At 37.0% G+C, this 47,379-nt stretch carries 53 protein-coding genes; 37 read left to right on the top strand and 16 right to left on the bottom strand.

Annotation, left to right across the window (positions count from 1 at the left end):
- Window positions 1-167: 167 nt before the first annotated feature.
- Both ACFCYJ_RS22245 and ACFCYJ_RS22240 read right to left on the bottom strand, forming a co-directional pair.
- Window positions 168-482 carry a hypothetical protein gene (locus ACFCYJ_RS22245; RefSeq protein ID WP_376077155.1) on the bottom strand — a complete coding sequence of 105 codons (315 nt, stop codon included), beginning with the start codon at window positions 480-482 and terminating at the stop codon, window positions 168-170.
- Between the two features lie 115 nt (window positions 483-597).
- Window positions 598-1,152 (bottom strand): SLOG family protein, encoded by a 555-nt coding sequence (locus ACFCYJ_RS22240; RefSeq protein ID WP_376077152.1) that lies wholly within the window; start codon window positions 1,150-1,152, stop codon window positions 598-600.
- A 585-nt stretch (window positions 1,153-1,737) separates the two neighbouring features.
- Here ACFCYJ_RS22240 and ACFCYJ_RS22235 point away from each other — a divergent pair.
- The 4 genes from ACFCYJ_RS22235 to ACFCYJ_RS22220 all read left to right on the top strand — a co-directional run bounded on the left by ACFCYJ_RS22235 (window position 1,738) and on the right by ACFCYJ_RS22220 (window position 4,877).
- On the top strand, window positions 1,738-2,466 hold the full coding sequence (locus tag ACFCYJ_RS22235) for an amino acid ABC transporter ATP-binding protein (protein ID WP_376077150.1): 729 nt from the start codon (window positions 1,738-1,740) through the stop codon (window positions 2,464-2,466).
- 34 nt (window positions 2,467-2,500) lie between these two features.
- The gene (locus ACFCYJ_RS22230; protein WP_376077147.1) at window positions 2,501-3,316 is read left to right on the top strand and encodes a transporter substrate-binding domain-containing protein; all 816 of its coding nucleotides are present in this window, start codon (window positions 2,501-2,503) and stop codon (window positions 3,314-3,316) included.
- A gap of 244 nt (window positions 3,317-3,560) precedes the next feature.
- Window positions 3,561-4,214, top strand: coding sequence for an amino acid ABC transporter permease (locus ACFCYJ_RS22225; RefSeq protein ID WP_376077145.1), 654 nt, complete (start codon window positions 3,561-3,563; stop codon window positions 4,212-4,214).
- A 15-nt stretch (window positions 4,215-4,229) separates the two neighbouring features.
- Window positions 4,230-4,877, top strand: coding sequence for an amino acid ABC transporter permease (locus tag ACFCYJ_RS22220; RefSeq protein ID WP_376077142.1), 648 nt, complete (start codon window positions 4,230-4,232; stop codon window positions 4,875-4,877).
- A gap of 230 nt (window positions 4,878-5,107) precedes the next feature.
- Here ACFCYJ_RS22220 and ACFCYJ_RS22215 read toward each other — a convergent pair whose 3' ends face one another.
- Window positions 5,108-6,280 carry a DUF418 domain-containing protein gene (locus tag ACFCYJ_RS22215; protein WP_376077139.1) on the bottom strand — a complete coding sequence of 391 codons (1,173 nt, stop codon included), beginning with the start codon at window positions 6,278-6,280 and terminating at the stop codon, window positions 5,108-5,110.
- A gap of 103 nt (window positions 6,281-6,383) precedes the next feature.
- Between ACFCYJ_RS22215 and ACFCYJ_RS22210 the strand changes: the two genes are divergently transcribed.
- Both ACFCYJ_RS22210 and ACFCYJ_RS22205 read left to right on the top strand, forming a co-directional pair.
- Complete coding sequence (locus ACFCYJ_RS22210) at window positions 6,384-7,085, top strand: response regulator transcription factor (RefSeq protein ID WP_376077138.1); 702 nt, start codon at window positions 6,384-6,386, stop codon at window positions 7,083-7,085.
- Window positions 7,082-8,725: a sensor histidine kinase gene (locus ACFCYJ_RS22205; protein ID WP_376077136.1), complete on the top strand. Its 1,644-nt coding sequence runs from the start codon at window positions 7,082-7,084 to the stop codon at window positions 8,723-8,725. Before ACFCYJ_RS22210 ends, ACFCYJ_RS22205 begins: the two co-directional genes overlap by 4 nt.
- Window positions 8,726-8,809: 84 nt before the next feature.
- On the opposite strand, the gene ACFCYJ_RS22200 is transcribed toward ACFCYJ_RS22205, so the two are convergent.
- The gene (locus tag ACFCYJ_RS22200) at window positions 8,810-8,998 is read right to left on the bottom strand and encodes a hypothetical protein (protein ID WP_376077134.1); all 189 of its coding nucleotides are present in this window, start codon (window positions 8,996-8,998) and stop codon (window positions 8,810-8,812) included.
- Window positions 8,999-9,209: 211 nt separating this feature from the next.
- Here ACFCYJ_RS22200 and ACFCYJ_RS22195 point away from each other — a divergent pair, with 211 nt between their 5' ends.
- The 11 genes from ACFCYJ_RS22195 to cydS all read left to right on the top strand — a co-directional run bounded on the left by ACFCYJ_RS22195 (window position 9,210) and on the right by cydS (window position 19,335).
- Window positions 9,210-10,403 carry an NAD(P)/FAD-dependent oxidoreductase gene (locus ACFCYJ_RS22195; protein WP_376077132.1) on the top strand — a complete coding sequence of 398 codons (1,194 nt, stop codon included), beginning with the start codon at window positions 9,210-9,212 and terminating at the stop codon, window positions 10,401-10,403.
- Window positions 10,404-10,428: 25 nt separating this feature from the next.
- On the top strand, window positions 10,429-10,992 hold the full coding sequence (locus tag ACFCYJ_RS22190; RefSeq protein WP_376077129.1) for a helical membrane plugin domain-containing protein: 564 nt from the start codon (window positions 10,429-10,431) through the stop codon (window positions 10,990-10,992).
- A gap of 21 nt (window positions 10,993-11,013) precedes the next feature.
- Window positions 11,014-12,420, top strand: a complete 1,407-nt coding sequence (locus ACFCYJ_RS22185; RefSeq protein ID WP_376077127.1) for an MBL fold metallo-hydrolase — start codon at window positions 11,014-11,016, stop codon at window positions 12,418-12,420.
- Window positions 12,421-12,630: 210 nt separating this feature from the next.
- On the top strand, window positions 12,631-12,969 hold the full coding sequence (locus tag ACFCYJ_RS22180; RefSeq protein ID WP_376077125.1) for a rhodanese-like domain-containing protein: 339 nt from the start codon (window positions 12,631-12,633) through the stop codon (window positions 12,967-12,969).
- 89 nt (window positions 12,970-13,058) lie between these two features.
- The gene (locus tag ACFCYJ_RS22175) at window positions 13,059-14,096 is read left to right on the top strand and encodes a PAS domain-containing sensor histidine kinase (RefSeq protein ID WP_376077122.1); all 1,038 of its coding nucleotides are present in this window, start codon (window positions 13,059-13,061) and stop codon (window positions 14,094-14,096) included.
- Window positions 14,093-14,725: a response regulator gene (locus ACFCYJ_RS22170; RefSeq protein ID WP_376077120.1), complete on the top strand. Its 633-nt coding sequence runs from the start codon at window positions 14,093-14,095 to the stop codon at window positions 14,723-14,725. Before ACFCYJ_RS22175 ends, ACFCYJ_RS22170 begins: the two co-directional genes overlap by 4 nt.
- A 485-nt stretch (window positions 14,726-15,210) precedes the next feature.
- The gene (locus ACFCYJ_RS22165; RefSeq protein WP_376077118.1) at window positions 15,211-15,360 is read left to right on the top strand and encodes a hypothetical protein; all 150 of its coding nucleotides are present in this window, start codon (window positions 15,211-15,213) and stop codon (window positions 15,358-15,360) included.
- A 590-nt stretch (window positions 15,361-15,950) separates the two neighbouring features.
- Complete coding sequence (locus ACFCYJ_RS22160) at window positions 15,951-16,727, top strand: sulfite exporter TauE/SafE family protein (RefSeq protein WP_376077115.1); 777 nt, start codon at window positions 15,951-15,953, stop codon at window positions 16,725-16,727.
- Window positions 16,728-16,856: 129 nt separating this feature from the next.
- Window positions 16,857-18,200, top strand: a complete 1,344-nt coding sequence (locus ACFCYJ_RS22155) for a cytochrome ubiquinol oxidase subunit I (protein WP_376077113.1) — start codon at window positions 16,857-16,859, stop codon at window positions 18,198-18,200.
- Window positions 18,197-19,225 (top strand): cytochrome d ubiquinol oxidase subunit II, encoded by a 1,029-nt coding sequence (locus ACFCYJ_RS22150; RefSeq protein ID WP_376077110.1) that lies wholly within the window; start codon window positions 18,197-18,199, stop codon window positions 19,223-19,225. The genes ACFCYJ_RS22155 and ACFCYJ_RS22150 overlap by 4 nt, the downstream gene beginning before the upstream one ends.
- 11 nt (window positions 19,226-19,236) lie before the next feature.
- The gene (gene cydS / locus ACFCYJ_RS22145; protein WP_376077107.1) at window positions 19,237-19,335 is read left to right on the top strand and encodes a cytochrome bd oxidase small subunit CydS family protein; all 99 of its coding nucleotides are present in this window, start codon (window positions 19,237-19,239) and stop codon (window positions 19,333-19,335) included.
- 132 nt (window positions 19,336-19,467) lie between these two features.
- On the opposite strand, the gene ACFCYJ_RS22140 is transcribed toward cydS, so the two are convergent.
- Window positions 19,468-20,373, bottom strand: a complete 906-nt coding sequence (locus ACFCYJ_RS22140) for a TetR/AcrR family transcriptional regulator (protein WP_376077105.1) — start codon at window positions 20,371-20,373, stop codon at window positions 19,468-19,470.
- Between the two features lie 157 nt (window positions 20,374-20,530).
- Here ACFCYJ_RS22140 and ACFCYJ_RS22135 point away from each other — a divergent pair, with 157 nt between their 5' ends.
- Window positions 20,531-22,045 (top strand): DHA2 family efflux MFS transporter permease subunit, encoded by a 1,515-nt coding sequence (locus ACFCYJ_RS22135; RefSeq protein ID WP_376077102.1) that lies wholly within the window; start codon window positions 20,531-20,533, stop codon window positions 22,043-22,045.
- 253 nt (window positions 22,046-22,298) lie between these two features.
- Here ACFCYJ_RS22135 and ACFCYJ_RS22130 read toward each other — a convergent pair whose 3' ends face one another.
- Window positions 22,299-22,424 (bottom strand): hypothetical protein, encoded by a 126-nt coding sequence (locus tag ACFCYJ_RS22130; RefSeq protein ID WP_376077100.1) that lies wholly within the window; start codon window positions 22,422-22,424, stop codon window positions 22,299-22,301.
- 39 nt (window positions 22,425-22,463) lie between these two features.
- Here ACFCYJ_RS22130 and ACFCYJ_RS22125 point away from each other — a divergent pair, with 39 nt between their 5' ends.
- From ACFCYJ_RS22125 to ACFCYJ_RS22105, 5 genes are all read left to right on the top strand, one after another.
- Entirely contained in the window at window positions 22,464-22,643 is a 180-nt protein-coding gene (locus tag ACFCYJ_RS22125) for a hypothetical protein (RefSeq protein WP_376077098.1), read from the top strand.
- Window positions 22,644-22,952: 309 nt separating this feature from the next.
- Window positions 22,953-23,381, top strand: coding sequence for a DUF1641 domain-containing protein (locus ACFCYJ_RS22120; RefSeq protein WP_376077095.1), 429 nt, complete (start codon window positions 22,953-22,955; stop codon window positions 23,379-23,381).
- Window positions 23,382-23,431: 50 nt separating this feature from the next.
- Window positions 23,432-24,616 carry an NAD(P)/FAD-dependent oxidoreductase gene (locus ACFCYJ_RS22115; RefSeq protein WP_376077092.1) on the top strand — a complete coding sequence of 395 codons (1,185 nt, stop codon included), beginning with the start codon at window positions 23,432-23,434 and terminating at the stop codon, window positions 24,614-24,616.
- Between the two features lie 29 nt (window positions 24,617-24,645).
- Window positions 24,646-24,795, top strand: a complete 150-nt coding sequence (locus ACFCYJ_RS22110) for a hypothetical protein (protein ID WP_376077089.1) — start codon at window positions 24,646-24,648, stop codon at window positions 24,793-24,795.
- Window positions 24,796-25,001: 206 nt separating this feature from the next.
- Window positions 25,002-25,511 carry a zinc-binding dehydrogenase gene (locus tag ACFCYJ_RS22105; protein ID WP_376077087.1) on the top strand — a complete coding sequence of 170 codons (510 nt, stop codon included), beginning with the start codon at window positions 25,002-25,004 and terminating at the stop codon, window positions 25,509-25,511.
- 270 nt (window positions 25,512-25,781) lie between these two features.
- On the opposite strand, the gene pdxR is transcribed toward ACFCYJ_RS22105, so the two are convergent.
- Complete coding sequence (gene pdxR / locus ACFCYJ_RS22100) at window positions 25,782-27,158, bottom strand: MocR-like pyridoxine biosynthesis transcription factor PdxR (RefSeq protein WP_376077085.1); 1,377 nt, start codon at window positions 27,156-27,158, stop codon at window positions 25,782-25,784.
- Between the two features lie 94 nt (window positions 27,159-27,252).
- Here pdxR and ACFCYJ_RS22095 point away from each other — a divergent pair, with 94 nt between their 5' ends.
- Window positions 27,253-27,843, top strand: coding sequence for a GNAT family N-acetyltransferase (locus ACFCYJ_RS22095; RefSeq protein WP_376077082.1), 591 nt, complete (start codon window positions 27,253-27,255; stop codon window positions 27,841-27,843).
- 158 nt (window positions 27,844-28,001) lie between these two features.
- Here the strand turns inward: ACFCYJ_RS22095 and ACFCYJ_RS22090 are convergent, their stop codons facing one another.
- The 4 genes from ACFCYJ_RS22090 to ACFCYJ_RS22075 all read right to left on the bottom strand — a co-directional run bounded on the left by ACFCYJ_RS22090 (window position 28,002) and on the right by ACFCYJ_RS22075 (window position 31,245).
- Entirely contained in the window at window positions 28,002-28,709 is a 708-nt protein-coding gene (locus ACFCYJ_RS22090; RefSeq protein ID WP_376077079.1) for an ABC transporter permease, read from the bottom strand.
- A complete protein-coding gene (locus ACFCYJ_RS22085) occupies window positions 28,706-29,554 on the bottom strand; it encodes an ABC transporter ATP-binding protein (RefSeq protein WP_376077077.1) in 849 nt (282 codons plus the stop codon). The genes ACFCYJ_RS22090 and ACFCYJ_RS22085 overlap by 4 nt, the downstream gene beginning before the upstream one ends.
- A gap of 148 nt (window positions 29,555-29,702) precedes the next feature.
- Complete coding sequence (locus tag ACFCYJ_RS22080) at window positions 29,703-30,659, bottom strand: LytTR family transcriptional regulator DNA-binding domain-containing protein (protein WP_376077075.1); 957 nt, start codon at window positions 30,657-30,659, stop codon at window positions 29,703-29,705.
- Entirely contained in the window at window positions 30,646-31,245 is a 600-nt protein-coding gene (locus tag ACFCYJ_RS22075; RefSeq protein ID WP_376077072.1) for a dienelactone hydrolase family protein, read from the bottom strand. The genes ACFCYJ_RS22080 and ACFCYJ_RS22075 overlap by 14 nt, the downstream gene beginning before the upstream one ends.
- Window positions 31,246-31,475: 230 nt before the next feature.
- Here ACFCYJ_RS22075 and ACFCYJ_RS22070 point away from each other — a divergent pair, with 230 nt between their 5' ends.
- The 5 genes from ACFCYJ_RS22070 (at window position 31,476) to ACFCYJ_RS22050 (ending at window position 35,762) form a co-directional block, all read left to right on the top strand.
- A complete protein-coding gene (locus tag ACFCYJ_RS22070; RefSeq protein ID WP_376077070.1) occupies window positions 31,476-32,309 on the top strand; it encodes an alpha/beta fold hydrolase in 834 nt (277 codons plus the stop codon).
- A 203-nt stretch (window positions 32,310-32,512) separates the two neighbouring features.
- Window positions 32,513-33,229 carry a carboxymuconolactone decarboxylase family protein gene (locus ACFCYJ_RS22065; protein WP_376077068.1) on the top strand — a complete coding sequence of 239 codons (717 nt, stop codon included), beginning with the start codon at window positions 32,513-32,515 and terminating at the stop codon, window positions 33,227-33,229.
- Window positions 33,230-33,242: 13 nt separating this feature from the next.
- Window positions 33,243-33,929: a CoA transferase subunit A gene (locus tag ACFCYJ_RS22060; RefSeq protein WP_376077066.1), complete on the top strand. Its 687-nt coding sequence runs from the start codon at window positions 33,243-33,245 to the stop codon at window positions 33,927-33,929.
- Window positions 33,922-34,557: a 3-oxoacid CoA-transferase subunit B gene (locus ACFCYJ_RS22055; protein ID WP_376077063.1), complete on the top strand. Its 636-nt coding sequence runs from the start codon at window positions 33,922-33,924 to the stop codon at window positions 34,555-34,557. Before ACFCYJ_RS22060 ends, ACFCYJ_RS22055 begins: the two co-directional genes overlap by 8 nt.
- Window positions 34,558-34,568: 11 nt before the next feature.
- Window positions 34,569-35,762, top strand: a complete 1,194-nt coding sequence (locus ACFCYJ_RS22050) for a thiolase family protein (protein ID WP_376077061.1) — start codon at window positions 34,569-34,571, stop codon at window positions 35,760-35,762.
- A 48-nt stretch (window positions 35,763-35,810) separates the two neighbouring features.
- On the opposite strand, the gene ACFCYJ_RS22045 is transcribed toward ACFCYJ_RS22050, so the two are convergent.
- Complete coding sequence (locus ACFCYJ_RS22045; RefSeq protein ID WP_370080839.1) at window positions 35,811-36,125, bottom strand: DUF3870 domain-containing protein; 315 nt, start codon at window positions 36,123-36,125, stop codon at window positions 35,811-35,813.
- Window positions 36,126-36,231: 106 nt separating this feature from the next.
- Between ACFCYJ_RS22045 and ACFCYJ_RS22040 the strand changes: the two genes are divergently transcribed.
- The 5 genes from ACFCYJ_RS22040 to ACFCYJ_RS22020 all read left to right on the top strand — a co-directional run bounded on the left by ACFCYJ_RS22040 (window position 36,232) and on the right by ACFCYJ_RS22020 (window position 41,029).
- A complete protein-coding gene (locus tag ACFCYJ_RS22040) occupies window positions 36,232-37,563 on the top strand; it encodes a short-chain fatty acid transporter (RefSeq protein ID WP_376077058.1) in 1,332 nt (443 codons plus the stop codon).
- Window positions 37,564-37,726: 163 nt separating this feature from the next.
- Window positions 37,727-38,359, top strand: coding sequence for a carboxymuconolactone decarboxylase family protein (locus ACFCYJ_RS22035; RefSeq protein WP_376077056.1), 633 nt, complete (start codon window positions 37,727-37,729; stop codon window positions 38,357-38,359).
- A gap of 15 nt (window positions 38,360-38,374) precedes the next feature.
- A complete protein-coding gene (locus ACFCYJ_RS22030) occupies window positions 38,375-39,238 on the top strand; it encodes a 3-hydroxyacyl-CoA dehydrogenase NAD-binding domain-containing protein (protein WP_376077054.1) in 864 nt (287 codons plus the stop codon).
- Between the two features lie 36 nt (window positions 39,239-39,274).
- Window positions 39,275-40,351, top strand: coding sequence for a zinc-dependent alcohol dehydrogenase (locus ACFCYJ_RS22025; protein ID WP_376077053.1), 1,077 nt, complete (start codon window positions 39,275-39,277; stop codon window positions 40,349-40,351).
- Complete coding sequence (locus ACFCYJ_RS22020; RefSeq protein WP_376077051.1) at window positions 40,352-41,029, top strand: cyclase family protein; 678 nt, start codon at window positions 40,352-40,354, stop codon at window positions 41,027-41,029.
- Between the two features lie 110 nt (window positions 41,030-41,139).
- Here ACFCYJ_RS22020 and ACFCYJ_RS22015 read toward each other — a convergent pair whose 3' ends face one another.
- Complete coding sequence (locus tag ACFCYJ_RS22015; RefSeq protein ID WP_376077049.1) at window positions 41,140-41,964, bottom strand: methyl-accepting chemotaxis protein; 825 nt, start codon at window positions 41,962-41,964, stop codon at window positions 41,140-41,142.
- Window positions 41,965-42,497: 533 nt separating this feature from the next.
- On the opposite strand from ACFCYJ_RS22015, the gene ACFCYJ_RS22010 reads away from it, so the two are divergent.
- On the top strand, window positions 42,498-44,012 hold the full coding sequence (locus ACFCYJ_RS22010) for a DEAD/DEAH box helicase (protein ID WP_376077158.1): 1,515 nt from the start codon (window positions 42,498-42,500) through the stop codon (window positions 44,010-44,012).
- Between the two features lie 17 nt (window positions 44,013-44,029).
- Complete coding sequence (locus ACFCYJ_RS22005; protein WP_376077047.1) at window positions 44,030-44,809, top strand: YqhG family protein; 780 nt, start codon at window positions 44,030-44,032, stop codon at window positions 44,807-44,809.
- A gap of 38 nt (window positions 44,810-44,847) precedes the next feature.
- On the opposite strand, the gene ACFCYJ_RS22000 is transcribed toward ACFCYJ_RS22005, so the two are convergent.
- Together ACFCYJ_RS22000 and ACFCYJ_RS21995 are read right to left on the bottom strand one after the other, a co-directional pair.
- The gene (locus ACFCYJ_RS22000; protein ID WP_376077045.1) at window positions 44,848-45,168 is read right to left on the bottom strand and encodes an ArsR/SmtB family transcription factor; all 321 of its coding nucleotides are present in this window, start codon (window positions 45,166-45,168) and stop codon (window positions 44,848-44,850) included.
- Window positions 45,165-45,590, bottom strand: coding sequence for an SRPBCC family protein (locus ACFCYJ_RS21995; RefSeq protein WP_376077042.1), 426 nt, complete (start codon window positions 45,588-45,590; stop codon window positions 45,165-45,167). The genes ACFCYJ_RS22000 and ACFCYJ_RS21995 overlap by 4 nt, the downstream gene beginning before the upstream one ends.
- A 178-nt stretch (window positions 45,591-45,768) precedes the next feature.
- Between ACFCYJ_RS21995 and ACFCYJ_RS21990 the strand changes: the two genes are divergently transcribed.
- Window positions 45,769-46,407 (top strand): LysE family translocator, encoded by a 639-nt coding sequence (locus tag ACFCYJ_RS21990; protein ID WP_376077040.1) that lies wholly within the window; start codon window positions 45,769-45,771, stop codon window positions 46,405-46,407.
- A 181-nt stretch (window positions 46,408-46,588) separates the two neighbouring features.
- Here the strand turns inward: ACFCYJ_RS21990 and ACFCYJ_RS21985 are convergent, their stop codons facing one another.
- Window positions 46,589-46,801, bottom strand: a complete 213-nt coding sequence (locus tag ACFCYJ_RS21985) for a transcription initiation factor TFIIIB (protein WP_376077038.1) — start codon at window positions 46,799-46,801, stop codon at window positions 46,589-46,591.
- Window positions 46,802-47,379: the final 578 nt, after the last annotated feature.

Here is a 47,379-nt window from a genome sequence, read left to right as displayed (position 1 = left end):
ACTATATCAACAACCGACCAAGAAAATGTCTTGGTTGGAAAACTGCAAACGAGGCTTTTAATGAGCAATTGTTGCACTTAATTTGACAAATCATCGAATATAAAAAATGGGTTGTTATGTAAGAAACATAACAACCGACTTGAATGATTTGAAATCAATTTATCCCTTTATATTATTTTTACATAAAAATCTTTGCCATTAATGAGCTCGTTAATTTCAATGCCGTAATTAATTTTATAGTAATTAAAAATATGGCGCGCTAATCCAGAGTGTCCGTTTAAATATGTTCCTTTTTTAATCTCCCTACGAGGATTATGGAAATCAAAATACAAGCGAGAATCGTGGCACATTGTATCCAAAATTGCTTTAAACTCTTGTTCTTCAATATGAATTCCTCGTGTATATCTACATTCTCTGCGGTACGTATCATGAGAAACATTCACCGGCGACGACTCAAGAACCATTTTGATTTTTTTACTCAAATGTTAGCAGCTCCTTTTTAGAAATTAGCACTAAAGGGTAAAAAGCTTATGACTAATAGAGTTAAACTTATTTATTCCAGTATATAATTATCAGAAAATTATATCAATATTTTCCCTACCAATCTTGTTGCTGTATTTCTTCTGCTACTACTTGTAAATCATAAGCGGTAATCATTAAAAGTGTGTAATCGTGTGTCTCCATATATTTTTCTGCTAGACGTTTCATATACTTCGGGGAGCCTTCATTTTCTTCGTCATAAATTAGCAGCAGACCATCTGTATTTTGGATAATGAATTTATCTTTTTCGATAAATTGCCATGGAGCCTCGTATGGCTTTTTCGTTACACTCGTTACGAAGTCTGCTTGAGCTACTAAGGCTTGATATTTTTCTTTTTTATGATCCTGCCAATTTTTCTCCTGCTCTAAAAAAGGAGTGATCACAGCATATTTTAAATGAGGAAATTCATTTCTTAATGTAAGAATAACCTCAGCACCCCATGTTTCGACACCTTGCTGACCACTAATAATCACCCATTCTAAACCTTCATCGATCAATATGCGCAGACGGTTTTCGAGTGCTTTTTTTATGATGGCAATGCCAGGGTGCTTGTCATTAAAAATGCCTAATTCATGTGGTCTATAGCCTGCAATAACGACTCGCTGTATCAATAGGGAAACCTCCTAAGCTAAGCTTTATTTATAATAATTATACAATATGGAGAAATAGGAAGATAACGATTTTCCGTTAATACAGCAACAAACTTTAGCAACACTTATTGTGATTTTCCGGGAAGTATTTTTAGTATCAATTCTTTTTAAATCAATTCCGCCTTGGCGTAATTGTTGCTGTCGCATCGCGAAGATAAACAATACGTCCGAATGTTGAATTGTGCCCAGGCTGCGCGGTGTAGGTTGTTTTGTTAAATAAAGGATATACATTTTAATTATAACTATGTAATGTTGTTTTTATTGTTGTATAACAGATAAAGATGGATTGAACGAATCGGTTATTCTATATATTTTATCGGGAATAGCTATTTCTAAATAGAAATATTAGCGGTAATGTTATTTATTTTCTACTTTATGAATGATATATTATTTATATCTAAATAATTCATTTTTCTGAAAATATTGTTGCGTTTTGTCAATGATTAAGGTTATAGTTAAATTAAGTTAATTAATAATAAATTTCACATATTGAGTTATAACAGTATCTATGAATATAATATGCATTTTAGTAAGGGGTTTGATAGAGTGATTCGATTTCAAAACGTAAATAAGCATTATGGCGATTTCCATGTCTTAAAAGATATCAATTTGACCATTGAAAAAGGGGAAGTTGTTGTTATTATTGGACCTTCTGGCTCTGGAAAAAGTACTCTGCTTCGTTGTATCAATCGTTTAGAAACCATTTCTGATGGATTATTAGAGGTGAATGAAGTAGAGATCAGTAACAAAAAAACAGACATTAATGATTTGCGTAAAAATATTGGTATGGTATTCCAACATTTTTACTTATATCCACATAAAACGGTTTTACAAAATATTATGCTAGCTCCTATGAAAGTTTTGGGGAAATCGGAAGAAGAAGCGAAGAAAACAGCGTTATACTATCTGGAAAAAGTAGGTATACCTGATAAGGCAAATTCATTTCCATCGCAATTATCGGGGGGGCAGCAGCAACGTGTTGCAATTGCGCGTGGCTTGGCTATGAGTCCTGGCATTATGTTATTTGATGAGCCGACATCGGCGCTTGATCCTGAAATGATTGGAGAAGTATTGGATGTTATGAAAGCGCTAGCACGAGAAGGAATGTCGATGGTGGTTGTGACGCATGAAATGGGGTTTGCTCGTGAGGTGGCTGATCGAGTGATTTTTATCGATAAGGGTCAAATTTTGGAGGATGCTAATCCAGCTGAATTCTTTAGAGAGCCAAAAGAAGAACGTGCTAAATTATTCTTAAGCAGGATTTTTAATCATTAATAATTTTTAGAGAAAAGAATAGGGGGATTTTTTAATGTTTAAAAACAGAAAATTTTTAATGTTCATGCTATTGTCTGTACTTGTTCTAGCAGCTTGTGGTGGAGGCGATAAAGAATCAAAAGATAAAGACTCTGGGGCTAAATCGAAATCATCATTCGAAACTATTAAAGCGAATGACAAAATTGTATGGGGTGTTAAAAACGATACAAAGTTATTTGGTTTAAAAAATCCGAGTACTGGTGAAATTGAAGGTTTTGACGTAGATCTTGCGAAAGAGATTACAAAACTTATTCTTGGTGATGAGACAAAAGTTGAATTTAAAGAAGTAACGTCTAAAACACGTATACCTATGTTAAATAACGGCGATATTGATGCGATTATTGCAACGATGACGATTTCAAAAGACCGCAGTAAAGAAGTTGATTTCACTGATGTTTATTTCGAGGCAGGTCAATCACTATTAGTGAAAAAAGGAAGCCCGATTAAGAGTATTAATGATTTAGACTCAAAGACAAAAGTAATTGCTGTTAAAGGCTCTACATCGGCAATTAACATCCGTGAAAAAGCACCGAAAGCACAGGTTCTAGAGTTTGAAAACTATGCAGAGGCATTTACGGCATTAAAAGCTGGCCAAGGTGATGTATTAACAACGGATGACGCGATTCTATATGGTATGGCTTCACAAGATAATAATTTCGAATTAGTTGGTGGTCAATTCACAGAAGAGCCTTATGGCATTGCGATGAAAAAAGGTAGTGATGATTTTGTAAAAGCTGTTAACGACGCGCTTGCAGAATTAAAGTCAAGTGGTAAATATGATGAAATCCACGACAAATGGATTAAGAAATAATCCGTTGTAAAACGAATGTTAATGTAGCGAGCAGTCATATGAATAACCTCATGAATGTGATATTCAATAGGTGTATGACTGCTTGTTTCAATTTTGTTATTTAACTTTATTCAACGGGTGTTTATACACACCCGTTGAATAAAGTTAAAGCTTCTGATGGGGTTGCGAAAATTTTGAGACATGCCAATTCAAAATGAAAACGTAACTATATCGGCAGAGCGTATTGGATTGGAGTGAAAATTGAATGCTTGATTTTACTATTCTTACAGATAATATGGGGATGTTTCTTGAAGGTTTTAAAAATACTTTAATTGTAAGTCTTTTGGCATTGATTGGTAGTTTTGTTCTAGGAACATTGGTTGCTGTATTTCGTATTGCACCTATCAAACCTTTAAACTGGATAGGTACAATTTATGTTGAATTTTTCCGTAATATCCCGTTGTTAATTATTTTATTCTTCATCTTTGTGGGATTGCCAGTATTAGGTATTCGTTTAAGCGGATTCCAAGCGGGCACAATTGCGTTGACGGTCTATACTGCTGCTTTTATCGCAGAGGCTATTCGTGCAGGTGTTTTGTCTGTGCATAAAGGACAAACTGAGGCTGCGCGATCTTCAGGTTTAACGTATATCCAAACGATGCGCTATATCATTTTACCTCAAGCAATTAGAATTGTTATTCCACCATTAGGTAACCAGTTTTTGAATTTAGTGAAAAATTCATCGATTTTAACAATTGTTGCAGCAGGTGAGCTAATGTATCAGGGGGATTTGATCTCTTCAAGAACTTTCGTAACTTTTGATGTATATATTTTTATAGCACTTTTTTATTTAATTATTACGCTTCCGTTAAGCTATGGTGTTAATCGTTTAGAAAAAAGCTTAGCGAAGAGCAATTAGTAGGGGGTTAGATGGATGGATTTTATTGGAGCATATAGCCCTGATCATATTGTTTTCTTGTTGAAAGGTTTTTTGGTAACACTTGAAGTTGCGGGCATTTCTATTGTTTTTAGTTTCCTTCTCGGAGCAATTCTAGGTATTATTCGGTATACTAAAGTACCTGTATTGGCACAAATTTCTGCTGTTTTTATTGAAACCATAAGAAATTTACCGCTATTATTGATTATTTTCTTTGTATACTTTGCTTTGCCGGAAGTAGGAATTAAGTTAAGTATTACATGGTCTGCTATTTTAGCGCTAACGATTTTTGAATCTGCAATGCTAGCAGAAATTATTCGTAGTGGCTTAAACTCTGTACACAAAGGACAAATGGAGGCGGGGCGTTCGTCTGGTTTATCTTATATACAAACCTTATGGTATATTATTTTGCCGCAAGGGGTACGACGTATGGTACCACCGATTGTTAGCCAGTTTATTTCACTTCTAAAAGATACATCACTAGCGGTTGTTATTGCGCTACCAGAGATGATGCATAATGCACAGGTTCTTAATGCACAAAATATTAATTATATTATTCCGATTTTCATTTTAGTTGCTGTAATTTATTTTATTGTGAATTTTGCACTTTCTTTAGTTGCACGGCGTTTAGAATTGAATATGTAAATTTGGTGAAATGCCCAAGTGAATTGTAAATAAAGGGTGCTAAAATTTTGAACTCTAGCACCCTATATCAATAATACACCCCAAAGCTTTGATACATCAAAGTTTGGGGTGTGATTTTTATTTATAATCATTTTGTAATCTTCTAAAAAGCAAATAGTGTTAAAACTACGGCTACAGCAGTACAGATTCCTAAGAACCACCATGTATCTGTAAAGTCCTCTTTGGCGTCACTATTCATGTAAAGTACTTCCTTTCTGTTTTAATTTAATCTGTCCGTTCCAGGACCAATTCGTCCATACACGCAGTGCAGTTTCAAATGGTCCACGTTTAAATTTTTTGAAATAGGCAAGGCTGAAAACACATTGCAAGCTGTACACTATGATTCCAAATAAAATACCGCCAAATACGCCGAGCTTGCCGTATAAGCCAAGACCGTATCCATAAAATACTGTTGTACAAATAATGGTTTGCATTAGATAATTGGTTAAAGATAATTTACCGACACTTTCAAAAGCAGGAGCGAGACGTTGTACAGGGCGAGTTTTATATAGTAAAGCTGCAAGGCAGACATAGCCAACTGCTAATAATTCAGATCCACCTGTTAACAACATTCTGGAAAAATTGTTTTCTATAAAACTTAGACTTTTACATGCGAGCCCTATTGGAACAAGCAGAGCCCCAAGCTTATACCATTTCTTTTCGTCGTCCATATTCACAAAAGCTTGCTTTTTAGCGAGCCCCATGCCGAAAAGGGTCAATGCAGTGGTAACCATTGGTGCGAGAAAAATTAATAAGAAAAAGACTAAACCTGCATCATCCATGCCTGGAGGTAGAGCATTTGCACGGAAATCATAAATGTCTAAGTAGCTTCCATTAGCGTATACATTGTCGGCTTTCTCTATATAGGTTGCTATTTCTTTCTGTTCTTTTTTCGTTTCTTCTATGGAACCAAATGATAAGCTAGTAATAAGTAATAAGAAGATGCCAGCCCAAATAAATAAAGTTTTTGGTTTGCGATTAATAAATGGGATTAAAAACAATATCATAAAGCCGTAGGAAAATAAAATATCGCCATCCCATAAAAATGTTGAATGTAGTAAACCTAAAGCGATTAGCCCTGTTGCACGGCGTAAAATGGACCATCGACTCTTATCTTTTTTTCTACGAATAGATTCTATAAGTTTAATAAGAGAGAAGCCGAATAAAATGGTGAAAATCGGCATAAATGAACCTTCAATAAAGATTTTTACAAAGTACCAGGCGCCATTATCGAGGGCGGATAAATCTTTTAGTTCATCTTTGCCATACATGCCAAACTGGAAAATCAACAAATTTGCCATTAAGATGCCAAATAAACTAAATCCACGCATTGTATCTATGAAGGTAACACGGTTAGTTGTCATTGCGTTTTATCTCCTTAATTGGTTATCTTATACATAGTGTAGTTGGGAAAGCTTATGGTGAAATAATGACTACCTTAAAGTAATCTTAAAAGAAGGTGATAGTATGCAAGACGCATCAATTTTAGTATTAGAGGACGAACGTGCAATTGCAGAAATGATTGAAATTATCTTAAGAAAAGAAGGATTTTTAAACATTACTCTCTGCGAATCCGTTCAAGAAGCAAAAAAGAAAATTGAAATGAAGGTTTTTGATTTTTATCTATTAGATATTATGCTCCCGGATGGTAGTGGACTTGATATGGCGAATATGATTCGAGAGCAAAGTGAAGCACCTATATTCTTTTTAACCGCAAAAGCTAGTGATGCAGATAAGCTTCGTGGTTTTATGAACGGAGCAGACGATTATATTACGAAGCCGTTTAATCCACTTGAGCTTGTTGCGAGGGTGAAGGTCCAGCTTACAAGATATATAAAGAGAAAAGATGTACCCGAAAGTCATTTATTTTCATGCAGTCGATTTACATTCGATATCGATGCGGCAGAGGTGACTGTAAATGGCACAAAGGAAATTATTAGCGGTAGGCTATTTTATTTATTGAAATATTTATGTGAAAATGCAGGGCAAGTGTTATCGAAGGAGCAAATTTACGAGCGCGTGTGGGGTGATTGTTTGTTTGATGATAATACCGTGATGGTGCATATTCGAAAACTGCGAGAAAAAATAGAAAAGAATCCAGGTAAACCAACCTGCATTATTACTGTGAGGGGGATTGGTTATAAACTTGTTGGAGATGTTCCTTCATGAAGCCAGCTAGAAGATTAACGCTTCGTTTTGTATCTTATTTCATCATTTTTTATTTACTAATCATTACAGGCTTTATTATAAGTTTGGTGTTTTTTGCAATCTTTATCAATCGTCATGTTGGTGACGATATTCATATAATGTCTTCCTCTGAAATTAAAGATGATGCTGTCGTAGAAAAAGGGGAATCTATTAAGATTGCTGATTATTTAGTAAAGCGAGCAGGGGAGAACTTAGGGCAATTATATTTGTTCAATCAATCGATGGACATTGTTGATTACACGGGAGACACATGTGAACTATGTAGTATGACAGATAACGAAATAATGGCTCTTAAACGGCCAGGGATGCACACGTGGGAGATTCCTAAATATCATTTGTTATTCCTCCCGGCTTTACCTGTTCAACCGCTTTTTGAGGAAGTAGTTCGGGATTGGAAGGATAAAGGAGAGGTTTCTTCAGAACTGCTCCAGCGTTTACAGGATAAGAAGGCCTCGGTTGAAATCTACAATGAGCAGTGGGATCGTGTAGAAGTCATTGGTGAGCGCTATAAAAAGCTCTATAAGCCCCAATTGCTGGAAGAGAACTACGATATTTTTGAGTATAAAGAGCTTTCGCGAAATGTTCTTTTAGAGGATGGCTCGACACTAGTTGTACGTATGCCAAACCCATCATATAAGCCATTTGACGAGCCTTTTAATAAAGCGATGGTTTTATTTGTTTCCGTCTTCTTTGGCGGACATATTATATTGTTAATAGGGATCCTCTTTTTATCGGTTAGTATTTCCCGTCAATTTGTTCGTCCACTTGTTTATGTCTTATCTCGTATCGAGCGATTAACTCAGTTTGACTACAGTAAAGTAAGAGATAAAAGTATCCATCATCGGAAGACAGGGAAGTTAAAGAGGAAATTTAAATTATTTCAGCCAGTGGATGAATCGATTAATAATTTATCAGAACGTCTTTCCTCCAATGAAAGACAGATTAAGCATGCAGAGCAATTACGGGAGGAATGGATAACAGGCTTATCCCATGATTTAAAGACACCGTTAAGCTCTATTTATGGTTATTCAACAATGCTTGCTTCTGAAGACTATGAGTGGACAAAGGAAGAAATGCGCGTCTTTGCAACTACGATGCAGGAGAAGGCAACGTACATGGATGCCCTTATACAAGACTTAACATATACGTACCAATTAAAAAATAAAGCGATACAGCTTGAAAAAGTGTTAATCCCACTCAACGTATGGTTACCTCAATTTGCAGATGAACAAGTGTCTGTAAATGTTTATGGTGATGTTGTGCTGGAAGCGGACGAGCTTTTATTAAAGCGTATTTTAGATAATCTTATTACTAATGCTAAAAAGTATACGCCTGACGGTACAAAGGTGAACGTAGAAGCGCAAAATATAGGCCTGGAGATTATGCTGACAATTGCCGACCAAGGACCAGGAATTCCCCAAGAGGAGCTTGATAACCTCTTCGGGCGATATTATCGAGGTACGAATACTACGGACGATACAACGGGTACAGGTCTCGGATTGGCTATTACGAAGCAGTTAATCGATTTACACGGGGGTACCATTAGTGTCCAATCAGGAGCGGAAGGTACAGTTTTTGTATTGAAGTTTAAATGTAAGTAGTAGGTTTTGCATATCATCAAAAATTGGGGATGATATTTGCTAAAGCGTAAGTTGATTGGAGTGAGGATGGGCGACTCTTTAGGTTCATAGTTGCGGATTTAAGCTACTTTTCATCGGGGTTCCAAAACCCGCTGAAAAAGAGGAACTCAGGCTAAAACCTTCACATCCTGTAAAAACGCCTGGGTGACCAACTTCGTGTTGTTGTTGTTGTCGCTTCGCTTTCACAGACAAAATCCAGTTGCTGACGCTACGCTTAGCCGATTTGAGACGCAATTATGCCGAGGCATAATTGATAAAGTAAAACACTGTTAATTTGGGCAGTACAAGTGATGAAACATTCACCTTGTACTGCCCTTTTTGTGATGTTGACCATTGAAGTGTAAGTTTTTAGGGGATTACCCCTATATGAACGGCTCTCTCTTAAAACTATTATTAAGGTGTAAAAGGTGTATACGAAAGACAGCATGATAAGGAGGATATACACATGAAGACTTCTTTTAAAGTAGTCATCGTTGGAGGAGGAACTGCTGGTATTTCAGTAGCGGCACGCTTACTTCGTCAATCTCATTCGCTTCAAGGGGAGATTGCCATCATAGATCCGGCAGAAAAACATTATTATCAACCACTCTGGACATTGGTGGGAGGTGGTGCAGCAAATAAGTGGGACTCTGAACGTGAGATGCTTTCTGTTATCCCTGAAGGAGCTGTTTGGTTAAAAGAGGCTGTTAGTAGTTTTGATCCCAATCAAAATCAGGTAATAACATTAAACGGTACAACATACACGTATGATTTTTTAGTAGTTGCTGGTGGGATAGAAATTAACTGGGGAGCTATTAAAGGGCTGAAAGAGGCACTGGGGACTAAAAGTGTATGTAGTAATTATTCTTTTAAGCATGTGGATTATACGTGGGAAACGATCCGCAATTTTAAAGAAGGGACTGCATTGTTTACACATCCAAACTCTCCAGTAAAATGTGGCGGTGCTCCACAAAAAATTATGCATTTAGCAGAAGACCATTTTAATAGAGTCAATGTACGTGACAATATTAACGTTATTTTTGGTTCGGCTAATCCGGCAATTTTTGATGTTTTGAAATATCGTGAAGCACTTGAAAAGGTAATAGAGCGGAAAAATATTGATGCTCGATTCCGTCGTAATTTGATTGAAATTAAGGCTGAAGAAAAAATAGCTATTTTTGAAAATTTAGATACAGGCACATTAGAAGAAATTAAGTACGACATGATTCATGTGACACCTTATATGTGTTCACCCGAATTTATACGGACGAGTGCATTAGCAGACGAATGTGGCTGGGTAGATGTCGACAAGTTTACTTTGCAGCATAAAAAATATAGCAATGTGTTTGGAATAGGTGACAATGCCAATCTACCAACATCCAAAACGGGTGCAGCTATACGCAAGCAAGCTCCTATAGTTGCACAAAATCTTATTGCTTTAATGCGACAACAACCAATGACGCAAATGTATGATGGCTACTCTTCTTGCCCAATTGTAACAGGCTACAACAAACTGATATTGGCGGAGTTTGATTACAATAAAGAGCCTGTCGAATCTATGCCTTTCAACCAGGCAGTGGAAAGATCCAGTATGTATTTCATGAAAAAGGATTTACTACCTGTTATGTACTGGGATGGGATGCTAAAAGGCACTATGTAATTACGAATGAAGGGAGGCGACAGGCGTGGCTAATGCAACGGTATGTATGAGCGAGGAATTATATCAAATACTCGAAACGCTTGAGAAACCAGAAGTTCGACACTCTTTACAGCGATTATTGGAAAAATTACCGAATGTAGAGCAAACGATAGAATCAGCAGAAAATGTAGTGGATTTTGGAAAATCAGTACTAACGGATGACAAGACCGTAGATAGATACGAGCAATTTGTTGCTACTTATAATGTAGGATCAGAAACGATAACGGCTATTGTACAGCTAATGGAGAAATTGCCAAAGCTTGTTCAAATCATTCATCAGTTAGAAAACATTATTGATTTTGTCACAGTAGTACTTCAGGATAAGCAAACAACAGACTATACAATGAATAATTTAAAGAGCTATGCCGATCCATATGTTGAAAAAGGAAAGACAGGTTTGGATTTCTTAAAAATGGTACAGCAAAGAGCAGAAGAAAAGCCTCAGCATATTAATGTTTTTTCAATTGTTAAATGGATGAAAGATCCTTCTGTTCAAAAATCACTTAATTATGTCCAATCTGCATTAGATATTTTAAAAGAAAAAAACTAAGTATAAAGGGGAGTTTTACACATGTTATTACGATATTTTTACGATGAAAAATTAGCACACGCTTCTTATGTTGTGGGATGTCAGGCGAAAGGTGAAATGGTCATTGTTGACCCGATGCGTAATATTGAGCCCTATCTTGCATTAGCAGAAAAAGAAAAGATGCAAATTGTTGGTGCGTTAGAAACGCATATCCATGCCGATTTTGTAGCTGGGTCTCGTGAGTTAGCAGACCGTGTTGGAACAACGATGTATATTTCCGACGAAGGGGATGCTGATTGGAAGTATCAAAACCTTGAAGGAATTCCTCATCAATTATTAAAAGATGGTGATGAATTTACTATAGGTAATCTTATTTTTAAAGTTATGCATACACCAGGACATACGCCAGAAAGTATCTCCTTCTTATTAACGGATCGTGGAGGTGTAGCAGATAAGCCAATGGGGATTTTTACAGGTGACTTTGTCTTTGTAGGTGATATCGGACGCCCTGATTTGTTAGAAAAGGCTGCTGGTATTCAGGGTACATCACTATCTGGTGCAAAAGCGATGTTTAAATCATTAGAACGTTTCAAGGCTTTACCGGATTACATGCAAATATGGCCAGCTCATGGAGCGGGTAGTGCTTGTGGCAAAGCATTAGGCGCTGTGCCATCTTCAACAGTTGGGTATGAGAAGCAATTCAACTGGGCTATGCAATTTGATGATGAACAAAAATTTATTGACGCGTTACTAGATGGTCAACCGGAACCTCCTTATTATTTCGCTGTTATGAAGCGTGTTAATAAAGTAGGAATAGAACTTCTTAAGAACTTACCACCAGTAAAGGCAGTGTCAAACTATGAAGAGATTACTCAACTTCTTGCAGAAGGGAAGCAAGTGATTGATACTAGACCGGCGGAAGATTTCTCACAAGGGTTTATCACAGGTACACTAAACATCCCTTACAATAATTCATTGACCAATTGGGCTGGTTGGCTAGTAGATTATACAAAGCCATTATATTTACTAATTAATCCTTCCCAACTAGATGATATTTTAATAGCATTACGTTCTATCGGTATCGACAATGTTGTTGGCTATGGAGATGTGACGAAAGTTTTGGAAGAGGCTACTTCCCTAGACAGTTATGAAAATATAACTCCTTTAGAAGCAAAGCCGTTAATTGAAAGTGAAAAAGTTCATGTGCTTGATGTGCGCAATCAAACAGAATATGATGCAGGGCATATTGAAAATGCTCAACATATTATGGTTGGTACACTAGCTAGACGTCTAGATGAATTGCAAACAAATAAAAAAATTGTTGTTCAATGTCAAGGTGGTGCTCGTTCTGCAATTGCTGTAAGTGTACTAAAAGCAAATGGCATTCACGACATTGTAAATTTAACGGGTGGCTATATGGCTTGGCAACAAGAGGTAGTGACTAAATAAATGAGGTTGTTCTAAAAGAAAAATAGCATACTAGTAATCCTAGTCTGCTATTTTTTTCTTTGCTTAGTACTTCCGAGAGGCATCTTTTGAAGATGGGGAGTGGAAATCGTCATTTTAAATCAAAGATTTTAGTAAGGCGTTGTGAGATTCGTCAATGGAAAGTTAAACGGATTTAGACAACCTTTTTTTCTCGGTAAAAGGGGTTAAAAAATGATTATTGTAAGTTTGAGTATATTCCTTCTTTTTATTGGTAGAATTATTTATAAACGGCATATCCCGGTGCGTCAAATACAGGAGTGTTTACTACAAGAGTTGAAAGTGGGGATGGTGATAGTAGATGTACGTGATTATAATGATTCTTACAAATCACCTACACCAAATGCATTAAATTTACCAATTGCCTATTTAGTACGTCACATGCATGAACTACCCAAAAAGCCCCTTCATATTATTGCGTCAACACAGCTAGAAAAAAATATGAGTGTTCGTATCATTCGTAAAGCGGGGCATGAAGTGAAGAGTTATAGCATGATAGAAGAAAAAGTATAGGGCAAAGTATGCGGATTAGTAACAAGTAAACCTAAAGCCTCCGGACGTAATTATGCCGAGGTATAATTAATACTAGGAGTGTGTTTAGATTGGAGAAAGAACAGCTAAAAAATAAGTATTTACAGCAAATATTTCAATATATTCAAGATGGCATCATCATAATGAATCACAACCGTGAAATTTTAATGATGAATCCCTCGGCGAAGCGGTTATCGGGATGGGAATTAGGAGATCGAGTGCCCTTTTGTTCATTTTGTGAAAATCGTCAAAAATCTCCAAAAGAACATACATGTTATTTAATAGAGCATAATGAGGTTCCCTATTTTTTATCGAAAATGCCGACGTATCATGGGAGTAAGATAGACGTTGAAATGAGCACGGCGCTGATGTATACAGATAGTAAAACAAACGAGCAAGAATTTCTTCTTGTATTGCGCGATCAGACCCTTCAGTTAAAGGAAGAAGAGGCTCGCATTTCAAAGCTAATTATAAAAAAGCTAATTGAGGCAAAAGAGGAAGAACATAAAAGGCTTGCGCAGGAATTACATGATGGCGTTGGTCAGTCATTGTATACAATATCTGTTGCATTGCAAGCGATAGAATCTTATGTCAAAGACAATGAAAGACTAAATACGTATATCGAAGAAGTACGCAATGAGCTAGAGCAAGTAATGAATGATATTAAATTGTACTCCTATCAGCTTCGCCCACATAGCATAGATCAGTTAGGAATTACACCTACATTAAGCACCCTTGTCGATTCAGTGCAAAAGGTACATCCTGATATTGCTATATCGTTAGAAACAGATTTTGAGGAACGTTGTCATCCATCTGTAGAAATCAATATTTATCGCGTCGTGCAGGAAGCTTTACACAATGTTATTAAATATGCAAAGGCCTCTAAAGTCGTCATTCGACTCGAAAAGAAAGCTACAAATTTATCACTCTATATAGAAGATAATGGCGTAGGGTTTGATCTACAGTACTTGAAAAAAGAAGGGCTCGGTTTAAAGCATATGGAGGAGCGAATTACACTGTTAGGCGGATTTTTTAATATTACTTCAGCTCACAATAAAGGTACACAAATTAGTATTCAAGTACCTAATTGGAAGGATGACTTTAGATGATTCGTGTTTTAGTAGTAGATGATCATGTGCTAATCCGTAAAGGGATTGTTCTTTTATTGGAAAATTATATAGATATAGAAGTTGTAGGTGAAGCGGGTGATGGAGCGGAGGCAATCACTCAGGCAATTTCATTAAACCCAGATGTCATTTTAATGGACGTATCCATTCCACATGGGTTAGATGGATTTACGGCTACTCAAGAAATTCATAAGCAAATGCCTAACGTGAAAATTATTATGTTAACAATGCACAATGAAGTTGCTTATATTCAAAAAGCGATTGCTGTTGAAGCCCATGGTTATATTTTAAAAAATAGTCAAGGTGGAATTCTCTACGAGGCTATCCATGCTGTATATAGTGGTCGCATATATTACAACGTGGGTATTCCTCAGGAGCAGATGGATAAATTATTTGAACATAAGGGGCAAGAAGATCAATGTATTTTAACTGTGCGTGAGCAGGAGATAATGAGGTTAACAGTTCTAGGGTATACGAATATCCAAATTGCTGGGCAGCTATATATTAGTAGTAAAACGGTTGAAAATCATAAATCAAATATTATGCAAAAGCTCAATTTAAGTAATAAAGCTGAGCTTATTCAGTATGGGCTTGCAAATAACTATATGTAACAACTTGTTGCTGTAAGAAGCTGGTGAATATTAACCTGTGACGTATTGTGTATATTAATATCAGACGTGTTGATTAACCATTTTTATCCACTTTAATTATTTAGAAGACGCTGATTTCCGCTACGGGCTACTCGCTTTCCTGCGGGCGAGCGTCGAGCCGCTTCCTTCGCTGTTGTTGCTGCCGCTACGTTAGCACTACGCTTTCGCACAGAAAACATCCGCTCCGTGCAGGGTCTCGTCTGTCTCGCTTTTCCCGCGGGAAGCTTTGCTCTGCGACGAAAGCGAAGCGACAGGAGCACTCGAGTAGCCCTCCGCTACAATCAGCAAAAATGGGGACACATAAGCAAAATATCAACAAAAAAATCCTTTTATCGCTCAATAATAAACCTATATTTTCCTAATCGACACGCCTGTATTAATATATTACTTTTCGCAAAATGAGGGTCGATTTACGTTCCGGCTGGGCGCTTTCCAGGGGGCGTCCGATGAGCCGCTTGGGCCAACAGAAGGTTGGTCACGAAGGCGTTATCACAGGACGTGATGCTTTTAGCCTTCGTTCCTCTACTCCGCTTGCGCTCCAGGGTCTCATCTGTGACGCTGATCCCCAAGGAGTCGCCCAGCCTCCGCTCCAATAAACCAATATGTATCTCCTGGCATGCCACTCTAATTTATAGTGATAAAACGAAACTACAGCAACAACGATTTGTCTGTGCGGGTATTTTATAGGAGCGTCGAAACCATCTCGTTTTCCCTCATGGTGAGGCTTGCCTTAGGTGGAAAATAATTAAAAATATCCTATTATAATTTAGGCGGGATCATTTTAGTATGTTAATCATAGCTATAATACTAATTTGGTTCAGCTTTTCAACTCATACTGATGGTGAGGAACTGTTGATTTTTCACGGAGAGTGGCGACTCCTGCGGGATGAGCTTGCGCTGAAAGCCCCGCAGGAACGTAGTGACGAGGAGATTGAAGCCAAGCCCGCGGAAAGCGCCAACTCGGAGTGAAAATCAACCTTTGTTTATTGATACACATTATTTTATATTTATTCTTTTGTCGACAAGCTGAGATCACTCAAACGATGAGTGGTCTTTTTTTATTTCTATTCAAAATAATTTTTAATATTGTCACAGTGAGTAAAGCTAATAGTGGAAAACCCCTATATGTCTGAAATTGCAGCAGGACTATACTGAAAGCACATGAATAAAAGGAGATGCAAGAACGATGGATATTACATTTATAATTGTGATTTTCCTGATTGGATTCGTTGGCTCATTTGTGTCCGGTATGTTGGGCATCGGCGGTTCAATCATTAAATACCCAATGCTACTATATATACCGCCACTTTTTGGTTTAGCAGCATTTTCAGCACATGAAGTTTCAGGTATTAGTGCGGTACAAGTGCTTTTTGCTTCGATTGCAGGTGTTTGGGCATATCGAAAGGGTGGCTATCTTAATAAGCCTCTCATTATTTATATGGGAGGATCCATTTTAGCCGGTAGCTTTGTTGGGAGCTACGGATCACAGTTTTTATCTGAAAACGGTGTGAATGTCGTATACGGTATTTTAGCCTTGATTGCAGCTGTGATGATGTTTATACCTAAGAAACAAATTGATGATAAGCCATTGGATGAAGTAACCTTCAACAAGCCGTTAGCGGCAATTTTAGCATTTATTGTTGGAATTGGTTCTGGGATTGTTGGTGCTGCAGGTGGTTTCTTACTTGTTCCGATAATGCTTGTAGTGCTCGGTATTCCAACACGGATGACGATTGCAACAAGCCTAGCCATTACGTTTATCTCATCAATTGGTGGAACAATCGGTAAGTTAATGACAGGGCAAGTCGATTACTATCCTGCAGTCATCATGATAGTGGCAAGTTTACTGGCGGCTCCTCTTGGCGCAAAAATAGGAAAAAAAATGAATACGAAAATTTTGCAAAGTATTTTAGCCGTACTCATCTTAGCGACAGCGATTAAAATTTGGGTGGATCTATTATGATGAAAAAACAAAAAGTGGTTGCCTATAAGTCACATGAAAAAAAGCTAATAATTATAAGTTTTTTAGTAGCGGGGATAATGTTTCTTTCAATCATTGGAAGAATTTTTGGTACCTAGGAGATGAAATTAAATGAATGATTCAGCTGTAATGTGGAGTCGGGCCTTAACAGAGTTAACATTGTCATTCCATATCATTTACGCAACAATTGGCGTCGGTATACCTTTAATGATCATGATTGCTCAATGGGTTGGATTAAAAAATAATGACGAGCACTATTTATTACTAGCAAGAAGATGGGCAAGAGGGTTTGTGATTACTGTGGCAATCGGGGTTGTCACTGGTACTGCGATAGGATTGCAGCTATCACTACTATGGCCAAGCTTTATGGAGTTGGCGGGTCAGGTGATCGCATTACCATTGTTTATGGAAACATTTGCGTTCTTTGTTGAAGCGATTTTCTTAGGGCTTTATTTATATACATGGGATCGATTCAAAAATCCAAAGAGACATCTATTATTATTGGTCCCGGTAGCTATTGGTGCTTCTATGTCGGCCGTTTTTATTACGATTGTGAATGCCTTTATGAATGCACCGCAGGGCTTTGATCTTGTAGATGGAGAGCTTGTAAATATTCAACCAGTATTAGCAATGCTAAATCCTGCAATGCCAACGAAGGTAGCGCATGTATTAGTAACATCTTATATGACGTCAGCATTTTTATTAGCTTCTATTGCTGCTTATCGTATGCTACGAGGATCGAAGCATGTGTATCATAAAAAAGCATTACATCTTTTATTGAAACTTGGACTAGTATTTTCGCTAGCAGCACTGATTGTAGGTGACTTTTCTGGGAAGTATTTAGCGGAATATCAACCAGAAAAATTAGCTGCTGCTGAATGGCATTTTGAAACAAAAGAGGATGCTTCGCTTATGTTATTTGGAGTATTAGATGGAGAAGAGGTAAAATATGCTATCAAAATACCGTACGCATTGAGTGTATTGGCGCATAATAATCCTTTTGCAGAAGTGAAAGGTTTAGATCAATTTCCCGAGGACGAACAGCCGCCACTTTATATCCATTATTTGTTTGACGTCATGGTAGTTATCGGAACTTTACTAATTGTCGTTGCAGCTATTTATGTGCTAGGAAAGTGGCGGGGATGGAAGTTTATTTCTTCAAAAAGTTTTAAGAGAATAGTAGTAGCAGGTGGTCCGCTATCGCTTATTGCTGTTGAGGCAGGATGGTGGTTTGCGGAAGTAGGGCGTCAGCCTTGGATCCTTCGTGGTTATATGAAAACGGCGGAAGGTGCTACAACAAGTGGTCAAGTCGATACCATGCTAATACTATTTGCAGGGCTGTACATTGTATTAGCGATAGGAAGTAGCGTAGTACTTATTCGTATGTTCCGTAACAATCCGATTGAACGTGAAATTGAAGAACATAAACAAGTGGAAGGATGTGCAGAACAATGAGCTTAGAGATATTAGGAATTTCGGTACTGTGGTTATTTCTATTCGGCTATGTCATTGTTGCGTCCATAGACTTTGGAGCGGGCTTCTTTAATGCTTATAGTGTCTTAATTGGTAAAGATCATATATTAGCAAATGTTATTAAGCGCTATTTATCTCCGGTGTGGGAAATTACAAATGTCTTCCTTGTATTTTTCTTTGTTGGAACGGTAGGCTTCTTTCCTCAAACGGCTTATTATTATGGCACAATTTTGCTAGTGCCAGTCAGTATCTCATTAATATTAATTGCAATTAGAGGGAGTTATTATGCATTTGAATCCTACGGTGGAAAAGGTGGACATATCGGATATACAATGATGTACGGAATTACTGGTTTATTTATACCTGCATCTCTATCTATTGTATTAACGATATCTGAGGGAGGGTTCGTAAAAATTGTAAATGAAGAACCGCATTTACAAATTGCTAAACTTTTCACCAATCCGTTAACGTGGTCTATTGTGCTATTAAGTATAGTGGCAGTTTTGTATATTTCAGCTGTTTTCCTAACATGGTATGGGAAAAGAGCACGAGATGAACATGCTTCTAATTTAATGAGAAAGTATGCACTCGGTTGGTCTTTGCCGCTCATAATAAGTGTAATAGGGATTATGGTGGAGTTAAAGGGACATGTGCCTGAGCATTATGAAAATATGTTAGATCTGTGGTGGCTTTTCGCCATTTCAGGTGTGCTATTTCTTATAACACTAATTCTTTTATTTAAAAAGAAAAACTATGGCATAGCTGTCTTTTTAATGGTTGCTCAATTTGGATTTGCATTCTTCGGCTATGGTATTTCACATTATCCGTATTTACTGTATCCGTATATATCAGTCTATGATAGCTTTACAAATGAAACAATGGCAATTGCATTAGTGATAGCGTTTGTTGGAGGATTGGTTCTACTCATACCTTCACTTTATTTAGTAATGAAATGGTTTGTGTTTGATCGTGATTATGCTTGCGGTAAACATGATCACCATGCATAGGGGGAACTATAATGAATCAATTTATTATTTTGTACGCACCTTTTCTTGTAGTAGCTATTAGCATTATGATTGGTTTTTGGATAGGGCCGAAAGATCGTCAAGTTAAGTAATTGCAGACGCTAATCTAAAGGAGTCTGTTTTATCGTATTAATTAAATAGGATAGAAGCTCAAAAAAAGGGGCTATATGGAAAGTCGTGAGTGTTTGACTTTCTATATAGCTCCTTTTGTTAGTGTGGTTAATTTACTTCATGCAGCGCTCTGATGGCCGCTCAATTTTTACGTAGCGCCATAAACTATTAGCGATATCACGTGCCTCTTCTGCGTGTTCGGTTCCAACGAATGCTTTACGGAAAGGTGTAAGAAGTGATTCGATGATAAAGAGCTTTGGCTTTTCGCGCTGTAGTTCCTCTAATAAGAATTCCACATACTCTAAGCCTTCCGCTGTTTCATTCTTAGGCAATCCTTTTTTAAAGCCTGTTAATTGCTCGATGACCGTTTCCTTATCAACTGTTTTATAGTTCGCGACGTTTTGTATCGTGTTGATCATTTCCGTACTAATGAGGATTTCTTTTGATTCAAGCATAACGGGTATAATTACGCTAATATTGCGTAATGCTACACGTACAATGGCTTCGCGATTTATATATTTATAATCAGCAATTAAGACAGCACGTATTGAAAGGTTAATCATACCAAGTGTTTGCACAGCACATTCGTAGCTAATTGGACTAACTTCTTCTCCGAAAACTTGAACAAGTCGATTGGCAAGCCACTCCAGTTCTTGTAAATGATAGTTTAAAATAATTTTTTTCAGTTCATTATCACGAGAATGGAAAACCGATTCGAAAATTTGAATTAAATTATGTTCTCGATTGACATACATGAGTACCGCAACTTGCTGTGTTAATACTTCCAAATCAGTAGGATCTTTGCCGTAAAGAAGTTCGTGGCGGCGATTACTTGCCTCCTCACGCCCTTCATCTAATATGGCGATTAAGCATTCATTTTTAGAAGAAAAATGATTATAAAATGTACCCTTTGAAATTTTAGCTGCACTAATGATGTCGTTAATCGATGCATCTACGAATCCTTTTTCAATAAAAAGAGCACGAGCAGCAGTAATGATTTGTCTTTTTCTTTTGTTCATAACCTCACCTTTTTTAAAATATTATACTCTTATTCTATAGTTAAAACGCCTATATATCAATATTTATAAAAAATATAATCTTAATTCTTGAAAAAAGTAGACTGCGAGTATAAAATAAGTTTTATCGAAAAAAACAAGAAAGAATTGAGGGATATAAATGAATAGTGGTCAAACACTGCAAAAGCCCCCCTATGGCATGATTGGTATTTTATTTGTGGGTGCTTTTGTTGCTTTTCTTAATAACACATTGTTAAACGTTGCGTTACCAACAATCATGAAAGATTTTGACATAACGTATTCAAAGGTACAATGGCTAGCAACAGGTTATATGCTTGTAAGTGGTATTTTAGTACCTGCTTCAGCATTCTTCGTAACACGCTTTAAAAATAGACATTTATTTATTGTAGCGATGTCAGTCTTTACAATCGGTACAATTATGGCTGGCTTTGCACCTAACTTCGGTACGTTACTTGCAGGTCGTATGGTGCAAGCAGCAGGTGCTGCAAGTATGTCACCACTTTTAATGAATGTAATGTTAATTAGCTTCCCAAAAGAAAAACGTGGGGCGGCAATGGGTATTTTTGGTTTAGTCATGATTACAGCACCAGCGATAGGTCCTACATTATCTGGATATATTGTTGAACATCATGATTGGCGTATGCTATTCCAAATGATTATTCCGTTTGCGGTTATTAGTTTATTATTTGGTATTTGGAAATTAGAAAACGTGATGGAAACACGTGAAGTTCATTTAGATTTTCCTTCAGTACTATTATCAACAGTTGCGTTCGGTGGTATTCTATATGGTTTCAGTACTGCAGGGGATAAGGGCTGGTCAAGTCCTTGGGTATATGGCACAATTTCAGTTGGCCTTCTTGCTTTAATCATCTTCATATTTAAACAACTACGTATGGATCAGCCTTTACTTGAATTACGTATTTATAAATATCCAATGTTTGCACTGGGATCAGCTATCTCGGTTATCGTCTCAATGGCTATGTTCTCGGGGATGATTTTAACACCTGCTTATGTACAATCGATTCGTGGAATTGATCCATTTGAAGCAGGCTTAATGATGCTTCCTGGGGCACTTGTAATGGGAATTATGTCGCCGATTACAGGGAAACTTTTTGATAAATTTGGACCGCGTCTATTAGCGGTTATCGGTTTAACGATTACAACAATTGCGACATTCGGTTTAACAAAGTTAGAATTAGATTCAAGCTATACATTTATCGTGTCTATGTACACAATTCGTATGTTCGGTATGTCAATGGTTATGATGCCAATTATGACAAACGGTTTAAACCAATTACCACAAATGATGAACCCACATGGTACAGCCATTAATAATACTTTACAGCAAGTGGCAGGGGCGATTGGTAGTGCTGTGATGGTAACGTTCATGAATAACCGTACAAAAGCAACAGCCGAAGATTTAATTGCAGAAGCAAAAGCCAATGCAGCGCAATCAGGTGTTGCAGCAACGCCAGAACAAATGCAACAAATGCAGGATCAGATTACACAAACTGCTTTATTAGATGGTATTACACACTCATTCTTAATAGCAGCTTGTGTTACAGTCCTTGCGCTAGTGCTTGCCTTCTTCCTAAAACGTGTAAAAATTGAAAGCTCAGCGGCTTCAGTGGATTTGAAAAAACCAACTAAATAATTTTGATATATAGACCTGTTAGTAGAATTTTTCTTCTAACAGGTCTTTTATATGATTTATCGATAAATGAGGCAATTTGGGTGATAAATCGTAATTAGTAGTCAATAAACTTAAAAAGTTGGTCGATAAATCAAAAAATGTAGGCGATAAATTTTTACTTATTGAGTATTACATGCAGGATGAAGGGGAAGTTTAAACAGACCAAATAAAAATCAAGTGTTATACAGAGATATTTAAAATTGTGGATGACATCTTATATAAGTTGATTGGGTGGAGGTTGGGGATTAGCAATAGAGGAACGAAGGCTAAAACCAACACATCCTGTGATAACCTCTTCGTGACCAACATCGCTGCCGCTTCGCTTTCGCGCAAAAAACATCTGTTGGCCCGAGACCCTGGAGCGAAGCGGATGTTTTCTGTGCGAAAGCGTAGTGCTAACGTAGCGGCAGCAACTAGGTTTTGTCTGTGCGAAAGCGAAGCGACAGCAACAACAAAGCGCCCCCAGCCGGAATGGAAATCAACCACACGTTATGGTAATGATCCTTCGAGCTCAAAAATAACAGTAGGGACAAAAAGTAAACTTAACTACGATATATAGTTACAAATCAATGAATTTTGAAAAGATTGTCGAAATTGTGATTTAGCTCATTGAAATAATGTACAAACAACCTTATAATGGAGGTTGTAACGTCACCAAGACAAGATAAGGATGGAATTATGATGCACTTTTTGCGAAATAAAGTTAACATTGTAATAACAAATTATACAAATTGTTATCCAGCTCTTGAGACTGGTGATTTGTAAGATATACGCGCTGTAACGACTGTTAAGAAGTGCCTTAATGGTCTTTTTTACATGGAAGCAATAAAATTAAAATAGTGATAGTGATGGCAAAGGAGAGTTCAAAATGTCAGAAACGAATAACCAAACACAGTCTGAACAATTAACTGTGAGTCAAGAACAACTGGATGTGCTAGATCAATTATTAAAGCCTGAGGTTCAGGAATCACTTACAACTTTAGTTGAACAATTACCTAAGTTAACTGAAATGATGACGTTATTAACAAAATCATATGAGTTTGCTCAAGCTGTTGCAACTGACGAAGTACTGAAAAATGATACTGTTGGTGCGGTATCAGAAATGGCAGGCCCAGTAGTAGGCTCAGCTAAAAATCTTGCAGCTACTGCAATTGAAGCGAAAGACCGTGCGTCTGAAAGCCAAGAAGTAATTGGTTTATTCGGTCTTATGAAAATGTTAAAAGACCCACAAGTTCAAGGTGTTTTCCGTTTTGTTAATGCTTTCTTACAAGTAAGCGCTGAACGTAAAGCTAAATAAGACTCGACTTGAGATATATTCAAAACGTAAGGACGGAGGATTAATTAATCATGTCAAAAGAAATCGTCATCTTAGGTGCTGGTTACGCTGGCGTTTTAACTGCATTAACTGCACGCAAGTATTTATCAGCTGATGAAGCTAAAATTACTGTTGTAAACCAATTCCCAACACACCAAATCATCACTGAACTTCACCGTTTAGCTGGTGGTACTATTGCTGAAGGTGCTGTTGCTTTACCACTTAAAAAAATCTTTAAAGGTTTAGATATTGATTTACAAATTGCTAAAGTAACAAAATTCAATGTAGACACTAAAAAAGTGGACCTAGACAATGGTTATACTTTAAATTACGATACTTTAGTAGTATCTTTAGGTAGCCAAACTGGATTCTTCGGTATCCCTGGATTAGAAGAAAACTCAATGGTACTTAAATCAGTGAACGAAGCAAACAAAATTAACAAACACATCGAAGACCGTATTAAAGCATATGCACAAACAAAAGACGAAGCAGATGCGACAATTGTTATCGGTGGCGGCGGTTTAACAGGTGTTGAGCTTGTTGGCGAAATCGTGGACAACTTCCCGAAAATCGCAGCAAAACACGGTGTTAACTTTGCTGATCTTAAAATCAAACTTGTTGAAGCTGGTCCAAAAATCTTACCAGTACTTCCAGATGTACTTATCCAACGTGCTACTGAAAGCTTAACAAAACGTGGTGTTGAATTCATTACTGGTACTCCTGTAACAGGTGTTGATGGTAATGTTATCGCTCTTAAAGATCGCGAATCAATCGTTGCCAATACACTTATTTGGACAGGTGGGGTAGCTCCACTTCCAATCGTAGGCGAGTCTGGCCTTGCTGCTGACCGCGGTAAAGCTACGATTAACGAGTTCTTACAATCTACATCTCATAATGATGTATTCGTAATTGGTGACGCATCTGTTGCATTACCAGCTGATGGCGGACGTCCGCTATACGCACCAACTGCCCAAGTTGCATGGCAAATGGGTGAGTGCGCTGGTTACAACCTATTCGCACAATACAAAAACCAAGAGATGAAACCTTTCTCTGCAATTAACTCTGGTACACTTGCAAGCTTAGGCCGTAAAGACGCTGTTGCGACTATCGGTGCTAGCAACACAGAACTTAAAGGTCTTCCTGCAACACTTATGAAAGAAGCGTCTAACATTCGCTATCTTACACACATTAAAGCGCTATTCGGCTTAGCGTACTAATAATTTAAGGGCATGAATCAATAGTAATATTGAATTCATGCCCTTTTTGTTTTATTAGGGTAGCTAGAGCGGCAGAAAAAATTAGAGCGACGAAAAGAAGAGCCAGAGCGACGGAAAGAACGGTCAAAGTGACGGATAGCAAGGCTAGAGCGACGGAAAGAAATCAAAGCGACGGATAGAAGAGTCAGGGCGGCGGAAAGAAGAGCCAGAGCGACGGAAAGAAGAGCCAGAGCGACGGATAGAAGAGTCAGGGCGGCGGAAAGAAGAGCTAGAGCGACGGAAAGAAATCAAAGCGACGGATAGAAGAGTCAGGGCGGCGGAAAGAAGAGTCAGAGCGACGGAAAGAACGGTCAAAGCGACGGATAGCAAGGCCAGAGCAGGGACGATGCTTATTCAAATGGCGAAAAAGCTAGGTGCCAAAAATATTATAGGCACAGTTAGTGATATGAAAAAAGCGACAATTGCCTATGAATTAGGTGCTCATCATGTACTGACATACGATGATTTTAGTGCGCAAGTCAATGAATATACAGATGGTCATGGGGTTAATATTGTTTTTGACTCCATTGCTGGGAATATTACGGAAGAGAGCTTTCACTGTTTAGCTCCGTATGGGACGCTAGTGCAATTTGGAAATAGTGGTGGTAAAGCAGGTAATATAAAAACATCTGATTTACATAATAGCTGCCGCAATGTGAAAGGTTTTAGCCTAGGAACGACTCGAGCTTCCAAGCCAGAAATGCTACAACAAGTTACTGAGGAGATGTTTGCATTGCTGAAGGAAGAAAGCTTCCAAGTACCAATTGCGAATATCTTTAAATTAGAGGATATGCAGAAAGCCCATGATTTGATGGAAAGTCGCCAGCATCAAGGGAAAATATTAATTAAAATATAACTGCATGAGTACCTTAAAAATGTAGTGGTAGGTGTAAAGAGAATTTTAATCAATGGTTTATTCCACTGATGATTAGTCTATGGGCAGTTAATCTCCCACTTAAATTCTATGTTTTTACTGAGGAAGTGGAGTCTTGTACTTGTCGCTTTGCTTTCAGTACATAAATTACTGCCCGTTAAAGCGGGATTAATATTGATTCAGCGATGAAAAGATGACTCTGATACGTACTGACAGAGTCATCTTTTTGATCTATAAAAGACTTTGACATAATTATGTTGGTGTGGAAGATTGCCAAACTGGTGCAAGTAACGCGATACCTTTTTTGATTTGTTCAAGGGTTAGCCCACCATAGCCCATAATGACCATAGCGTGTTTAGAGCCTTGCTGATAGGAGGTTGAACATGGATAGACTTTGATTCCTACCTCCTCGGCCAGTCTGATTGCCTCCTGTTCAGTAAGCCTTTTTGGTAACTTCATAACAATATGAAGCCCAGATTTTTCACCAATAACTTCGAACTCCATAGAAAAATTTGCGTTAATCGCAGCTAGTAATGTCTGTTGCTTTTTGCGATAAATAGTGCGCATTTTGGCTAAATGCTTATCGAATAAACCTTGAGCAATGAAATCGGCTAATACAAGCTGATCTATTTTAGAGACAACAGATTTTTGTTCTTGATTAAAATGAATAAAATCTTCGACTAACGATTTAGGCAAAATCATGTAACTTATGCGCAGCGAAGGGATAAGCGTTTTGGAAAAGGTTCCGAAATAAATAACGCGTTGCAGCTGATCCATTTTTGCTAATGAGGGGATAGGGAGCCCTTTAAAACGAAATTCTGAATCATAGTCATCTTCAATAATATATGCCTTCTCAGCAGTAGCCCATTGCAGAAGTTCTGCACGCCGTTCAACAGGCATGACCATCCCAAGGGGAAACTGGTGTGCGGGTGTTGTGTATAACATGTGGATGGATTCTTTCGGTATTGTTACCCCTAAGTTATCAACAGGAATAGCATGAGTTGTTAATCCACACTGTTGCGATGTTGCACGTACTCTTTTAAAGCCAGGCTCCTCTAAGCCAACTTGTGCTTTTTGGCCAAAAAAGTGACAAAGAGCCTGCAGCTGATTTTGTGTACCACTATAAACAAACACCTGGGATGCTTCACAAGTAACTCCTCTTGATCGTTCTACATAGTGAGCGATTTCCGTCCGCAATATTGATTCTCCTGGCCAAGGACTTGTTGTTAAATTATCCACATTGAAGTGCTTTTTCCACAGCTTATGCCAGCTGGAGAATGGAAAACCCTCCTTATCCACATGTCCATTATTAAAATCAAATTTTACAGTATATGTAGTTGGTGTTTTAGCTGTGGATATGTGCTGTTTTTGCTGCTGTCCCCATTCAAATTCAAAGGGCGCTATAAAATAGCCAGAGCGTTCCTTACTATAAATATAGCCTTCAGCTAGTAATTGCTCATATGCTTCCTTAATTGTATGGACACTAACGTCAAGCGTTTTAGCAAGTGCCCGTTTAGAAGGCAATTGCTCATGGGCTATCAGTTTCTTTCTTAAAATGGCCTGTTTTATTTCTTCGTAAATTTGCACGTATTTCGATGAATCTTCCGTAAATGAAATCGATAATTCCAAAATGTTGCACCTCCTGGTACGGTGTAGTTTTTGAAATTTGGTTCTATCTATCATATCAGAATTATCGTTATATATTAAAAAGGAGTGAAGCAAAATGAATTTTTTAGCGTTAGAAAATGAGGTTGTATTACTTAAGCCATTAGAACAAAAGGATAGGCAAGGAATATTAGAAGCTGGCAGTTATCCAGAGATTTGGTCACACATGCCCACAACAATAGAGAAGATGTACGATGTGAATAGATTTGTGGATAAGGCATTACTAACAAAGCGTGAAAAAACTGAGTTCCCGTTTGTAATTGTGGATAAAAAATCCGAACAAATCATCGGTTCGACTCGGTTTATGGATATTGATGAAACACATAAACGGCTTGAAATAGGTACTACATGGATTACACCAGCTTTTTGGCGTACTGCTATTAATACGAATTGCAAATATTTATTATTACAATACTGCTTTGAGGTATTAAATCTACAACGTGTACAAATTAAAACAGATCATGAAAATGTGCGTTCACAAAGGGCTATTGAACGCCTAGGAGCAACAAAAGAGGGGATCTTACGTAATCATATGGTGCGAAAGGATGGTACAACTCGTCATACTGTGATGTATAGCATTACTCTACAGGAGTGGCCACAAGTGAAAAAGCATTTGCAACAGTTATTAGTTGATTGTACTAAAAAATAATAATGGAGGAAATATTCTAGTTCATCGCCGAAAGTTGTGGATGCCATTTTGTTAAAACGTATGCCATGTGGATAAGTTGATTGAGGTGAGACTAGTCGATACCTTGGGGATCCAAGTAATGGTGAGGAGCCATTATTATATTAAAAAAAGAATGGTCATTAGTCGACCATTCTTTTTTTATAAATAAACCCTGCTACAATCCAAGTAGCTAGTGACCAAACAATGATTGTAGCCATTGGAATAATGACGTCCATTGTTGTGTATGTGCCTTCTAGAGACTCTGCTAATTGCGCCAATTGAGAGCTTGGTAACCACTCTGCAATTTTTAAAATAGGAAAGGCAGACGATAATGTTAGGGCAAAAGAGCCGAACGTGAAAATAAGGATAACAGGTAGAATGATAAGAGACCCTTCCATAACCGTTTTAGCGAATAATCCACATAATGTTCCTATTGCAATATAGAACACAGTCGAAAGTATTAAAGCAATAGCTAAGATGAAAATATTAGCTGGGCTATAGCCAACAATGAAAATAGTCAATGCTACAATTACCATTGTAAGGATAAAGACAAACAAGCTTTTACCTATTAAAATATCGCCAAGTGAAGCAGGGGAAAGCATGAGACTACGAAGTGTATTTTTTTCTTTCTCCTCTGCAATTAGACAGCATTGTACGTAGGTAGTCACCATAGAAAATGCCATATTTACTGTAAGGAGATAGATATTGATATTATTTCCACCCGTTTTATTAAAGAAAAATGCCATAACAAGCGGCAAAAGTACCATAATGGATACCGCATAGTTACGTGAAAATTCCTTATAATCCTTCATTAAAATAGCCTGAATACGTGTCATTGAAATGTTCATACTAAATCACTCCCTGTTATTTGCATAAAAATATTCCCTAGTGTTGGCTCGTTTGTATAAATGCGAGAAACTTCGTTAGATTGCATCCATTGAAACAGTTTTTCAGCATCCTGTTCTCCATTTTGAATGACTTCGCAAGCACCATTTTTTAATTCAACTGTAATAGATTCATCGCCAAACTCTTTTTTCAAATCCTTTGGCGCACCAATTGCTCGAATTTTACCTTTATGTAGGAAAGCTACACGATCACAAAGTATTTCGGCTTCACTCATATCATGTGTTGTTAAAAATATTGTCGTACCCATCTCGTTTAATTTACGCAAGCCATTATAAATATGCTGTGTATTAACAGGATCGAGTGCAGAAGTTGGTTCATCTAAAAATAATAATTCTGGCTTATGCATGATGGCACGTGCCAGCGTAACACGTTGCATCATTCCTTTAGAGAGCTGACTGATTTTCTTTTTACGATCAGCGTATAAGTTAACAAAATCCAACGCCTCTTTTACGGCTGATTTAGGTAATTGATATAAGTTACTGTATAGTAATAAATTTTCCTCGATTGAAAGTCGCGTGTATAGTCCGCTATTATCTGTTAAAATACCGAAGCGTTTACGATTATTACTTTGTTTCATCTCATTTGCTGGGCGGCCAAACAATAAAACGTCGCCTGCAGTTTTTTCAGTTTGTGCAGTTAATATTTTAATAGTAGTAGTTTTTCCGGATCCGCTAGGTCCAAGAAAGCCGAATATTTCTCCTTTTTGAATGGTAAATGAAACATCCCGTAATGCTGCTTCCTTATTAAATGTTTTTTTCAAATGCTGAACATCGATCACTGCGTTCATTTGAAAACCTCCCTGTGTTGTAGTTGATATCTACACTATAAAGAACAAAGGAGATCTCAACATTAAATTACAGGTGAAAGGCAGTAAAATGACCTTTAGTGGAGAATTATTTCAGCTGACAGGAGTCGTTTATTTCCTGGGAAATCTACTAAATTCCGAGTATTTCCTTTAAATCTGCGAGATTATTTTTCGACAAAGGTACTACGGTCTTTTCAGTGCCATTTAAGGCTAGACTGTAGCTATTACGAGTCCACGTAATGATTTCCCGTACCTTTTGTAAGTTAACAATATAAGAGCGATGACTTCTAAAGAAGCCGAACGGTGTCAATTTTTGCTCAAGCTCATTTAATGATAATGTACATGGATAGGCTTCACCTGCAACATATAGCGAAACAAGACCCTCAACACTTTCGATATAATCGATTTCAGGGGGATTAAATAAAATAATCTTATCATTTTTCTTTGTAGGGATTTTATCAAGTCGAATTGGTGCATTTTCAAAAGAGGGGGAAGATGGTTCTGTCTCATCTTCTTTAACATCTAATGCATGTAAGCCCAATGTATCCAGTCTATGAACTTCTGTACTCGAAATAATTAAATCCTCAAGATTGTTAGATAGTAAAATGACTGTTTTATTCTGTTTTTGAAGGGTATCCAATAGCTGAATGACTTTTTGCTTGGAAAACTCATCTAAGTTTTGGAATGGTTCTTCTAAAACATGTATCTGTGCCTGATTGAGATATGTAAAAATCAGTTTTAAACGTTGCTTTTCTCCATTTGAAAGCTTGCTTATTTTAGTGTTCTTTTGCTCCGTTAAAGCGAATAATTTTAATAGATCCTCCATCTTTTCAGAAGAAGCATTGAAAAGCTTTAAGCAAAAGTTGATATATTCTCGAGCCGTCAGTCGCTCATACAAGGCATTTTCACGAAAATGTGTATACGTATTACTTTGCTTAGTAAACCATTGTGTTAATGTATGTATTTTTGACACATCCGTATAGATGCCAATAATAATGCCAGGCTGCATAGAAAGGTGAAAGTTTGGATATATAACATTTCCTCCTTCTATATAAGGGTCAATAATTATGCTTTCATTTTGGTTCATTACATAGTCCTCCTTGTTTAATATCGAAAAATTGCGAGATTTCAGCCTGTGATTGTAAATAACTGCCATGATTGTAGTTTGAATTATTGGAGTCCATAAAACCATGCTGACCTAGATATTGTCTCGTGTGAACAGCTGGTAATGTATCGAGTGTTTCCTTTAATTCATGGACATCAAAGCTTTTCTCATGACTTGGTAAAATAACAAGTGTTGGACAAGAGGGGTTTACATCTAGGTATTGGCGAATGCGTGAACCATAAACGCAAACGACTCCTTGTAATGGCAGCTCTGATAGTCTCCAAGCTAATGTTGCACCTACACTAAATCCGATTAACAGCACTTCATCATAATGTGTCATAGATTCTAGTATTTTTCCAGTTAGTTTATCGAGAGGAACATCAAAGCCAACATCATTTATGAAATACTCATAGGCTTCCTGCTCTTGTTCATATGGAAATATTCTATTGTCTGAATATAAAGAAATGCACTCAACGGTAGTGTTGGCGTTACTGTATGCTTCAACTTGCATTTTTATAAAATCGTTGACTCCATAAATCTCATGTGAAATAAATACTTTTCTTTTCATGTTGACCTCATATTTGCTTTTTTTAATAGTGTACCAAAAAAGTAATCATATCGTATATTTTGGTATTTATGGGCATTGTCTTATTATATTTAAATAATTAATTTGGTGATATAAACCTAATTTTTGATCCTATAAATCAAGTGTTTTAAAACTAGAAATAAAAAATTTTTTGACTTTTTTAAGCTTAAGGTGTAAAACTAGCTTTAACTTTTACAAGGAGGGTGATGGAAATGAGATACCAATCAGTCGAAGTGAATGATAGTCTATTATATTTTGCAGATTATCCAGGTGAGAAAGGCACTATTATAGCGGTTCATGGATTAACTGGTAACCATATGCAATTACATTATTACGCAGAGCTATTAAAGGGCCAATATCGTTTTATATCAGTTGATTTAAAAGGTCGAGGCAATAGTGCGCCTGCTTCAGAGAATACAAGTATAGAGTCACATACACTAGATGTCTTAGCATTGATTGATCAGTTGAACATCGAACAGCCGATTTTACTGGGCTATTCAATGGGGGCGTTTATTATGGCGAACGTCGCTAGTAAACGCAGTGATATCAAAGGAGTAATTTTACTTGATGGTGCAGCAACCTGCACGGATCACCAACGTCAAATCGTCGAGCCTTCACTTGGCCGAATAAGTAAACATTACGAAACACCCGAAGCATATATCCAGGAAATTAAAGAAATCTACGGGCGCCTTGGTGTTGAGTGGACTGACCACTTAGCCAGTGTAGGATGTTATGAAATTGTAGAAAAAGATGGTCATTGGGAAAATAAATCTGACGAAGAAAGAATACGCCAAGATTTCCAAAGCTTTTATGAATATAGGCCAGAAGAGGTTTTCAAAGATGTAATGTGTCCAATTCTATTAATTCATTCAACTAAACAAATTGGAGCGATGCCTCCATTATTTTTAGTTGAATCCTATATCGATACACTGAAAAATGCCAAAAACATTTGGAAATATACTTCTGATAGCAATCACTACACATTGGTTTTCGAAGAAAGAAAAGATGTAAACCTAGTAATCCAGCGTTTTTTAGAAAACCTATAAAAAAAGTAGTTGCATATTTTGAAATTTTGTGTGAATAATGAATTAACAAATTAATTGCCTATCGAGCAGCCGTAGAAAAATGGCCTTTTTCTACTTCCCTGCTTGACTGTTGGCTACATTTTTTCTGAATGTACGGTAATTTCCGTGCTTTAGGGAAAGTGTGGCCTTTTTTTATTCAAATAAATATAAAGGGGAGTTACTAGATGGTAAAAGGCTTAGAGTATTTCAAAAAAGTTTATGATGTTGTACCGGGATGGGTGCAAAAAATGCACGATTATAATCCTGCAATGCTAGAACATTATACAGCGTTGCGAGGTATAGCCATGGCACAAGGAATCCTTTCTGTGAAGGAAAAGGATATTTTGCTAGTCGGCATGAATGCAGCAAGGCAATATGTACGTAGCATGGTGTATCACACTAAAGGAGCTATTGATGGTGGTGCTTCACTAGAAGAAATAATTGAATACTTACTTGTAGCATTTAACTACGGTGGAGAAAGGGCATTGCAAACTGGCTTGCAGTCATTTGAATATGCATTAGAACTAACAAATACGGGTGCTGATAAGCTTTCCCATGAAGCGTCAGCAATTGATATTGTGCGTTATTACAGTACATTTACATCGACAGAGAAGAGTAAAGCGTATTTTGCAAAATTACTTGATCTTTTTGCTGCAAAAGATGAAAACGCTTTAAAATCTGAGCTACTTAACAGCAATGTAGTATCGACAAAAATGAAATATATCCTTATGACAGGGATTTATACTACTGTTTTAAAAAATGAGGAAACAGATTATTGGGCGAAAAAATCACGGGATGTAGGTGTAGTAGAAGAGGAATTAGCAGAACTCGGCTACATTTGCCTATTAACCGCAGGCATTCCTGCTTGGTTTGAAATAAGTGACGCCCTGATTCAAAAATAATGGAGTGAGTACAATGAAAATTTATGATTCGGTAAAGCAAGCATTATCATGCGTAGAAAGTGGACAAACAATTATGGTGGGCGGATTTGGTTTAATAGGCGGTCCATTAACTTTAATCGATGCACTTGTTGAACTAGATGTAAATAATTTAACGATCATTAGTAATAACCTAGGGGAAAAAGGAAAAGGTCTTGGTAAATTACTAGAGCAAAAGAAGGTAAAAAAAGCGATTGGATCTTATTTTACTGGTAATCGAGATGTCGGTGATGCATTCCAACGTGGGGAAATTGAGATTGACCTATTGCCTCAAGGTACTTTAGCTGAATCGATTCGTGCTGGTGGTGCAGGAATCGGTGGTTACTATACAAAGACATCTGTAGGCACAGATTTAGCGAAGGGCAAGGAAACAAAAATCATTAACGGCGAGGAATATATATTTGAAAAGGCTCTGAAGGCTGATGTGGCCATTATTCGAGCGCATAAAGCCGATACATTAGGAAACTTGGTTTATTACAAAACCGCTCGTAACTTTAATCCTTTAATGGCGACTGCTGCGGAAACGGTAATTGTTGAGGTGGATGAAATTGTAGAAGCTGGTCAATTAAACAGTGATGAAATTATTACCTCACATCTATTTATTAATCGAATTATTGTAGCGAAAAAGATTTTAACGAAGGAGGGTGTAGTAGAGCATGGTTAATGAAATTCAGGAGCAAATAGCGAAAAGAGCTGCGAAAGAAGTACAAGATGGACAAATTATAAATTTAGGAATCGGTATTCCGACATTAGTAGAAAAGTACGTCGACAATGATAATGTTTACTTCCATACAGAAAATGGCATGCTCGGTGTTGTAAGTGTTGATGAGGAGGATATTGATCCAAATGTAGTGAATGCAGGGAAGATACCAGTCGGGGAAGCTATTGGGTCATCCTTTTTCAATAGTGCAGAGTCATTTGGAATGATCCGTGGTGGACATGTTGATGTAGCAATATTAGGTGTACTTCAAGTTGATGAGCATGCACGTATCGCAAACTGGGCGGTTCCAGGGAAAAATATTATCGGTGTTGGTGGAGCAATGGATTTATTAATTGGAGCTAAAAAGGTAATTGTCACAATGTCACATACTTCAAAGGACGGAAAGAGCAAGATTTTAAAGGATTGTACATTCCCGATAACATCAACTCGAAGCGTGGATACGATTATTACAGAGCTAGCCGTGTTTAATTACTTCGATGAACAATTACAGTTAGTTGAATTAATGCCAGGAGCTACGTTAGAGAAAGTAGAGGCAAATACGGAAGCAAGTTTCGTTATAGCGTTGAAATAGGAGGAGAAATCATGAGAGAAGTTGTTATTGTAGACGGTGTTCGTACTGCGATTGGTAAATTGGGTGGTTCATTAATAAATGAGACGGCAGATCTTCTTGGAGAGAAAGTCATCCGCACACTTCTAGAACGAACAAAGTTAGATTCAACACTAGTTGATGAGGTGATTTTAGGACAAGCAAAACAAAGTGCCGATCAATCGAATGTTGCACGTCTCGCCTCATTACGAGCAGAATTACCGATTACAGTGCCAGGTTATACGGTACATCGTCAATGTGGCTCTGGTCTACAAGCTGTTAATAATGCGGCTCAACAGATAGCCCTTGGCTATAGCGATATTATTATCGCTGGTGGAACAGAATCTATGAGTACATCTCCTTATTATTTACGAAATGCTCGTTATGGCTATGGTGTTGGAAATGCATCTATTTTAGATCCAAATACAGAAAGTCAGCCAGGGTCTCAACCATTTGAAGTATATGGAATTTCAACAATGGGAGAGACTGCAGAAAATTTGGTAGAAAAATATTCGATTTCGCGTGAAGAGCAGGATTCATTTGCACATCGAAGTCAAGAGCGAACAGCTCATGCAATACAAGAGGGATATTTTGTACAACAAATTGTCCCCTATGAAGTGAAAAAGGGAAAAACAGTGGACGTTTTTAAAATAGATGAGCATCCATTTTTAACGAGTGAGGAGAAGCTAGCAATATTAAAGCCTGTTTTCCGTAAAGGTGGTTCAGTCACAGCAGGGAATAGTAGTGGTCGTAATGACGGTGCATCTGCATTGTTACTAATGTCAAAGGAAAAGGCAGAAGAGTTAGGTTACAGACCGAAGGCAAAAATACTTGCACAGGCGGCAGCAGGGGTAGATCCGTCCATTATGGGAATTGGTCCAGTGCCTGCTACATTAAAAGCTTTAAAGCAGGCAAATTTAACAATTGATGATATTGATGTAATTGAGCTAAATGAAGCATTTGCAGCACAATCGATTGCGGTAATTAAGGAGCTTAATTTAGACATTAACCGAGTGAATCCTAATGGAGGCGCTATTGCAATGGGGCATCCTATTGGAGCAACAGGCGCCATTTTAATGACAAAGCTTATGCATGAGCTAGAACGAACAGGTAAACGTTATGGCCTAGTAACTTTATGTATTGCAGGAGGACTTGGTATTACTACTATCGTTGAAAACTGTCAGGCATAAATTTACACCGAGTAGTTTTAACTCGGTGCTAGACATTTAATGATCCTTTTAGATTTTTTCTAAATATCGTTTTTGTGCAGATTTTAAAGCAACTGCGACGGAGCCACTTGAAGGCGCATAATAGTGTTCATCGATACGCTGGATTAATTCATCTAGGTTGGCTGTAAGATCAAAGCCAATAAGCATACGTTTAAAAAAATCCTGTGCAAGACCTGTAATAAATGTGAATTCTGCATCAATAATTTGATGAGTTTCTTTATCTATTTCTAAAACAATGCCAGCATGTTTGTACACCTCGTACATGGACGTGCCCTGGGGTGCTTTAGCATAAGCAGTCACTAATATACTAGTTAATTTTTGCAAGGAAATGACCTCCAAAATGTATAGTTGTGATTATATTTTACCATGTTTTATCGTTTAGAGGCACTTCCCGAAAATTACTTATAGTACACATCGAGGGGGAAGTAGTATGGAAAAGTTAACGAATTTTTTCACAGAAATCATGAGAAAGTATTTGCCAGATCCATTTGTATTTGCAATTGGACTTACATTATTAACATTTGTTTTGGCACTAGTCATTGAAGATATTAGCTTTGTAGATTTAACTTCGGCTTGGGGTGGCGGTTTCTGGGATTTACTAGCATTTACAACACAAATGGCTGTTATCCTTGCAATGGGTTATGTACTAGCAACAGCACCTATTACTGATAAATTTTTAAATAAAATTACGAGTATGGTTCATACACCGAAAATGGCAGTAATTGTGGCAACGCTTGTTGGTGGTATTGGTAGTTATTTAAACTGGGGTTTTGGTTTAGTAATCGGTGGGATTATTGCAAAAAAATTAGCTTTAAAGGTTAAAGGGGTTCACTATCCGTTAATTATTGCAGCAGCTTATTCTGGTTTTACTCTCTATGGTTTAGGTTTGTCAGCATCTATTCCGATTTTAGTTTCAACACCTGGTCACTTTTTAGAGGATTCAATGGGCCTGATTTCTCTTTCTGAAACAATCTTTAGTGTGCCAATGATTTTAACGTCAATAGTGCTTTTAATTACATTGCCTTTATTTAATGCGATGTTACATCCAAAAAATCCGAGTAATGTGATTGAAATTGATCCTGCATTATATGCAGATCAGCCGAAAGCAAAATTAAACTTACTAGAAGAAAATACATTAGCAAATAAATTAAACAATAGCCGTATTCTAGCATACGCAATTGGTGCAATTGGTTTAGTTTACATTGTTATCTATTTCGCGAATGGTAATTCGTTAAACTTAAATATTTTAAACTTTATTATTTTATTCTTAGGAATTATTTTATTAGGAACACCTGCACGCTATGTTGAGCATTTAGCAGATGGTATTAAAACTATTTCAGGGATTTTGCTTCAATTTCCGTTCTACGCAGGTATTATGGCGATTATGGCTGCATCTGGTTTAGTGGATACAATTGCTAAAATCTTTGTAGATTTATCGACAGAACATTCTTTACCGTTTTGGGGATTAATAAGTTCCTTCTTTATTAATTTCTTTGCTCCTTCAGCTGGTGGACACTGGACAGTTCAAGGGCCATTTATGATAGAGGCAGCCAAGGAGTTGGGAACATCATTATCAGAAACATCCATGTCCGTTATGTTAGGGAATGCATGGAATGATTTAGTTCAACCGTTTTGGATTTTACCAGCATTAGCATTATCTCGATTAAAGCTAAAAGATATTATGGGCTTCCTTGTTGTGATTATGTTCTTTGTAGGGATTATTTTCATTATCGCTACTTTAGCTTGGTCATATTTATTTTAACTTCTAAACATCCGCTGAAAGAAGTTAAAGGTCACGGAATCAGCTTTATGCAAGCATAAAGCCGATTCCGGACGCAATTATGCCGAGGCATAATTGATTAGTTTGAAGGTTGCCTATTGGGTTCCTTATTAAACGGCTCTAGCTAGTGTAGAGGAGGATATGAATGTCCATCATATATCAAGCTTTATTGAAAGAAGGAAAATTAACAAGAAAAGAAAAATCATTATTATTGGTTGGTATATTTGCAGCGAGACGTGAAGAAAGGGAGATGTTGTATTTCGTTGAGCATGCCGTTAAGGAGGGTAATAGCGTAGCTGAAATTGCTGAATTGATTACATCAGCTATTATTTCTAGAGGTATTCCAACCTGGTTATCGGGGAATGAAGCTATATCCTATGCTATTAATCTTTCAAATGAAGAAATAATTCCCAAAATGCCGGAAGATAAAGTAATGATATTTTCCTCGCAACAGGAATGTATAAACTATTATCAATCTGAGTTTGATACTCTACCGACCTGGATTCAGAATTTAATTGATTATGCACCGGATACATTATTAAAGTATAGCAATCTTCGCACAACTTCTTTACGCAATGGAGCGGTTTCGCGATTGCTAAAAGAATTGCTATTATATGCGATTAATGTGTGTGATTCCTATGAAAAAGGCATTGCAATCCATAAATCAAATGCCTTATCGCTAGGGGCAAATACTGTAATTTTAGAAGAAGTTAAAGCTCTGTGTATTTATGTGGTAGGTATAAAAGTAATTTGGAGTGATACAGAAGGCAAAGCTTAAGATGGGGGTTTTATTATGCAAAAGATACTTATCGTTGGCGGGGGATTTATGGGCTCTGCGATAGCTAAATATTTAATGCAATATAATGTAAGCGTATTCTTATATGAGCCTAATGTGGATAGGGTACAACAGCTAAAGGAACAATCAGAATTGAAAAGTGTTACTTTTTTACAACAGCTTACAAAAATTGAGGACTTAACATATGTCATTGAAGCGATAATTGAAAATTTACAAGCCAAACAAAATTTATTTGAACAATTAGATTTAGTTTTTGCTGAAGATGTAATGTTTTGTACCAATACTTCAGGCTATCTTGTTAGTGATGTTGCTGAAAAAATGGTACATAAGGAACGTTTAATTGGGACGCATTTCTTTTCACCAGCAAATATAACACCTTTAGTAGAAGTTGTTCCTAGTCCATTTACGTCGAAAGAAAAAGCAAAAGCTGTTATGCAATTTTTACAAAGCATTAAAAAGAAACCTGTGTTACTAAAGCGAGAGATTAAGGGCTTTGTAGCAAACCGTTTACAAAGTGCACTTGCTCGGGAGGCAATGTCCTTAGTGGAGAAGGGCATCGTCACCGCTGAGGAACTGGACTTTATTGCAAAAATGAGCCTAGGAGTTAGGTTAGCAGATACTGGACCGCTTGAGCAGCGAGACATAAATGGATTAGATACACATTTTGCAATTGTTAATTATGTATACCCAACATTGGAGAATAGCACGAAACCACTTTCTATTCATTATGAAAAAATAAGTGCTAAAGAATTTGGCATGAAGTCTAATCGTGGCTTTTATGATTGGTCGTCGATTGATAAACAACAATATTTAGCGCAAAAGGAAAAGACATTAATAGACATTATTAAGTTAATTAAGTAAACACCTGTTGCTAAGTGTTTAAAAATAGAGCAGGAGATGATTAAAGCTATGGAATATCAAGCATTAGTAAAGTGCTCATCAAAGAAAAAAGATGTCCAATTTAAAACATATACTGTTCCCAAATTGAAAAATTATGAGTGTTTGTTAAAGGTAAATGCAATTGGAATATGCGGTAGTGATCTTCATATGTATGATGGTCATGGTGGCTATGATTGGATTCATTACCCACTCGTACTAGGTCATGAAGTAACAGGGAAGGTTATTGATATGGGTGCTGATGTGGATCAAACATTAATAAATAAAAGAGTAGTTATCAACCCATATAAAAGCTGTGGAGTCTGTGATTTTTGTAAGCGTGGCGAAACAAATTGCTGTGATTTCAATGATTATAAGTTTATTAAAACACCTACTGAGGCATTACGCTATGGATTCCGTGAGGCTGGTGGTATGGCAGAGTATATGGTAGTAGATAGCAAAAACATTATTACAATAGATGATACTGTTTCAGATGAGGTCGCAGCTATTTCAGAGGCTTTAGCAGTAAGCTATACAGCGGTGTTGAAAATTCATGAATATAAGAAAAAATCCATTTTAGTAATTGGTCCGGGGCCGATTGGATTAGGAGTTGCAGCTATATTAGTCGGAGTGGGTAATAAAGAAACTCATATGTTAGGTGTACCGCAGGATGAAAATCGTCTACGGCTTGCAAAAGATATAGGTGTACAAGCAACGTTCACCTCATCAAAGGACTTAATTCATAAGGAGTTTTCAGGCTATGATGCTATTATTGACTGCTCTGGTCATCCTTCAATCCCAAATGAGGCAATTAGTTTACTAAAGCGAGGTGGTCAGCTTGTTCTTGTAGGTATTAATTCAGCCGAATTTTCCGTGCCAATGGATCAAATTGTACGTGGTGAAATTATGATAAAAGGAAGCTATGGTATTACTCAAGCGAATTATGAGGCAGTATTACAAATGGCAGCAAATACAAACTATCCTTTTCGTCAGTTAGTTGCACAGACGGTACCATTTAGCGAAAGCTTGCAGGGCTTTGAAAGTGCATTAAATAAAGTGAGTGGAAAAGTTGTAATTGATTTAAAGGGGGAAATGTAGATGAAAATTATCGATTTAACATTAGAAATATATGATGGATTAGTTTCCTATACATCACATCCACCAATTGCTATTCAAGAGGAATCAACTTTTGAAAATTCAGGTCATCGCTATGTGGCACCGTGTGAAGGATTTGAATCTCGCTTTTTACGTATGTCTGATCATAGTGGAACCCATATTGATGCGCCAATACACTTTATCCGAGGTGGGGAATCTACCGCTGAAATGGATTTAACAAAAACATATGGTGAGGCAGTATTGTTAGATGTCTCCTCTTTTAAAGATCCATATGAACCAGTAACAGCAGAAATGCTAAAAAATGCCGAGCAAAGACAAGGGATAACGGTACAGCGGGGTGATATTGTACTCGTAAGAACAAGAACTGCTAATTGGGGTGAAGGGGACTTTTTTGCAGAGCATGCCTTCGCTACTTGTGCGGGTGACTGGTTACTTGAGAAGCAGGTAAAATGCATTGGCCTTGATTTAGCAAATATTGATGTACATGACAATATGAAACGAGAGGTGCATTTAAAGCTTTTAAGCGTTCCAATTTATATAGTAGAAAACCTGGTAAATCTCGAGCAATTACCTTTAAGTGGACGGTTTACATTTATGGCATTACCTCTAAAATTGAAAAATTCAACAGCTTCCCCAGTAAGAGCTATAGCATTTTTATAGAATAGGTGAATGTTTTAGTTCTTTGAAGTAACACTTAGGAAGACGCTTAAATACCACAAAAATAAAAGCTGTTCAGGTCCAAAAAAATGCGTTGAACAGCTTTTTAAAGTTTATTTCATTACGTTAGACATAAAACCCTTCATTTCCATACTAAGCGTATTAAGCTCATCAATAATTTCACTAAAGTCCTGAACAAGTTGTGCCTGTTCATTTGTGGCACCATTTATTTGAGTCATGTTTTGCTTTAAATTTTCAAGATTATGATTGATGCTTCGAAGTGAAGATTCAATGTTATCAGTAGCAGTAGTTGTTTCAGTAGAAAGCTTGCGAACTTCTTGTGCGACTATATTAAATCCGGCACCATGCTGGCCTGCTCGTGCTGCCTCAATCGATGCATTTAAGCCGAGTAGATTTGTTTGACGAGAAATACTTTTTATTAAATCGGTAATACCATTTGTTTTTTCAGCGTCTTCTAAAGCGAATTGTGTCTGTTTATTAATTTCCTCACTAGTCGCAGCTAGTTCCTCTGAATGAGAGGCAATTGTATGTACTTTATCCTGTAGGTTTTGGATAATATCATTCATAGTAAAAATATATTTCTCCATTTGGAGAGCATGGTCAATAGGTAATCCAAAGGCTAGCGCACCTACGATATGCCCATTTTCACGAATGGGAAAAGAAAATCCGTTAAAATCCACACCATAAACCTCTTTTGGTACAGGTGCATCCGTGCTTTTCCCTTTAAGTGGGAGATGTAAAATGGCATCATCTGAGTGAATTTTTTGTCCATTTTTATATCCAGCATCTAACCGTTTCCCGGGTAAATAAACAACAATGCTCTCACTTTCTTTATCTACTAATGCCATCATGGCTTCACCCTTCATAGCTAAATGAATGTAAGGTAATGACGCTGATAATACTTCAATAATATTCATAGTAACCTCCTCGGTTTATGTAAGCTCTGTTAGCATAATCTCGCCATTCTAAAAAAACGTAATTTTTTGGAAAGTAATACTACTTTAATTGTATGTAAAAAGGAAGAGAATAAAAAGACTATCTTAATACCATTATCCTTTTAAAAAGTACGAAATTAAGATTTTATATGTTTAATTTGCTTAAAAGGGATTGGATTTGCATGGTAACGAATATTGCAGGCGCAGGCAATCATGGAGTATACATAAAAGAACTTTGCAAAAAATAATACGGTATTAAATACAACATAGAGTGCAGAAAGTTAACATATTTATTTGACAAAGAATTGGAGTAAGTCCTAGTTATGAACTTCGAGTATAAGCAAAGAAGGGTATATGGTTTTATTACTTTAGCTGTGTGTTTTTTTAAAGGGACAAGTTTATCACCTACTCGTTTTGCCGGAGCATAGTTTGCTTTTTAGTTATTCTTTCGTAAAAGCTTAACATAGCTTTTTCTTTTTTGGACAACCTAAACTTAGAAATAATGGCATGAGGTGATGATCGTGAAAATAGAAAGGTCGTCCGAATGGGAAGAAGGCTTTATCAATAAACTGAATGAACTTGAAAAATGGGATAGCTGGACATTGTACAAGATGAATTATGACATTGTGAAAATGAAGTTAATTCCTGATTTCACAGGTTTACAGGCGACAAAGTATTTACCAAATTTAAAACCGCTTAAGCACCAGTTGGAAGCGGCAGAAACAGTCATTGAACGTATGAATGGAAAGGCGATTCTGGCTGATGAAGTAGGTCTTGGTAAAACAATTGAAGCAGGTTTAGTTTTAAAAGAATATCTGATTCGGGGTCTCGTTAAAAGAGCGTTAATATTAGCTCCAGCATCTCTTATTAATCAGTGGATTGAAGAATTAAATATCAAATTCCACATTCCGGCAATCGCTTATAAAAAAAATGTGCCGATTGAGCGCTATGATGTCGTTATTATGAGTATGGATACGGCAAAGAAAAGTCCTCACAAAGAGCGTATTTATGAGCAGGATTACGACATGATAATTATCGACGAGGCTCATAAACTAAAAAATCATAAAACCCAAATTTATGAATTCGTACAAAGCTTAAAGAAAAAGTTTTGTTTATTATTAACAGCTACACCGATTCAAAACGATGTTTTTGAATTATTTTATCTTATTTCTTTACTTAAGCCTGGTCATCTTGGAAATTATGATACATTTCAATCTGCATTCTCGGCAAGTAAGCATGATTTAGAGCATAATGATTATTTAAAGGAATTAGTGAATCAGGTGATGGTGAGGAATAGGAGGGAGGACACGGGTATTGAATGGACAAATCGCCGTGTTCAAATTGTTCCTATCCAATTTACGAAAGAAGAAGAGGAAGTTTATAATCTGCTCGGAACGCTTCAAAATACAGCCTCTTTTTCAATGATTACATTGCAGAAGGAAATGTGTAGTAGCAAAGAAGCAACAGGCTTAACATTATCTAAAATGCTTGAAGACAATGAGCAACCACAAGAAATTGAAGAAATACTAGCAAAATTAATGGCCTTAGAAGTGAATTCAAAGGCGAAAAAGACACTTGAAATAATCGAACAGGCCAAGGATAAAGTGATTATTTTTACAGAGTATAGAGCTACTCAAATTTATTTGCAATGGTATTTACATTCTAACGGTATAACGAGTGTCCTATTCAACGGTAAATTCAATAAAAGCAAACGTGATTATATGAAGCTTCTTTTTAAGGAAAGGGCACAAGTTTTAATCGCAACAGAGGCAGGCGGTGAGGGGATTAACCTTCAATTTTGTCATCATGTCATTAACTATGATTTGCCCTGGAACCCTATGAAGCTAGAGCAACGGATTGGTCGTGTGCATCGATTAGGGCAAGAGCATGATGTTCATATTTATAATTTGGCTATAGCCAATACGATTGAAGAGAATATATTAGCATTACTTCATACGAAAATTGATGTTTTCGAAAAGGTAGTCGGCGACTTAGATGCGATTCTATCTAACTTTAAAGAATCTGTATAGTGTAAGGGAGAAGAACTATGTATCCACAGCAAGTTCATAGTTATTTACGACAATTTTTTATTGAAAATGATTGCCGTATTGTAGGAGAAGATCAACATTATCTCACGGTACAATTAACAGTTGATATCGATAAAAGAATAATGAATCGCCCTTTTTATTGGCAATACGTAGAAGCTACAAATAGTGAGGCAAATCCAGCCCAAGTAACGTTCATTACAAATCAAACTGCATCGGCTGGGAGCCTTTATGGTGAAGTTATTCATTTCGGTTCTCCGAGAATGAGCCAGCTTTTTCAAGCAACAAGGGATCTAGGAGCGTATGTTCAGCTTTTTGAGAAGGTGGATAGCGCAATAGGTCAAGTTATCCTTACTCCATGGCTAGGTGTTAATTTTAAAGTGTCGTATTGCTGCGACCAAACGAAAGAAATGCTTTATTCATTTGGCATAAACTTGCTAACTGGAATCATAAAAGAGGAATTTCAAGAGACAATATGTACATCTGAATTTGACACTGTTCCAGCAGACAATGCTTTTCATGTGCAATTTATCATTAAGCCCGTTAGAGCACTTGAAAGATTAAATGCTACTATTGAAAAGATCATTGAACGAGATGATCATTCATGGGCTACTGAAGCAAAAAAACGATGGCAACGTGATCAGCGAGTACTCGATTATTTTTATGAAGAGGAAGATGACAAACCAGAATGTTATGATATTGAAAAGAAGGCTTTAGAGGAACAATACGATACAAAAATTAAAATAGAAATTATTAATGGTGGATTATTTTATCTTTATTAAACGAGGAGCTGTCTTTACTAAGGACAGCTCCTTTCCATTTAATTCTCTTCAAAAATACTTTGTAGTTGTGCCAATTTATTATCCCAAAATAAATCAAAGTACTGTAGCCAATCTTCAATCTCTTTTAGTTTTTCGGCATGTAATGTGTACACTTTTTCTCGTCCCTTTTTCTGGGCGGAGACTAGCTCAGCTTGTTCTAAAACTTTTAAATGCTTCACGACAGCAGTTCGGCTTATAGAAAAATTCTCAGAAATAAGTGAGATCGGTTTATCACTTGAGGCGAGTAGCTGTAGGACATGACGTCTTGTTGGATCAGCGATTGCTTGAAAAACATCATACTTTACAGCAAGCGGTGTCATTGTGATTCCACAACTTCTTTTAATTTTTTGCCGACAAGCATTGTCCAGCCGCCATCCATTGTTGTACGAATAGCTTCAGCAGGCATGTTAGCTTTAGGAATGATATGCGAAGCTTCTTTCCAGCCACCATGAGTTAACGTAAATTCTGTTTGCTCACCAACTTCTTTCAGTTCAAAAGTGACAAACCATCCATCTGTATCCCATGCAAAACGAACAAAATGTGGAGCATCTACTTGTTCTACTCGACATGGTGAAGGACCAAACGGTGATTGTATTGTAAATTCATGACCTTCAACTGGCTCGAAATTATTTGGCATAAGCCAAGAAGCAATCTTTTCAGCGTCCGTTACTGTTTCCCATACTTTCTTGATCGGTGCATTGAGTGTAACTGTTTTAACGATATTCTCTAGTTTTTCAGTCATTTAAAATGAACTCCTTTACAAAAAAAATATAACCTTAAGGTGTTATGAATATATAACACCTTAAGGTTATATGTCAATTATAAATACATTGGATAAATTTTCACCATGTCTTTTTGTGTAGCCTCACTTATGTTAAAATTATTTTTATAATTTTCTGACTAAAAAGGAGGGCATTAAAATGGTGAATGTACCTGTCTTTTTATTAATGTGCATTTTATTAATTATTTTGCCTGGCCCGGATACGGCGATCGCAACAAAAAATACACTTACCGTAAGCAGAAAGGGAGGCATACAGACTTTACTCGGTTCGTGCTGTGGATTATTGATTCATACTTTTGCAGCGGTTGTTGGACTTTCAGCGATTATTGTAAAGTCAGCATATGTATTTGCCATTTTAAAATACGTAGGAGCGGTCTATTTATGCTATTTAGGTGCTAAAACTTTATGGACATTACGAGCAATACGTACACAGCCCCCTGTTGTACAAGACGAGACCCAAATTGATCATAAATATTCGGAGCGATCATGCTTTAAACAAGGCTTCTTAACGAATGTAACAAACCCAAAGGTAGCTGTCTTTTTTCTAACATTTTTACCTCAGTTTGTAGATGGCAAGAGCGGTACATTCATGCCGTTTCTGATCATGGGGCTTATTTATACTGCGTTAACAGGATTTTGGTTTGTATTTTATGTTTACTTGTTGGATAAAATTAGCGCATTTATGAAAAAGCCAACGACGAAAACTGTTATCGAAGGATTGACAGGTGCAGTGTTAATTGGCTTTGGCATTAAATTGGCATTAGAAAAAGCCCATTAAGATTTTATTAAAAGTCAATATATGATTTATATACTGCTTCACATTTTAATAAGTGGTTTAAAAGACAGAGTTGCTTTAGTACGAAAAAAATCCATACTATACTTATAACCCCGTTCTAAATTTAGGACGGGGTTATAAATATAGTTGTTTAAACTACACTAGAAAATCTTAATTTCTATTCTTATTTCCAATAAAGTGTACCCTTAAATTTCTCTGGCTTTTTTACATAGCTTTCAATAATAAATCCACAGTCTGTGCAAAGAATGTATTCAACAACTGAACCTATACTAGGCTTATTATCTGGGTATATAACTGCAGGCCCAGTATGCTTACCTTTCCCTAACTCCTGCCCACCACATTTTGGACATTCTATTACTTTCGTAGAATTTTTCAATTTGAAACCCTCCCCTTATACAGTCAACTATGTTCCTGATACATCCTAATATCTATTATTACGAATGACATGTAAATTAGTTTCATCTTATTGATATTTATCCTTTCTCTATTCCGATAACATTGCATAGCTTGTGCAAGCACTCCTCTTCTTCTGATGAAAGAGGAGGAGGGAAGAGTGAAGTGTCCTGTTCTAATTCAATATCTTTCGTTGATTGTATTTGGTCTACATATTTTTAAGAAGAAGGATTAGTAGAAAATGAAGAGAATTTATTACTAGATATGCTCATCACCAAAAGTTATGGATGATATTTGTTAAAACGTATGCCATATATAAGTTGATTGGAGTGGAGATTGGGCGACTCCTTGAGGATTAGCAATAGAGGAACGAAGGCTAAAACCATCACATCCTGTGATAACGCCTTCGTGACCAACATCGGTGCTGTTGCCGCTGCCGCTTCGCTTTCGCGCAGATAAAACCCTTTTGCTGTCGCTTCGTTGCACTACGCTTTCGCACAGAATGAAACCCTTTTGCTGCCGCTACGTTAGCACTTCGCTTTCGCGCAAAAAACATCTGTT

The sequence above is a fragment of the Lysinibacillus sp. NPDC056232 genome, from assembly GCF_042267565.1.
Lineage (GTDB): Bacteria > Bacillota > Bacilli > Bacillales_A > Planococcaceae > Lysinibacillus.
This window is presented reverse-complemented; position numbering and strand designations above follow the sequence as displayed.

Excerpts from the sequence above, each read along its gene's own strand:
- ACFCYJ_RS22230 (WP_376077147.1), top strand. The coding sequence starts at position 2,501 with ATGTTTAAAAACAGAAAATTTTTAATGTTCATGCTATTGTCTGTACTT.
- ACFCYJ_RS22225 (WP_376077145.1), top strand. The coding sequence starts at position 3,561 with ATGCTTGATTTTACTATTCTTACAGATAATATGGGGATGTTTCTTGAA.
- ACFCYJ_RS22220 (WP_376077142.1), top strand. The coding sequence starts at position 4,230 with ATGGATTTTATTGGAGCATATAGCCCTGATCATATTGTTTTCTTGTTG.
- ACFCYJ_RS22215 (WP_376077139.1), bottom strand. The coding sequence starts at position 6,280 with ATGACAACTAACCGTGTTACCTTCATAGATACAATGCGTGGATTTAGT.
- ACFCYJ_RS22210 (WP_376077138.1), top strand. The coding sequence starts at position 6,384 with ATGCAAGACGCATCAATTTTAGTATTAGAGGACGAACGTGCAATTGCA.
- ACFCYJ_RS22205 (WP_376077136.1), top strand. The coding sequence starts at position 7,082 with ATGAAGCCAGCTAGAAGATTAACGCTTCGTTTTGTATCTTATTTCATC.
- ACFCYJ_RS22195 (WP_376077132.1), top strand. The coding sequence starts at position 9,210 with ATGAAGACTTCTTTTAAAGTAGTCATCGTTGGAGGAGGAACTGCTGGT.
- ACFCYJ_RS22185 (WP_376077127.1), top strand. The coding sequence starts at position 11,014 with ATGTTATTACGATATTTTTACGATGAAAAATTAGCACACGCTTCTTAT.
- ACFCYJ_RS22180 (WP_376077125.1), top strand. The coding sequence starts at position 12,631 with ATGATTATTGTAAGTTTGAGTATATTCCTTCTTTTTATTGGTAGAATT.
- ACFCYJ_RS22170 (WP_376077120.1), top strand. The coding sequence starts at position 14,093 with ATGATTCGTGTTTTAGTAGTAGATGATCATGTGCTAATCCGTAAAGGG.
- ACFCYJ_RS22165 (WP_376077118.1), top strand. The coding sequence starts at position 15,211 with ATGAGCCGCTTGGGCCAACAGAAGGTTGGTCACGAAGGCGTTATCACA.
- ACFCYJ_RS22160 (WP_376077115.1), top strand. The coding sequence starts at position 15,951 with ATGGATATTACATTTATAATTGTGATTTTCCTGATTGGATTCGTTGGC.
- ACFCYJ_RS22155 (WP_376077113.1), top strand. The coding sequence starts at position 16,857 with ATGAATGATTCAGCTGTAATGTGGAGTCGGGCCTTAACAGAGTTAACA.
- ACFCYJ_RS22150 (WP_376077110.1), top strand. The coding sequence starts at position 18,197 with ATGAGCTTAGAGATATTAGGAATTTCGGTACTGTGGTTATTTCTATTC.
- cydS (WP_376077107.1), top strand. The coding sequence starts at position 19,237 with ATGAATCAATTTATTATTTTGTACGCACCTTTTCTTGTAGTAGCTATT.
- ACFCYJ_RS22140 (WP_376077105.1), bottom strand. The coding sequence starts at position 20,373 with ATGAACAAAAGAAAAAGACAAATCATTACTGCTGCTCGTGCTCTTTTT.
- ACFCYJ_RS22135 (WP_376077102.1), top strand. The coding sequence starts at position 20,531 with ATGAATAGTGGTCAAACACTGCAAAAGCCCCCCTATGGCATGATTGGT.
- ACFCYJ_RS22130 (WP_376077100.1), bottom strand. The coding sequence starts at position 22,424 with ATGTTTTTTGCGCGAAAGCGAAGCGGCAGCGATGTTGGTCACGAAGAG.
- ACFCYJ_RS22120 (WP_376077095.1), top strand. The coding sequence starts at position 22,953 with ATGTCAGAAACGAATAACCAAACACAGTCTGAACAATTAACTGTGAGT.
- ACFCYJ_RS22115 (WP_376077092.1), top strand. The coding sequence starts at position 23,432 with ATGTCAAAAGAAATCGTCATCTTAGGTGCTGGTTACGCTGGCGTTTTA.
- ACFCYJ_RS22105 (WP_376077087.1), top strand. The coding sequence starts at position 25,002 with ATGCTTATTCAAATGGCGAAAAAGCTAGGTGCCAAAAATATTATAGGC.
- ACFCYJ_RS22095 (WP_376077082.1), top strand. The coding sequence starts at position 27,253 with ATGAATTTTTTAGCGTTAGAAAATGAGGTTGTATTACTTAAGCCATTA.
- ACFCYJ_RS22090 (WP_376077079.1), bottom strand. The coding sequence starts at position 28,709 with ATGAACATTTCAATGACACGTATTCAGGCTATTTTAATGAAGGATTAT.
- ACFCYJ_RS22085 (WP_376077077.1), bottom strand. The coding sequence starts at position 29,554 with ATGAACGCAGTGATCGATGTTCAGCATTTGAAAAAAACATTTAATAAG.
- ACFCYJ_RS22080 (WP_376077075.1), bottom strand. The coding sequence starts at position 30,659 with ATGAACCAAAATGAAAGCATAATTATTGACCCTTATATAGAAGGAGGA.
- ACFCYJ_RS22075 (WP_376077072.1), bottom strand. The coding sequence starts at position 31,245 with ATGAAAAGAAAAGTATTTATTTCACATGAGATTTATGGAGTCAACGAT.
- ACFCYJ_RS22070 (WP_376077070.1), top strand. The coding sequence starts at position 31,476 with ATGAGATACCAATCAGTCGAAGTGAATGATAGTCTATTATATTTTGCA.
- ACFCYJ_RS22065 (WP_376077068.1), top strand. The coding sequence starts at position 32,513 with ATGGTAAAAGGCTTAGAGTATTTCAAAAAAGTTTATGATGTTGTACCG.
- ACFCYJ_RS22060 (WP_376077066.1), top strand. The coding sequence starts at position 33,243 with ATGAAAATTTATGATTCGGTAAAGCAAGCATTATCATGCGTAGAAAGT.
- ACFCYJ_RS22055 (WP_376077063.1), top strand. The coding sequence starts at position 33,922 with ATGGTTAATGAAATTCAGGAGCAAATAGCGAAAAGAGCTGCGAAAGAA.
- ACFCYJ_RS22050 (WP_376077061.1), top strand. The coding sequence starts at position 34,569 with ATGAGAGAAGTTGTTATTGTAGACGGTGTTCGTACTGCGATTGGTAAA.
- ACFCYJ_RS22040 (WP_376077058.1), top strand. The coding sequence starts at position 36,232 with ATGGAAAAGTTAACGAATTTTTTCACAGAAATCATGAGAAAGTATTTG.
- ACFCYJ_RS22035 (WP_376077056.1), top strand. The coding sequence starts at position 37,727 with ATGTCCATCATATATCAAGCTTTATTGAAAGAAGGAAAATTAACAAGA.
- ACFCYJ_RS22030 (WP_376077054.1), top strand. The coding sequence starts at position 38,375 with ATGCAAAAGATACTTATCGTTGGCGGGGGATTTATGGGCTCTGCGATA.
- ACFCYJ_RS22025 (WP_376077053.1), top strand. The coding sequence starts at position 39,275 with ATGATTAAAGCTATGGAATATCAAGCATTAGTAAAGTGCTCATCAAAG.
- ACFCYJ_RS22020 (WP_376077051.1), top strand. The coding sequence starts at position 40,352 with ATGAAAATTATCGATTTAACATTAGAAATATATGATGGATTAGTTTCC.
- ACFCYJ_RS22015 (WP_376077049.1), bottom strand. The coding sequence starts at position 41,964 with ATGAATATTATTGAAGTATTATCAGCGTCATTACCTTACATTCATTTA.
- ACFCYJ_RS22010 (WP_376077158.1), top strand. The coding sequence starts at position 42,498 with ATGATCGTGAAAATAGAAAGGTCGTCCGAATGGGAAGAAGGCTTTATC.
- ACFCYJ_RS22005 (WP_376077047.1), top strand. The coding sequence starts at position 44,030 with ATGTATCCACAGCAAGTTCATAGTTATTTACGACAATTTTTTATTGAA.
- ACFCYJ_RS22000 (WP_376077045.1), bottom strand. The coding sequence starts at position 45,168 with ATGACACCGCTTGCTGTAAAGTATGATGTTTTTCAAGCAATCGCTGAT.
- ACFCYJ_RS21995 (WP_376077042.1), bottom strand. The coding sequence starts at position 45,590 with ATGACTGAAAAACTAGAGAATATCGTTAAAACAGTTACACTCAATGCA.
- ACFCYJ_RS21990 (WP_376077040.1), top strand. The coding sequence starts at position 45,769 with ATGGTGAATGTACCTGTCTTTTTATTAATGTGCATTTTATTAATTATT.